The organism is Streptomyces sp. NPDC058375 (assembly GCF_042723425.1).
GTDB classification, from domain to species: domain Bacteria; phylum Actinomycetota; class Actinomycetes; order Streptomycetales; family Streptomycetaceae; genus Streptomyces; species Streptomyces durocortorensis.
Window position 1 is genome coordinate 1 of sequence record NZ_JBHXJG010000015.1, and the last position, 50,444, is coordinate 50,444.

Below are 50,444 nucleotides of genomic sequence, written 5' to 3' on the forward strand. Positions count from 1 at the left end.
GCCACGACTCGTGGCCGGCCGCGTCGCGGCTGTCGTGTGCTACGCCTGACCGTACGGTCGGCCGCAGTCCGCGTCGCACTGCGCGAGGTTGGTGCCGTCCATGGTCCACAGGTCGTCGAAGACCATGAACCCGGCCGCCTTCATGGCGTGCGCGGAGGCGGCGACCTTCTTCGGGTCACGGGCCCCGCCGCCCGGCGCCGGGTTGTGGTGCAGGAAGCGGCCCGCGTACCGCTCGCACAGGCCTGCGTACTCCTTCGTGTGAAGGATGAGCGCGTGCAGCCCGAGGTCCACGTCGTCCGAAGGGACCAAGGGAACGGTGGCGGTGGCAGCGGTGACCAAGAAGGCCACGGCCTGGTCCGCGATCCGCTGAGCCCGCTCCGGCGACTGCCCGTCGTGGATGACCACGAAGTGGGCGAGGCTTTCGAACAGCTCCTCACCAGCCACCGCGCGACCGGTCCTCTGATCGTTCGTCGTTGCCGTCATGCGACTACTCCTTTGTGTGGCGGTGTGCGGCACTTACTCCCGCATCGGGCGCTGAGCCGGCTCAAGGCGACCGGAAGGCGATGGCGCGCATCACAGCCCAGCCCGAGTGTTGGCGTTCCGGATGGCCAGACGTGCGCTGAGTTCCTCCCGCGCACTCGGCGTCACGACGTTGTCCGGCATGGCATCCCATTCCGTGCCGCCGCGGATCGGCCGTATCTGCACGCGACCGCCGACCTCGCCCATGACGACGCCGATACGTCCCCTGGTGGTGTCCTTCGCCAATGCACCGATGCCTGGTCCGGTCTGCTGGTTGCTCGCCATGCGGACGAGGATCCTGCCGCTCACCAGGACGTCGGAACCTCCACCAAACCCCACTTCGGGACGTCCCGCGTCGGATAGAACGTCCCTAGTGCCGTCCCCGAGTGTCAGGAGAGTTGGAGATGCCGAACGAGAGGTTACGTGCGGCCATGGCGTCCGGCGGCTGGACGTACACCGCCCTCGCGAACAAGGTCGAGGTCGATCCCAAGTCCGTAGAAAGATGGGTCAATTCGGGGCGCACGCCACGCCGGGCCACGGCCATGCTGGCAGCGGAAACACTGGGAGAAGACGTGCACGCTCTCTGGCCCGCGCTCCGGCAGGCACGCCCTGCCCGCACTGTCAGTCCGGAACTTGTGGCCCTCTACGACCAGCGGGCGGACATCCCAGTCTCCACCTTCGTGGACATGCTGATCCAAGCCCGCGAGCGCATCGACGTGTTGGTGTACGCGGCCGTCTTCCTGCACGAGGCGTACCCGCGGCTCAACGACTTGCTGCGAGAGCGAGCTGCCGCCGGGTGTGCTGTCCGTATCACGATCGGCGACCCTGACAGCGCGCATGTCCAACAGCGCGGCCAAGAGGAGAGGTTCGGCCACGGGATCGAGTCCCGCTGTCGACTCGCCCTCATGCACTATCGCCCCCTGGCAGGGGTATCCGGCATCGAGGTGCGAACCCATGCCACCACGCTCTACAACTCGATCTATCGGGCAGATGACCAGACGATGGTCAATGCCCATATCTGGGGCGTGAACGCCTACGGCGCTCCCGTATGGCATCTGCGGCGCAGCGAAGAGGGCGGCATGTTCGACACCTACGCCAGCAGCTTCGAAGCGGTCTGGGAGACCGCGACGCCGGTAAGCGAAGGGTGAGCATGGCACGAACCGAGTACTACGACGACCCGACAGCACCTGAACCGAACAGCTTGGTGGTCGCGGCATCCGCCGTGGTCACCGACGACGAAGGACGCGTGCTTCTCCAGCGCCGACGGGACAACGACCTTTGGGCGCTACCTGGCGGCGGCATGGAGATGACCGACTCACTCCCCGGCACGGCCGTCCGCGAAGTGAAGGAGGAAACAGGTCTGGACGTCGAGATCACCGGGCTCGTGGGCACGTACACCGACCCTCGCCACGTCATCGCCTACTCGGACGGCGAAGTGCGCAGACAGTTCAACGTCTGTTTCACCGCCCGTGTGGTCGGGGGACGGCTCGCCATCTCGGACGAGTCAACAGAACTGCGCTTCGTCCCGCCGCAGGACATCGAGCAACTACCTATGCACCACACACAGCGGCTCCGGATCCGCCACTTTCTGGAGCACCGTGAGCGCCCCTATCTCGGCTGACCTCTTTGGACTGCGGCGACGGCGATCCAGGAAGTGGCGGATCCGCCAGGTCACCGGATGGCCTCGCCCATGAGCACATAGAGCAGCCCGACGAGGGAGCCACTGCTGACGATCTCGCGGCGGTCGATCATGCCCCTCACCTCGGCCAGCGGGATCCACTCGATCCGGTCCGACTCGTTCTTCTCAGTCGGCGGTCCTTCGTACGTCGCCCCATCGGCCCGGAAGACGTGATGCTGGGAATCGGTGATGCCGTTTGCCGGCTCGGCGTAGATCAGCGGCTCGACGGGACCGGGCCGCCAGCCGGTCTCCTCCAGCACCTCTCGTGCTGCCGCTTCGGCCGGTGTCTCGCCCTCCTCGACCAAGCCCATGGGCAGCTCCCACGCCCACGCGTCCGTGATGAAGCGATGCCGCCACATCATCAGCACCTCGCGCCGCTCGTTGATCACGGCGGCCACCGCCAGATGCCGGAGCTTGACCACGTGGTGTTCCCAACGGTTCCGTCCGGCGTCTCGATGTCGGTGAGCCACAGGTTCACCCAACTGTTCTCGTAGATCGGACGTAACCCGTGGATCTTCCACTGCATCGCTGCGGCCCCTCTCGATCGGCCTCCGGCATCGCAGAGATGCGGGCGCAGCAACGGCGCATCAGGCAAGTTCGCGTCACATTGACACATACAAGATACGCGCGCAGCGTGGCACTTCAGGAGACATGCCACGGGTACGTGCAACGCTCACGCGCTCCGACGGACCAGCAGTGCATCATCTGGTGTTGGCAAAGGCGTACGCAGGATTGAACGAGGCGCGCGCCGGGCCTCGTTCCGAACCGCCGCCCCGCCCCGTGCCTCTCCGCACCCCGGTGCTGCGCCCTGCCGGTCCCTACGGCCATGGCCATGGTGGTGGTTACTGAGGTTGAAGGCGTGATGTCGGAGCCTGGTGCTCCCGCCATGAGGGAAAGTCGGTAGGTTGCCTGTCATGGCTGAGCTTGGACCTGTTATCTCGCCGCCCGCCCCGTTGCGAACCGAGCGGCTCGTGCTCCGCGAGCCCGAGGCTCGGAACCGTGCGGCGTTCGTTGACCTGTTCGCTTCGTCAGAGGTGCGGACGTACCTCGGTGACCCCCGACCACGTGCCCGAGCTTGAGAGTGCAGTGCCTGAAGTGCCCGGGCTGCGGCCGGGCGTATTCGTGGTCGATTACGACGGGGCGATGATCGGCATCGTCACGCTTGACCGGCGGGACGCGGAGCGTCCGGGGCACGTCCGTGCAGCCGGGTCGCCTCCCGCCGGGCCCCTTCCTCATCCACGCGCTGGCGTCGGTAGGCACCACCAGGGCGACCAGAGCACCCGCGCCGGCGACCACGCCGAAGGACAGCGTCACCAGGTCGAAGAGGGTCTTCGCGTCGATGCGGCGCTGAGGCTTGAGGCCTTGCACCGCGAGCAGCTCCCACCCGGTGTAGAAGACCCCCACCGCAACGAGAACCGCCAAGGTGAAGGTGAGGGCAAGGGCACGGCCGACGGGCCACAGCCGCAGGCCACGGTCTCCCCGACGGGACGACGAACGCGTCTTCATGACTACAAGGACACACCAGTTCGCTCGATCATTTCCCCGAACCTGACAAGTCGACAGGCCGTCGGCGCAGGGCGACCGTGCGCCGTGACTTCAGCGGGCCCGTGTGACGCTTAGCGTGCCGTGGCGGCCTGTCCCGGGCGACGGTCCCCACCAGGCACAACACGCGGAGCGGTACGAAGGGTCAAAACGCCCTTTCAGGCGAGCCGTAATGCCGACCGACAAGCACCCCGGCGCCAGGTCGGGTTGCTCCGTCAGCATGTCGCCGGTCGTCGCCTGGTGTGCTGTCGCGAGGGTGTCCACGTCATTCGTCACAAAACGATCTTGGACACCCTCGTTCTCGTCCCCGCAGGCGCCCCGTTGGCCCCATCACCCGGAGGAACCCGTGTCATACCCGCAACTCCTCACCCCCGAGGAAAAGCTCGCCGACGCGAAGAAGCTCTTGAGCCTCCCGCGTATCGTCGTGATCTGCGGCTCCACCCGCTTCATGACCGAGATGAACGAAGCCGACCTGCGGGAGACCAAAGCCGGAAAGATCGTCGTCAAGCCGTGCTGTGATATGAAGTCGCCCCACGAACTCTGGTCCGATCCTGTCGAGGCCGAGGCGCTGAAGGCTCGACTCGACGACCTGCACCGGGCGAAGATCCGGCTCGCTGATGAGGTGCTCGTAGTCGGCGACTACATCGGAGACAGCACCCGAGCCGAAATCTCCTACGCCCGGTCGCTGGGCAAGCCTGTGCGGTTCACGGACCCCGAAGTGGACCCTGACGCCTGACCGTCGATGGGGTGGTACTGCGGAAGCCGTTGCCGACCGATCCGGCCAGCGCCACGGATCAGAGGAACGTGGCCTTCCCCGGCCCCTCCTCCACGAAGCTGCGCATCCCCCGCTCCCGGTCCTCTGTGGCGAACAGGCCGGAGAACCAGTTCCGCTCGATGGTGAGCCCCGTGTCGATGTCCGTCTCCAGCCCCGCGTCGATCGACTCCTTGGCCGCGCGCAGCGCCAGCGCGGGCCCCTTGGCCAGCTGGGCGGCCCAGGTGTGCGCCTGGTCGTAGACCTCGGCGGCCGGGACGACCCGGTCGACCAGGCCCAGCGTCAGGGCCTCCTCCGCCTTTACCATGCGGCCGGTGAAGATGAGGTCCTTGGCGCGGGAGGGGCCGATCAGGCGGGCGAGGCGCTGGGTGCCGCCCGCGCCGGGGATCAGGCCGAGCAGGATCTCCGGCTGGCCGAGCTTCGCGTTGTCCGCGGCGATCCGGAAGTCGGCGCAGAGCGCCAGTTCGCAGCCGCCGCCGAGCGCGTAGCCGGTGACGGCGGCCACGACCGGCTTCGGGATGCGGGCGACGGCCGTGAAGGCGTCCTGGAGACCCTTGGAGCGGAGGACCATCGCCGTGTGGTCCATCGCCTGCATCTCCTTGATGTCCGCGCCCGCCGCGAACACCTTCTCGCCGCCGTAGAGGATCACGGCGCGCACGTCCTCGCGCCGGGTCGCCTCCTCGGCCAGCTCCCGCAGCCGGTCCTGGATCGCGACGTCCAGGGCGTTCATGGGCGGCCGGTCGAGCTGGATGGTGCCGACGCCGTCGCGTACTTCGAAGGTCACAGTCATGCCTAGAGGTTAGGGCGTGTCCGGCGGATCAGGACCGGATAGGCCGCGGCGTCTGGTGCGGTGCATCGCAAGGCGCTGGAACGCCCTCATCGCGGAGCGATTAGGGTGTTTCGGCAACGCCGCGAGGTGCCGTGCCAGGCGTCGTGGACCCGGTCATGATCCGCCGGACACGCCCTAACCACCGCTAACGACGGCGGGCCCGGTGCCGTTGGTCACAGCACCGGGCCCGCTCGGAGAGGGGAAGGGAGTTACTTCTTCCACTCCTCCCAGTCCATGTTCCAGCCGTTGAGGCCGTTGTCCGGAGCGATCTGCTTGTCCTTGGAGTTCTTCACGATGACCACGTCGCCGATCATCGACTTGTTGTAGAACCAGGCCGCCGGCGTCTGGCTGTCGTAGCCGCCGCGCACATCGCGCAGACCGACACAGCCGTGGCTGGTGTTGGTGGTGCCGAAGATCGAGGACGCGCCCCAGTAGTTGCCGTGCAGGAAGGTGCCCGAGGTGGACAGCCGCATGGCGTGCGGGACGTCCTTGATGTCGTACTCGCCGCCGAAGCCGACGGTGTCGCCGTTCATCCGGGTCACCTTGAGCTTCTCGCTGATGACCATCTGACCGTTGTACGTGGTCGTCGCCGGGGCGCCCGCGGAGATCGGGATGTCCTTGATCTGCTTGCCGTCGCGGACCACCTTCATCCGCTTCGCGCTCGCGTCGACGGTGGAGACCTGGCTGCGGCCGATGGTGAACGTCACCGTCTTGGCCTGCTTGCCGTAGACGCCCGGCCGGCCCTCGACGCCGTCGAGGTTGAGTTCGACGGTCACCTTGGTGCCCGGCTTCCAGTACGCCTCCGGGCGGAAGTCGAGGCGGTCGTTGCCGAACCAGTGGCCCTCGATCTCGACGGCCGGGTCGGCCGTCACCTTGATGCCCTTCTCCACCGCGTCCGGGTCGGTGATGCCCCGGGTGAAGTTGATGGAGACCGGCATGCCGACCCCGACGGTGGAGCCGTCCTCCGGCGTGTACTGGCCGATGAAGGTGTTCGCCGGGACGAGCGTGGTGAAGGTGGTGTCCTTCGCCGACTCACGGCCCTCGGCGTCCTTGGCGACCGCGTGCACCGTGTACTTGGTGGAGGCGGCGAGGTGCCGCTCGGGCGTCCAGCTCGCGCCGTCGGCCGAGATCTCGCCCTCGACCTCGTTGCCCTTGGGGTCGGCGACCTTCACCGTGGTCAGCTTGCCCTGCTCGGCGCCGATCTTCAGGGCGCCGCTGGTCGCCACGGCGTCCGCGCCGTCCTTGGGCGCGATGGTCACGACCGCCTGCGAAGCGGTCGTGTCCTCCTTCTTCACGCTGCCCGCCGAACCCTTCTCGTCCCCCGCGCCGGCACTGCCGCCGCCGCACGCCGTCACCAGCAACAGCAGTGCTCCCAGAACCAGGGCCAGAAGCCCCGGCCCGCCGCGCCGCTTCCCGCTCGCCCCGGCCGATGCCCCCGATATCGGCTGCCCGTTCACTGTGGTCGTCTCCCCTCGCACGGCCCGGCTCCCGCCATGACCCGCACCCCCGCGCGCTGCACATGCACGCCCGCCGCAAGATAATCACATCGCGGGCGCGGTGAACTCCCTCCGGAATGTCACCGTTCCGTCCCAACTGGTCCGGACAGCTGTGCAGGTGGCGCGGGGTGTCGGGCGGAGCACCCGGCCCGGGGTCTCAGCGCAGGGCGGAGCCCGCCTTCCACTTCTTCCAGCCCATGTTCCAGCCGCTGAGCCCGTTGTCCGGGGCGACCTTCTTGTCCTTGGAGTTGACCACCTCGACCACGTCGCCGATCAGGGTCCGGTCGAAGAACCAGCCGCCGGGGGTGGAGCTGCCACCGCCCTTGGCGTCGCGCAGCCCGATGCAGCCGTGGCTGACGTTCTCCTCGCCGAAGACGGACTCGTCCGCCCAGTAATTGCCGTGCAGGAAGGTGCCGGAGGTGGTGAGCCGGATCGCGTGCGGCACGTCCTTGATGTCGTACTCGCCCTTGCCCTTCTTGTCCGTGAAACCGACGGTCGCCCCGTTCATCCGGGTCACCTCGTGCATCTCGGTGACGACCATCCGCCCGTTGTACGTGGTCGTCTTCGGGGCCCCCGCGGTGATCGGGACGGTCTCCACGAGCTCTCCGTCCCGGCGCACCTCCATCGTCTTGGCCTCCGCGTCGACCCGGGAGATCTGGGAGCGGCCGACCGTGAAGACGACGGTCTTGTCCTGGCTGCCGTAGACCCCCGGGGCGCCCTCGACGTCCCGCAGCCCGATGTCGACGGTGACCTCGGTGCCGGGTTTCCAGTACGTCTTCGGGCGGAAGTCGAGCCGGTCCTTGCCGAACCAGTGGCCGGCGACCTCCACCACCGGATCGGACGTCACCCGGATGGCCTTCTCCACCGCGGCCCGGTCGGCGATCGGCCGGTTGAAGGAGAACGAGACGATCATGCCGGTGCCTACGGTGGACCGGTTCTCCGGTTTGAAGTAGCCGATGAAGCGGTGCTCGGGGACGAGCGTGGTGAACGTGGCGTGCCGGGCGGAGCGGCGGCCCTGTCCGTCCACGGCCACCGCGTCGATGCTGTACTTCGCGGCAAGGGCGAGCCGGGCCACCTTGGGCTCCGGGGCCCAGGAGCGCCCGTCCTCGGCGATGCGCCCCGCCACCGTCTGCTGCTGCGCGTCCTCGATCCGCATGACCTTCACGCTCTCCAGCCGCCCGTCGGGGACCTTCACCGCGATGCGGGTCTCCTCGTCGACGCCCTTGGCCCCGTCCTCGGGGAAGACGCTGATCACGTCGCCGGGGGATCGCGCTTTGCCGTTGGGCAGGGCCTCCCGGGTGTCGGTGCAGCCGGTCAGCAGGGCCAGCACGGTCAGCAGTCCTGCCCAGGTCAGCACGGCGGCCGAGCCGGCGCGTGCGCTCTTCGCTGTGTGGTTCACGCTCCCCCAACGACCAGGGCCGGTCGGGGGAAACGTGAGTGCGGGCCGCCCGGTGGGCAGAACAGAGGGGAGGACTACCCCGAAGGGCCGCGGCCGGGACGCCGCGCGCCACTCGTAGGTGCCCGTCCCACGAGCCGCGGGAGGCTACACGGTGTCGAGCGCAGCCGAGCAGGAGGCAGTACAGGATCCCGAGCGGGAGGCGGTGCAGGATCCGGGGACGGTGGCCGCCGTCCGGGCGGAGATCGTGGAGGTGCAGCGCACCGAGCACGCCGAAGCCGTACGGGCCGCGGCCCCGGCCCCCGCCGTGTGGCCCGGGGCCCCGATGCCGCTGGGGGCCCGCTTCCGGGTCGGCCCGGACGGGGTCGCGGGGACGAACTTCGCGCTGTGGGCGGGCGGGGCCGAGGCGGTCGAGGTGTGCCTGTTCGACGAGCGGGGCGTCGAGACCCGCTGCCCGCTGACCGAGCTGACCCACGAGATCTGGCACGGCTTCGTGCCCGGGGTGCGGCCCGGTCAGCGTTACGGCTACCGGGTGCACGGCCGCTGGGATCCATGGACGGGGGCCCGCTGGAACGCGGCGAAGCTGCTGCTCGACCCGTACGCCCGTGCGGTCGACGGGACCTTCACCCTGCCGCCCGAGGTGTACGGGCATGTCCGGGACTGGCCGGACCAGCATGTCGCCGACACCGTGCGCGACGACCGGGACTCGGCTCCGTACGTCCCCAAGGGCGTGGTCGTTCACGATGACGACGACTGGGTGGAGGACCGCCGGCCGAAGACCCCGTGGGCCGACTCGGTCATCTACGAGCTGCACGTGCGCGGCTTCACCAAGCTGCACCCGGAGATCCCGCCCGAGCTGCGCGGCACGTACGCGGGTCTCGCGCATCCGGCGGCGATCGAGCACCTCACCCGGCTCGGGGTCACGGCGGTGGAGCTGCTGCCGGTGCACCAGTTCGCCCACGAGGACCACCTCCTGCGGCGCGGGCTGCACAACCACTGGGGCTACAACTCCATCGGCTACTTCGCCCCGCACGCCGGCTACTCCGCCTCCGGCACGGCCGGCCAGCAGGTCGGCGAGTTCAAGCGGATGGTGCGCGCGCTGCACGACGCCGGGATCGAGGTGATCCTCGACGTCGTCTACAACCACACCGCGGAGGCGGGCGAGTTGGGCCCGATGCTGTCGCTGCGCGGCATCGACAACCGGGGCTACTACCGCCTGGAGGGCGACCCGCGCCGCTACGCCGACTACACCGGCTGCGGCAACACCCTGCACGTGGTGCAGCCCCAGGTGCTGCGGCTCATCACCGACTCGCTGCGCTACTGGGTCACCGAGATGGGCGTCGACGGCTTCCGCTTCGACCTGGCGGCGGCGCTGGCCCGCTCGATGCACGACGTCGACATGCTCTCCCCGTTCCTCGCGGTGATCGCCCAGGACCCGGTGCTGCGCCGGGTCAAGCTCATCGCCGAGCCGTGGGACGTCGGCAACGGCGGCTACCAGGTGGGAGCCTTCCCTCCCCTGTGGACCGAGTGGAACGACCGCTACCGCGACGCCGTACGGGACTTCTGGCGCGGCGCACTCCCCGACGTACGGGATCTCGGCTACCGGCTGACCGGCTCCAGCGACCTGTACGCCTGGGGCGGCCGCCGCCCGTACGCCTCGGTCAACTTCGTCACCGCGCACGACGGGTTCACCCTGCGCGACCTGGTCTCCTACGAGCAGAAGCACAACGAGGCGAACGGCGAGGGCAACCGGGACGGGACGAACGACAACCGGGCGTGGAACTGCGGGGTGGAGGGCGAGAGCGACGACCCGGAGATCAACGCGCTGCGCCGCCGCCAACTCCGTAACCTGCTGACCACGCTGCTGCTCTCCACCGGGGTGCCGATGCTGGTGGCGGGCGACGAGATGGGCCGGACGCAGGGCGGCAACAACAACGCCTACTGCCAGGACAACGAGACCGGCTGGGTCGACTGGTCACTGCTGGACCAGCCGGAGTGGCGGCAGCTGACCGAGCTGACGGCCCGGGTGCTGACACTGCGCCGGACCCATCCGGTGCTGCGGCGCCGCGCGTTCTTCTCCGGCCGGGCGCAGGCCCCGGACGGGCTGCGGGACCTGGCGTGGTTCGCCCGGGACGGGCGGGAGATGACGGAGGGCGACTGGTACGCGCCCGCCGCCACGCTCGGCCTCTACCTCTCCGGACGGGACATTCCGGGGCGGGACGCGCGGGGCGAGCCGGTGACCGACGACAGCTTCCTGGCCGTCCTGCACGCGGGCGCGGAGCCGACGTCCTTCGCCCTTCCCGGGGCGCCGTGGGGAGACGCGTACGAACTGGTCCTGGACACCTCGCGGGAGGAGCAGGCGGAGGCTCCCGGGACGGTTCTCGACGGCGGTACGGAGCTGACGGTGCCGGCCCGTTCGGTGCTGCTGCTGCGGGTGGCGGAGTAGCGGGCTGGAAGCGTCAGCCGAGGATGCCCCGGTCATAGCCCACGGCGACGGCCGCGGCCCGGTCCTTGGCGCCCAGCTTGGCGAAGACATGGGTGAGGTGCGTCTTCACGGTCGCCTCGCTGATGAAGAGTTCGGCGGCGATCTCCCGGTTGGTGGTGCCCCGCGCCACCAGGACCAGCACCTCCCGCTCGCGGGTCGAAAGGGTGGTCCCGGCCGGGTCGGCGGCGGGGGTGCGGACCCGGGTCATCAGCCGGGAGGCGACGGCGGGCGACAGGACGCCGCGCCCGTCGGCGGCGGCCCGGACGGCCGCGAACAGCTCCTCGCGCGGGGCGTCCTTGAGGAGGTAGCCGGTGGCGCCCGCCTCGATCGCGGGGAGCGTGTCGGAGTCGGTGTCGTACGTGGTCAGCACCAGGACCTTCGAGCGCGCGCCGCGCCGGGTCAGCTCCGCGATGGCCGCCACTCCCCCGCCGCCTGGCATCCGCAGGTCCATCAGGACGACGTCGGGGTCGAGGTGCTCGACGGCCGTGAGGGCGTCGACGCCGTTCGACGCCTCGCCGAGGACCTCGAAGCCGGGGGCGGCGGCGAACATGCCGCGCAGTCCGTCCCGGACGACCGGGTGGTCGTCGACGACGACGAGGCTGATGGTGCGGGCGGGGGTCTCGGTCATGATCGCACCGTACGGGGGGTCGTGGGCGTCTGGCCAGGTTCCGCCGCGGGGCCGTTCACGGGTGCCTGGCCGGGGCCCGGTGTCTGATCAAGGGCCCGCGCGGGGCCGTTCACGAGTGCCGGACCAGAACCAGGGGCCACCGCGCGGCGGTCACGGATGCCTGACCAGGGGGACTCTGGCCGATACCGCCGTGCCGCCGCCCGGTTCCGACTCCACCTCGACCGCGCCCGCTATGCGCTCCGCGCGGGCCCGCATCCCGCCGAGGCCGAAGCCTCCGGTGCGGCTCGCCGGGGCGGCGGCAGCGGGGTCGAAGCCGCGTCCGTCGTCCCGTACGTCCAGGGTCAGTTCGTCGTCCATGAAGGACAGCGTCACCCCGACCCGGGAGGCCCCGGCGTGCCGCCCCGCGTTGGCCAGCGCCTCGCCCGCGATGCGCAGGAGGGTGGCGGCGATCTCGTCGTGGACCGGTTCGGCGGTGCCGGTGACGGTGAAGTCGGCCCGGACGCGGTGCTGTTCGGCCCAGTCGGCGACGGTCTTCTCCAGCGCCCCGGCCAACTCGTCGTGTTCCAGGGCGGCGGGGGCCAGGTTGTGCACGGAGCGGCGAGCCTCGCCGAGGCTGTGGCGGGCGAGCGCGGCGGCGCGTTCCAGGTGGACGCGGGCGGTCGGCGGGTCGCGGTCGGTGAGGGAGGTGACGACCTGGAGCTGGGCGATGATCCCGGTCAGCCCCTGCGCGAGGGTGTCGTGGATCTCGGCGGCGAGCCGGCGCCGCTCATCGTCGACCCCGGCCTCCCGTGCCTGGACGAGGAGTTGGGCGTGCAGGGCCGCGTTCTCCGCCATGGCCCGCTCCAGCCGGAGGTTGGTGCGCTCCAGCTCGGCGATGGTCTCGACCTGGATGCGGGCCTTCTCCTCCTCGCGCATGCCGACGTGCCAGAAGAAGAGGGCGAGGGCGGAGTTGATGAGGTAGAGCGCGCCGAAGGCGACCCAGTTCATCAGGGAGGCGGGCGGCAGTCCCCCGCTCTGCGAACCGGCCAGCGTGACGGCGGTGGTGAGCAGCCCGATGCGGACGAAGCGCTTGGGCAGCAGGGGTTCGACGTCGAAGTAGCCGACGGCGGCGTAGATGGAGAAGAACGGGTTGAGCCAGGACAGGGCGAAGGCGAGGACGGTCCGTGCGGTGTAGTAGGCCATCCCGGCCGGGGCGCCCGGAGCGGTACGCGGGCGGGCCCGGCCCCACCAGATCTGGAGCCCGTACGCCACGGCGGTCAGGACCCCGGCCGCGTACATCTCGGTGCGGGTCATGATCAGGTCGGCGGCGACGGACCCGACGAGGACGGAGAGCGTGAGGACGGCGTAGGGCCCGTACCGGTAGAACTGCTCCCAGCGGTCCTCGACCGTGCGGGGGCCCGTCGCGCCGGACAGATGCGGGGAGCGGGGCGGCTGCGTCATGCGGGCAGTCTGCGTCACTGCCACCGGAAGAGTCGACCGGCCCCGATCCCCAGCAGGACGGTCCACAGCGCGACGACCCCGAGGTACGCCCAGCTCGGCCAGTCACCGGATGCGGCCTGGTCCAGAGCCTGGGCGGCGGCGCCGAACGGGGTGATCTCCACGATGCGGCGCAGGGTGTCGGGCATCGCCTGGACGGGCACCCAGACCCCGGCGGTGAACATCATCGCGAGGTAGGCGACCGAGCCGACCGCGGTGGCCGCCTTCGTCGTACGGGACAGGGCGCAGATCGTCGCCCCCAGGGCGAGGACGGCGGCGACCGCGAGCAGCAGCGACAGCGCGTAGCCGAGGAGTTGTCCGGGCAGCGCGACCCCGTAGCCGGTCCGGCCGACGGCGACGACCAGGAGCGCCGAGCCGAGGGCGGCGGCCCCGTGGAGGGTGATCTGGGCGGTGAGGAGGGCCGATGGCCGTACCGGGGTGGTGGACATGCGGCGCAGGATGCCTCGTTCGCGGTAGGCGGTGAGGATCGGCGGCATGGCCTGGAGTCCGGCCATGATCATGGCGAGCAGGACCGAGACGGGGACGTAGAGGTCGATGACCCGGCGGCCGTCGAGGTTGTCGTCGGCCTCCTTGAAGGCCGGGACGAAGCCGAGGATGACCAGGAGGACGGTCGGGAAAGCGAGGATCCAGAAGAGGCTGCCCGGTTCGCGGAGGAAGAGGCGGGTCTCGGTCCGCAGCACGGCGGCCATGGGGTTGCGGCGGCGGGCGGGCGCGGCCGTCTCCGGCGTACGGGGCGGGATCGAGGCAGAGGTCGAGGGCGAGGCCGGGGTCGAGGGCGAGGCCGGGGTCGGTACGGGGTTCATGTCAGGCGTCCTGTCGGATGGGGTCGTGGCCGGTGAGGTCGTTTCCGGTCAGGTCGAGGAAGGCTTCGTCGAGGCTGGTCTCGGTGATCCGCAGCCGCTGGGCGGTGACGCCGAGTTCGGCGAGCAGAGAGATCAGCGGGGTGACGGTGTCGTCGGTGGCGTGGAGGACGACGACGCCGGCGGCGTCGGGCGGGGTCACCGACGCGACGCCCGGCAGCGCGCCGAGCCGGTCCAGTTCGGGTCCGGTCGGGGGGCGGGAGGGCACGAAGGAGAGCACGGTGGAGCCGGTGGCCTGACGGATCAGCCCGGACGGGGTGTCCAGGGCGACGACCCTGCCCCGGTCGATGACGGCGATCCGGTCGCAGAGGCGCTGCGCCTCCTCCATGAAGTGGGTGACCAGCAGGACGGTGACCCCGCCGTCGCGGACCTCCTCGATGAGCTTCCAGGTGTCGCGGCGGGCGCGCGGGTCCAGACCGGTGGTCAGCTCGTCGAGGACGACGACCTTGGGGTTGCCGATCAGGGCGAGCGCGATGAACAGGCGCTGTTTCTGGCCACCGGAGAGCTGGGCGAAGCGGGTGGTCAGCCGGTCCGCCAGGCCGAGCCGGTCCGCGAGCGGCCGCCAGTCGGCGGGGGCCGGGTAGAAGGCGGCGTAGAGTTCCAGCGCCTCCCGTACGGTCAGTTTGGCCTGGAGCTCGCTCTCCTGGAGCTGGGCGCCGAGCAGGTGCGTCACCCGGTCGTGGTCGGCGACGGGGTCGAGCCCGGCGACCTTGACCGTGCCGGCGTCGGGGATGCGCAGGCCCTCCACGCATTCGACGGTGGTGGTCTTGCCCGCTCCGTTGGGGCCGAGGATGCCGAAGATCTCCCCCTCGTCGACGGAGAAGGAGACGCCGTCGACCACGTGCCGGCCCGCGTAGGTCTTGCGTACTCCGTTGACTTCGATGATTGCCATGCCCTCAGGGTTCCGGCGGGCGGGCCGGGCCGGTATCCGTCGTCACGCTCGACGTCGTATCAGCCGATCGGTTGACGGTGCGGTACGACCGGGTGCGACGGGAACCGTGCGGGCGGGGGCGGCCGCGCGGGCGGGCGGCCGGAAATGGGGAGGCCCGATGTCAGTGGTGAAACGTAGGGTCGGCCCTGATGCCCGAAAAGCCTGCAGAGCGCACGGACCGGTCCGCCGTGCGCTCCCTCCTGCGCCTGTGGCCCTATGTCCGACCCGTGCGGGTACGCCTGTTCACCGCCGCCTTCGTGGCGATCCTGGCGTCCTGTCTGGGGCTGGTGATCCCGCTGGTCCTGAAGTGGATGGTCGACGGCCCGGTCGCCGACCGCGATCCGGGCGGGGTGTGGCTGGGCGCGCTGTATCTGCTGCTGCTCGGCATCGCGGAGGCGCTGCTGTTCGGGTTCCGGCGATGGCTGGTGGCGCGGCCGCTGGCCGGGGTCGAGGCGTCGATGCGGGCGGATCTCTTCCGCCATCTGCAACGGCTGCCGGTCGCCTTCCACGACCGCTGGGCCTCGGGTCAGCTGCTGTCGCGCGGGACGACGGACCTGATGCTGCTGCGGATGTTCCTGGCGTTCCCGCTGACCTTCCTGGTCGTCAACACCGCGACGATCCTTGTCGGGTTCGTCCTTCTGTTCGCCCAGGACTGGACGCTCGGTCTGGTACTGCTGGCGCCGGCGGTGCCGCTGATGATCCTGTGCTCGCTGTTCGAGACGAAGTATTCGGTGGTCGCGCGGCGGGCCCAGGACCAGGTCGGCGACCTCACCACGGTCGTCGAGGAGAGCGTGCTGGGCATCCGTATCGTCAAGGGCTTCGGCCAGCACCGCAGCCAGGTGCAGGCGTTCCGGGCGCTGTCGCACCGGCTGCGCACCACGGAGCTGGGCAAGGCCCGGCTGCTCGCCGGGATCTGGGCGCTGATCACCGCCATCCCGGAGCTGGCGATCGGCGCTGCGCTGGTGCTGGGCACGGTCCAGGTGGCGGACGGGTCGCTGTCGGCGGGCACGCTGGTGGCGTTCCTGTCCACGGCGCTCGCGCTGCGCTGGCCGGTGGAGTCGATCGGTTTCCTGCTGGCGATGAGCCAGGAGTCGGCGACCGCCACCGACCGGTATTTCGAGGTGATGGACGTGGCGGAGGAGCCGGGTGCCGTCGCCGTACGGGAGGGTGCGCCGGCGACCGCCTCCGGGATGGTGTTCGAGGGCGTCGAGTTCCGCTACCCGGACGCGGATCCGGACTCGCCGCCGGTCCTCGCCGGGGTCGATCTGCACGTCCGGCCCGGCGAGACGCTGGCCCTCGTCGGCGGTACGGGGTCGGGCAAGACGACGCTGACCGCGCTGGTGCCCCGGCTGCACGAGGTGACCGGCGGGCGGATCACGCTGGACGGCGAGGACATCGCCACGATGGAGCGCTCACGGCTGCGGAAGCTGGTGTCGGTGGCGTTCGAGGAGCCGACGCTGTTCTCCGCGACGGTCGGCGAGAACGTGACGATGGGCGCGGCGGACGCGGACGAGCAGCAGGTGCGCCGGGCGCTGTCGGTGGCTCAGGCGGACTTCGTGCACGGGCTGCCGCGGGGGCTGGACACCGAGGTCGGCGAGCAGGGCCTGAGCCTGTCCGGCGGCCAGCGCCAGCGCCTGGCGCTGGCCCGCGCGGTGGTCGGCGAGCCGCGCTTCCTGGTGCTGGACGACCCGCTCTCCGCGCTGGACGTGCACACGGAGACGCTGGTGGAGGCCGCGCTGCGGCAGGTCCTGGAGCGGACGACGGCGGTGGTCGTGGCGCACCGCCCCTCGACCGTGATGCTGGCGGACCGGGTGGCGCTGCTGTCCGGAGGCCGGATCGCCGCGGTCGGCACGCATCAGGAGCTGCTGCGGGACAACGCGGAGTACGCCTGGCTGATGTCGGGCGCGGAGCCCGGTCCCGTAATCGATCGGGGTGCCGGGCCCGTGACCGACCGGCGGGCGCCCGTTGGGCCGGGGCGCGCCCCCGCCCAGCAGATCCCCGCCGAGGAGGGCAGTGCCCGATGACCACGACCACCGACGACGCCTCACTTCCGGCAGCCGAGGACGACGGCCTGCGGAAGAAGCGCCCGGCCGCCCCCGAACCACCGCTCCCCGACGACCCGTTCGACCAGGACGACCTGCCCGCGCCGCCCCGGGCCACGCTGACGCTGCTGTTCTCGCTGCTGGCCCCGATGCGCGGCCGGGTCGCGGTGGCGGCGCTGCTGCTGGTGGTGCAGCAGGTCGCGATGCAGGCGGGCCCGCTGCTCGTGGCGTACGCGATCGACAGCGGGGTTCCGGCGTTCCGGGACCACGACTACGGGCCGCTGGTGGCGGTCGCGATCGGCTACGCGGTGTGCTCGGTCGGCGCGGGCGTCCTCCAGTACGGCTTCATCCGGGCGGCCGCGCGGATCAACCAGGACGTGCTGCTGGAGCTGCGCGGCCGGATCTTCCGCCACGCGCAGGCGCTCAGCGTCGACTTCCACGAGCGCTACACGTCGGGCCGGCTGATCTCGCGTTCCACGACGGACGTGGAGTCGCTGCGGGAGCTGCTGAGCGAGGGGCTCCAGGAACTGATCGGCGTGGTCCTCTCGTTCGTGTCGATCGCCGTGGTGCTGCTCTGGCTGGACCTGGGGATCGGCGCGATCGCCACGATCTCCTTCGTACCGTTGTATCTGATGGTCCGGATGTACCGGCGGCGGGCGTCCGTGGCGTTCACGGCCCGGTCCACGGCGATCGCGGCGGTGATCGTGAAGTTCGCGGAGACGATGAACGGCATCCGCCCGGTCCAGGCGTTCCGCCGGGAGCGGAGCAACGACGCCGCCTTCACGGAGCTGAACACCCGCCACGAGCGGTCGAACGGCGACGCGATCCTGGAGATGGCCCGCTATGTCATCGGCTCCCGGCTGATCGCGAACACGGCGGTGGCCGGCATGGTGCTGTGGGGCGCCTACCGGGTGGCGGACGGCACGCTGGCGCTCGGGGTGCTGGCGGCGGCGGTGCTGTACATCCGGCGGCTGTACGACCCGATCGACCGGCTGGGGATGTTCCTCAACTCCTACGAGTCGGCGGCGGCCTCCCTGACGAAGATCGCCGGCCTCCTGGCCCAGACGCCGAACGTCCCCGAGACCGACCACCCCACCGAACTGCCGCCGCGCTCGGGCGACCTCCCGGGCCGGGAGGTCGTCTTCGACGGGGTGCGGTTCGCCTACCGCACGGGCGGCGAGGTGCTGCCCGCCTTCGACCTGCGGATCCCGGCGGGCCGGACGGTGGCGGTCGTCGGCTCGACGGGCGCGGGCAAGTCTACGCTGGCCAAGCTGCTGGCCCGCTTCTACGACCCGACCGAGGGCCGGGTCCTGCTGGACGGCACGGACCTGCGCGACCTGTCCACGGCCGAGCTGCGCCGGGGCGTGGTGATGGTGACGCAGGAGGCGTTCCTGTTCTCCGGGACGGTCGCGGAGAACATCGCGATCGGCCGCCCGGACGCCACCCGCGAGGAGATCGAGCACGCCGCGAAGGCGATCGGCGCGCACGACTTCATCGCGGCCCTGCCGGACGGCTACGACACCGACGTACGCAAGCGGGGCGGCCGGATCTCGGCGGGCCAGCGCCAGTTGGTGGCCTTCGCCCGCGCCCTGCTGGCGAACCCGTCGGTGCTGATCCTGGACGAGGCGACCAGCTCCCTGGACATCCCGGGCGAGCGGGCGGTGCAGCGGGCGATGGACACGGTGCTGCACGGCCGCACGGCGGTGGTGATCGCCCACCGGCTCTCGACGGTGGAGATCGCGGACCGGGTGCTGGTGATGGAGCACGGCCGGATCGTGGAGGACGGGGCGCCCGCCGAACTGATCGGCGGGACGGGGCGGTTCGCGGGGCTGCACCGGACGTGGAAGGAGAGTCTGGCCTGAGGGGGCGGGACGGTGCCGACGGCGGCGTCGGCACCGTTCCGTTCGGCCGATGGCTCGCTGCGCGGGCGGCCACCCCTCGGCGACGGTGGGTGCCGGGGCGTCAGAGCGTGCAGCGGGCGTCGTCGGTGACGCGTAGATCGACCAGGTAGTCGGCGACGGCCTTGTTCACGCAGGCGCTGGTACCGGCGGAGGCGATGGTGTGCTGCTCTCCCCGGACGGTGAGCAGGCTGCCGCCGAGGGTCTCCGCCAGGTTGATGCCGGCCTGGTGCGGGGTGCTCGGGTCGCCGGTGATGGAGATGGTCAGTGTGGTGGGGAGTCCTTCGACCCGGTCGGGGAAGGGGTAGGTGGTCTTCGGCTCGACCGGCCAGAATTCGCAGGCGTCCCGTGCCCCCGCAGCACCCGTGCCGGGGTCGACGAAGGGCGCTGAGCGGTAGGTCTGCTCGCGCATCTCCACCGCCTGCCCGGGCGTCATCCGCACCTCGTCCATGCAGGTGATGGCGTAGTTCGCCTCGCTGAAGTTACCTCCGCCGCCTTCGGTTCCCTCTCCGCTGAACGCCTGGGAGATCGCCAGGAGCTGCTGAGGGTCGCCCTTCTTGACGTCGGCGATACCTTGGATGATCTTCGGCCAGACGGCCTTGTAGTACAGGCCCGCGATCACGGAGTCGACGAGATTGTTGTAGGTGAACTTCATCCCTTGGCCGTAGGCCAGCGGCTCGTCGAGCAGCGGGCGGGCGATCCTGTTGAACGTCTCCGTGGCCCGCTCGGGGTCAGTACCCAAAGGGCACTTCGCGTCGTCTGAGCACGCGGCGGCCATCTCGTCGAAGGAGCGCTGGAAGCCGGCGTACTGCGACAGTCGCCGCTCGCCGCCCAGGTGCGGGTCCACCGCACCGTCCAGGACCATGGCGCGTACGTGCTGCGGGTACTTCTCGGCGTACAGCGCTCCGATGCGGGTGCCGTAGCTCTGGCCGAGGAAGTTGAGCTTCCCGCCGCCGAGGGCGGAGCGCAGGACGTCCATGTCGCGGACCGTGTCACGGGTACTCACGGTGCCCAGCGTCTTCTCGCCGCCGGAGCCCTGAGCACACCGGTCGACCAGCTGCCCGGTGTCCTTCTCCGAGAACGTCCCGGCGGTGAGCACGAACTCGGTTCGCACGTCGCCGGCGAGGCGGTCCTTGTCGTCGAAGCAGTGGATGGACGGCTCAGTGGCTCCTACGCCCCGCGGGTCGAACCCGATGAGATCGAAGTTCTCGGTCACCGGGCTCTTGGCCAGCGCAACGCCGGTCTGCGCGGCGAAGTTCTGCCCCGTCCCCCCGGGGCCGCCCGAGTTGAGCACCAGCGGACCCTTGGACGTGCCCCGGGCGGGAACGCGCAGCACCGCGAGTCGCGCCGTCTCTCCCTGGGGAGCGTTGTAGTCCAACGGCACCTTCAGGCGCGCGCATTGGAGACCGGGTGCGGCGAAGAGCTTTTCGTCGGCCGTGGTGGTGGCGTATCCGTCGCACGATCCGAAGGCGAGGTCCTGCTGGTAGAAGCGGTCGAGGTCGGTCGGGGGCGCAGACGAACGCTTCTGTCCCGATGCCTCGGGGTCGGTCGGCCCGCACGCTCCGATCAGCAGCATGACGGGTAGGGCCACGGCCGCCACGAGCGGGCGGCGGGGGAAACGGGAGGAGGACAACGGTTCTCCAGGTGGTCGAGGGGTGACGGCGAGCGGGAAAGCGACCTCCGGCTACGCCGCCGACGGGTCAGGAGGAGGGGCCGACGGTGGCGCACTGCTGGGCGAGCACCGAAGCCATGGCAGGCAGCAGAACGGCTACGGGGTCGTGAGTCAGCTCCGTCATACGCAGGAGTCCGCCGACGGTGACGACCCCGAGTACGTGCTCTCCGCGCAACTGGGTGGTCTGGGCCGGTCCCCACACGGCCACCGGGCCGGAGCCGCCGTTCCCCGAAACCTCCACCGGCCCGAGGTTGGTGATCTGGATGTCTGCCGCCGTGACCGCGGTCATCATCGCCTCGGCCTCTTCGGGGGTGGTCGGCGGTTGCTGGACCAGCGCCTGCGCCCCTGCCTTCAGCAAGGACGGCGTTCGCTGCTGCTCCAGGGCCCGATGGTGTAGCCGGGCGAGCTCCCAGAAGTCTCCCGCTTCCGACTCCTCACTCACGGTGCGGGCTCCCGCGAATCGGTTGGCCACGCCGTCGGGCAGGCCCGCGGCGCGTCGTAGGTCGACCGGACTCAGCACCGTGACCCGGTTGCGGCCTTCACGGTGGAAGACCGTGCAGGCGGCGGCGCACAACGCGGCGTGCACCGACACGTTCTCGTTGCGGCACCGGTTCACGAGGCGGGCGGTCAGTCCGTCCGGCAAGGCCAAGGCCGACACATGCGGTGTCCGGGCCGAAAAGGGCGTCAGCTCGCCAGGCGCGTCCGCGGAACTCTCCCGGGACGTGTCGGTCTCGGGCTCGGTGGTGTCGAGCACACTCAGGAGATCCTCCTGACAGGGTGGTACGCCGTGCCGGAAGGTCTCCTCGTCGCTGCCGTCGCCACCGTCGAGAGCGGTGACCAGATCCGTCAGCACCCTCACGGCCCCGGTGCCGTCGGTGATCTGGTGGGCGAAGGTCAGGACGATGACCCCGCCGGTCTCCCCAGGAACGAGTACGGCCCTCGCCAACGGGCCCGGCTCCGGTGGGATGGGCCGGGTCTGCTCATCGGCGACGACGGCCTGCCAGGGCGTCCCCGCCGCGGCCGCCTCGACGGAGATCCGCTCCGCGGTCCAGCGGTAGCGGGCCGTGGGAGCTCGGCGATCGACCGAGACGCGAAGCAGCGGATGCCGCTCCTGCACGCGCTCCAGCGCTCGCGCCAAGGCCGGTTCGGAGACCTCCCGGTCGAACTCCGCGACCAAAGAGAACTGAACAGGGTTGCGATGCATGTAGAGGTCGATGGTCCGTTCGAAAGCCCCGAGCTCTCGCACGACGTCCTCGGCATGGAAGGTCGGCATCCCGCGCTCCTTCATCCGTTGGTGTGCCGGTGCGACGACGGCTGGGGCTCGGCGTCGTGCCGGGGGAACAACCCGGCTCCCTCCCGCACGACGGGCCCGGTCGCCTGCTTCTGCGTCACCAGACACCTGGACGTGCGACGGAAGGCCCAAGCGATGACCAGAGCCGCCGCCACGGTCAGAGGGGTACCCATGGCGATCTTGGCGAAGGCCAGCCAGCCGGTGGAGTCGTGGATGTAAAGCCACTGCTTGACCACGAAGCGGGCACCGAGGACGAGCGCCGCGGCGAGGGTGGCCATGTCGTGCGCGCGCAGCACCTTCCGGTCCTCACGCCAGGCGTACGTGCCGCCGTGCAGGAGGTTCCACGCCACACCGCTCAGGGGACGACGCATCAGGACGGACCCGAACGTGACGACGAAACCGGCGAAGGCCACCCAGATGCCCAGCAGGAAGAAGTCCTTGGCGGAGCCGGTCAGCGCGACGATGCCCGCCGCCACCAGCACGCCGGCCAGGCTGCCGGAGGCCGCGAGGAAGGGCTCACCGCGCACCATCCGGACGATGGCGAACAGTACGCCGGTGACGATGGCCGCGATCACCGCAACCTTGGTGGGCTGCAGTGCCAGCGCGATCACGAACACCACGACCGGGACCGTCGAGTAGACGAACCCCGCCGTGCCGCCCATGGACTCCATCATGGTCGGTCGCGGGCCGGAAGGCGGTGAAGCTCCCGGGTCCTGAATGCCGGTGGGAGCCGGAGTGCGCTTCCCGTGATGGTTCATCAACTACTCCTTGTCAGGTGCCGGCGAGGTGAACGCCGGGGCAGGCTGTCATGGGCGGATGACAGGCTCAGGCACTCCAACCGCCTCCGACCGCCCGGCTGGAGAGGTAGGAGTCGCGCAGTGCCTTCCGCAAGCCGGGAACGAAGTCGTCGTACCGCCCCGCGTGGGCCTTCAGATCTCCCTTGTGGTCCCGGCGCTCCTGGCGGCTCCAGACCGGCGACAACTCCAGCTCCACCGCGAAGACCGCCATCGCCAGCTCGTCCGTGAGGGTGCCGGCCGGGCCCGCGCCGTCGAACACGCTGGCCCGAACCTGCTCCTGCAGGTCCCGCACCGCATCCGGGCGGGCGACGGCGACCCGGTTCACGGGGATGACCCCGAGCTTCTTCGTCCGACTCAGGGAGATGTCGCCGGAGTTGACAAGCTGGTCGCGGACCGGAGTCTCGGCTTTGTGCGCCTTGTCGTGCACGAACGTGAGCCAACCTCGCGGCTTGTCGGCGGGCAGGTCGTGCCAGACCGCGCCGGTGAACGGATCTTCCGGCGGAGTACCGGGCAGCCGCCGGACCTTCCCGCCGGAGGCGTCGAGCAGCCCGTCGCGGGCCAGCGCCGTCAGCGCCCCGGCGCGCAGCAACTGGCCCCGCCCCTGAATTTCGTCCAGCGGGAACTTCCTTTTGGGTACGGAATAACAAAGAAGGTACAACTTCTGGGCAAGCGTCACGGGCACAGGACCTCCCTGAAATGTGCGGCAATGGCGACAACCGGAATGGAGTCATATCCGGGTGGCAGCGACGCGTAGCAAAGAGGAGCCCGTCACCGCCTCGTTCATCAGTGGAACGAATTTCCCCGATCCGTTTGGGCCGCCATCAGTGATGGCACTTGTACCTCCTGCTCGCGCAGTGAAACTGGTGACGTTACGGCACAGTTGCAGGCACGGGAAAAATGGGGTCGAGCCCTACTCGGGCAGGCCCCGATCAGCCAGGAGCCTGCCCACACGACGCATCACGTCGACCTGGGCGGGGTTGTAGAGATCTCCGATGGCGTTTCCCATGGCGCGGGCGGCGACGTGCCGCCCATGCGGTGCGTCCGAGGTGAGGTCGCGGAGGCCGGCATGGTGAATGCGCAATGCGCGGACGTACGGCACGAGGCGCTCGGCAAGACTCCGGCGAGTCGGCTCGTCCGCATCGGCCGGCAGGTTGTCCAGCTCGGTCGCCACCGGGTCCGGCTCCTGCTGGAGCAAGTCCGCGTAGCCGTCCAGCGCTTCTGCGCCCAGGACCGTATCGATGACGCTGACGAAGGAGCGATCCGGCTCAGGCAGGTCGACGACGTCATCGACCGGAGCGAAGCGGAGAGGGAGATCGCTCTGCGCCGTTCGGCGCAGCAGGGCGCCGACTTCCAGGCGAGCCTGTTGTAGGCGCTCGATCGTGGCGGCCAGCTCGTCGTCCAGAGCCCGCAGCTCGGCCAGGTCGGCGCGGGGGTTCGCGTCGGAGCGCATGTCGCTGATCCGAGCGAGCGAGAAGCCCAGAGCGGAGAGCCGTTTGATCCGTAGCAGTTGGACGAGGTGGCTGACGCCGTACTGCTTGTAGCCATTGGAGTGGCGATCCGGCTCGTCGAGCAGCCCGATGCCGTGGTAATGGCGCACGGCCCGGACGCTGGTGCCGGCCAGCTCCGCGATTTCTCGGGTGCTCCATGCCATGTCGCTACTCTCTTCGGTTTGTTCTCTCTTCGGGAGGGTCGCCATCGGCGCCGCGGGGCCATTGAAGACCATGACGTAACGGCACGGTCCTGCCGGGGAGCCCCCGGGCCACCGGATGCGCCCCCCTCACCCCGGCAGCAGCCGTACCGCCGCGTTACGCAGCCGGGTGCGCTCGGTGCTCATGAAGCGGTGCAGGGTGCGGGAGGCGAAGGCGGTCCGCTGGGCGCTGCGGCGGCGTTCGCGGTCGTAGGCGCGCAGGGCACCCGCGACGCCCTCCCGGCCCGGGGGTGCGGCGGCGAGTGCGCGGGTCAGGGCGTCAGCGTCCAGGATCGCGGTGCAGGCGCCCTGGCCCAGGTTGGGCGTCATGGCGTGGGCCGCGTCGCCCACCAGGGCCACGGGGGCGGGCCGGGCCTCAGGGGCGACGAACGAGGGCAGCGCCGGGTGCAGGTGGCGCATCTCGTAGCGGATCCAGGTGGCCGGGTCGGTGGCGTCCAGGATGCGCGGGATCGGGTCGTGCCAGCCGGCGAAGAAGCCGCGCAGCTCGGCGGCGGTGGTGGCCCCGGGCACGGTGGCGTACCAGTTGGTGCGGCCCGGCTCGACCGGAGTCAGGCCGAAGAAGCGGCCGCTCCCCCAGGTCTCGCCGTGCACCGGGCTCTCGAAGTCGGCGATGCCGATCCAGGCGACGGTGCCGACCTCGCGCGGGCCGCTGCGGTCGCCGAGGCGGGCGGTGCGGACGGCGCTGCGGATGCCGTCGGCGCCGATCACCAGGTCCTGCCCGGCGGCGACGGCGTCCAGGTCGGTGACCCGCTCGCCGAGCTTGAGCGGTACGTCCCCGAAGGTATCCAGGCCCGCGAGCAGGGCGTCGAGCAAGTACGGGCGGGAGATGAGGAGTTCGGGGCGGCCCGCCTTGCGTTCGATGCGCTCCAGCGGGAGCCGGGCGATCGGCGTCCCGTCCGGGGTGCGGATGTGCGCGTCGCGGTAGGGGACGGCGTGCTCGCGCAGCGCGTCGCCGACGCCGAGGCGGTCGAGCGCGGACTGTGCGGTGGGGTGGACGCCGAAGGCCGCGCCGTACCGCTCCAGTTCGGTGCGCCGCTCCAGCACGGTCACGTTCCAGCCCGCGCGGCGGAGGCCGATCGCGGTCGCCAGACCGCCGATGCCCGCGCCGACCACGGTCGCCGTTCCTGTCATGTCGCGCTCCCGAAGCTCGTACGGCCCACACAGAAGAACCACCACATCTGTGGTACCACGGCTGGGGTAGCATCGGCAAGGAAAGCGGGGGCGTGGGTACGGGAGTGAGGGAGCGGGCGTGAATCCGGACCGGCGGGACCGGCTGCGGGACGCGGCGATCGAGGTGTTGGCCCGGGACGGCGGGCGCGGACTGACGCACCGGGCCGTGGACCAGGCCGCCGAGGTACCGTCCGGCACCACCAAGAACTACTTCCCGACCCGGGACGCCGTCCTCCGCGCGGTGGCGGAGCGCTGCCTTGAGCAGTACCTCGCGCTCACCGAACAGCTGGCCGCCGGTCCGGGGCCCGCGGACCGCGAGGGCCTGGTGGCGCTCTTCCGCTCACTCCTGGAGAACGTCACGGGGCCGGGCCGCGCCCGACTGCTCGCAGTGCTGGAGCTTCAGGCCGAGGCGACCCGGCGGCCCTGGCTCTCCGGCATCCTCGACCCGATGGCGAGCGGCGATTTCGCGGGGTTCGAGCTGGCCCAGCGCGCCGCCGGACTGCCCGTCACCCCACAGCGTGCGGCTGTCGTCACCCTCGCCCTGCACGCGGCGATCCCGCATCTGCTGACGAACGGGCCCGGCACGCTCGCGGCGGCGGGGCTGGAGGACCCGGACCGCTTCGTGCGCGACCTCCTGGACGCGGTGTACCCGCCGGACGCGACCGCCTGAGCGCACGACCACAAGGAGCCGGGGTCACGCCCGCCCCGGCGGTGAGCGCCTGAGGCACCCGACCCGCCCGGCAGCAGCCGCCTGAAGCCCGCACCCCGATCCCGAAGGGATCCCCGCACCCTGACGGACCGGCACATTCCGCCGCCCGGATCTGGCCAGAACCCGACGCCGTCTCATCTGACGGTCATCACACGCTTTCCCGCCCGCGACCGCACGGTGACCTTCGCGCACGAAACCTGTGACCACCCTGTGAATACCGGGCTCCCCAACTCCCGGTAACACTGCGGCAATGATCGCAGAAACGTCCGCTTAACGAACATGACCTTTCCGACAACGAACGAAAACCGGCCAAGTTGTTGACGCGCTCCTGACAGACACGGCCGTCGGCTGACACTCTTCACCCCGTTCTGCGCACCGCCTGCACCGTCCGGACAGCCCGTCCAGGCCGCCCGGTACCCCCCTCGCAGAAGGAGTCCGCGTGAGATCCACGCCCAGCCGTCGTGCCACCGCGACCGGCGCTCTGATAGCCGCAGCAGCCCTCATCGCCGTCGCCGTTCCGTCCGGCGCCGCGACCGCCACCTCCGCCCCCGCCTCGGCCCCGCTCGGCGGCATCACCGCCGGCACGAAGGCCGACCCGGGCGCCCTGCCCGCCAAGCTCTCCCCCGCCCAGCGCGCGGAGCTGCTCAGCGAGGCGAACGCCACCAAGGCCGCCACCGCCAAGGAGCTCGGCCTCGGGTCCACCGAGAAGCTCGTGGTCCGTGACGTGGTCCAGGACCGCGACGGCACCACGCACACCCGCTACGAGCGCACCCTCGACGGGCTCCCCGTCCTCGGCGGCGACCTCGTGGTCAAGGAGTCCGCGGCCGGCAGGACCGAGGGCGTCAGCAAGGCGTCGAAGGCGACCAGCGCGCAGCTGAAGGCCGTCGGCCTGACCGCCGACGTGGCCCCGGCCGCCGCCGAGAAGCAGGCGCTCGGCGCGGCCAAGGCCGAGGGTTCGAAGGCCAAGAAGGCGGAGAACGCCCCGCGCAAGGTGGTCTGGCTGGGCAGCGGCTCCCCGCAGCTCGCGTACGAGACCGTGGTCGGCGGACTCCAGCACGACGGCACCCCGAACGAGCTGCACGTGCTCACCGACGCCACCTCGGGCGAGAAGCTCTACGAGTGGCAGGCCGTCCACAACGGCACGGGCAACACGCAGTACAACGGCCAGGTCACCCTGGGCACCGCGCCCTCGTACACGCTGACCGACACCACGCGCGGCAACCACAAGACGTACAACCTGAACCGGGGCAGCTCCGGCACCGGCACGCTGTTCTCCGGCCCGGACGACATCTGGGGCGACGGCACTCCGCAGAACGCCGAGACGGCCGGCGCGGACGCCCACTACGGCGCGGCCGAGACGTGGGACTACTACAAGAACGTGCACGGCCGCTCCGGCATCCGCGGTGACGGCGTCGGCGCGTACTCCCGCGTCCACTACGGCAACAACTACGTCAACGCGTTCTGGCAGGACAGCTGCTTCTGCATGACGTACGGCGACGGCAGCGGCAACGTCAAGCCGCTGACCTCCCTGGACGTGGCCGCCCACGAGATGACGCACGGCCTGACCTCGGTCACCGCCAAGCTCGTCTACAGCGGCGAGTCCGGCGGTCTCAACGAGGCCACCTCCGACATCTTCGCCGCAGGTGTGGAGTTCTACTCCGACACCGCCCAGGACCCGGGCGACTACATGGTCGGCGAGAAGATCGACATCAACGGCGACGGCACGCCGCTGCGCTACATGGACAAGCCCTCCAAGGACGGCGCGTCCAAGGACTACTGGTACTCCGGCATCGGCAACGTCGACGTCCACTACTCCTCGGGCCCGGCGAACCACTGGTTCTACCTGCTCTCCGAGGGCAGCGGCGCCAAGACCGTCAACGGCGTCGACTACGACTCGCCGACCTCCGACGGGCTCCCGGTGACCGGCATCGGCCGGGACAAGGCGCTGCAGATCTGGTTCAAGGCGCTCACCACGAAGTTCACCTCGACGACCAACTACGCCGCCGCCCGCACCGGCACGCTCGCGGTCGCCAGTGAGCTGTACGGGGCCACCAGCCCCGAGTACGCGGCCGTGGCGCACGCCTGGGCCGGCATCAACGTCGGCGCCCGCCCCGGCGGCGGCGACCCCGACCCGGGCGGCAAGGTGTTCGAGAACACCACCGCGGTGAACATCCCGGACGCCGGTGCGGCCGTCACCAGCTCAGTCACCGTCTCCGGTGTCACCGGCAACGCGCCGAGCGCCCTCAAGGTGGACGTGAACATCTCGCACACCTGGCGCGGTGACCTGGTCGTCGACCTGGTGGCCCCGGACGGCTCCGCCTACCGGCTGAAGAACTCCTCCTCCGGCGACTCCGCGGACAACGTGGTGGCCACCTACACGGTCAACGCCTCGTCCGAGGTGGCCAACGGGGTCTGGAAGCTGAAGGTCCAGGACGTGGCGCGTCAGGACACCGGAAAGATCAACAGCTTCAAGCTCACCTTCTGATCCACCCGCCTGGTCCACCGCACCGACCGAACGGCCCGGAAGAGGGAGACCTCTTCCGGGCCGTTCGTCATGGCGCGTCCCGTGCGGTCAGGCCGGGTTGTTCGCGTGGGTCAGGGTCTCCCAGGCGACGAACAGGTTGTTCGACCCGGCGGGCCGCTGCCGCTCGGTCAGCGTCTGCGTGTTGGTCATGGCGTGACCGAGGCGGTTGGCGAGCGCGTTGAAGCCGACCTCGGTGACCGGCCCCAGATTGTCCTTGAGCGAGCCGCCGCAGAGCGAGGACGGCACGGGCGTCCCCAGCTGGTGCTTGGCGTGCAGCCCCATCGCGTGCCGCAGCCGGTCGGCGATCTCCGGATAGAGGTCCTGGCCCTGGATGCGGCTGGTCTCGGCGATGTGGGCGATGGCGGAGAGGCCGTAGCCGGTGTGGGTCAGATCCCGGCAGGTCTCCTGGGAGAGCCCGTCCATGAAGGTGGACTGCCCCTGCCAGTAGTTGATGACTTTCGCCCGGGTGTCGAGCCCGCTGCCCGGCGCGACCTTCGGCAGCGATCCGTCGGCGGTCACATAGATGTACGCGGGGACACGTCCGCGGAACTTTCCCACGGCCTTGTCGTAGGCGGCGCGGTCCTCCAGGAAGACCGCGATCCCGATCGCCGCCTCGGTCATGGACAGCTCCCAGTTGCCGTTGGAGTGGGAGCCGTTGGTGACCTCGGGCAGGTAGACGTTGCGCAGCATCGTGCCGAAGCGGCCGGAGTTCGGCCAGCTGCTGTAGGTGTACCTGATGATCTCGGCGGCGCGCGGCCAGGTCGAGCCGGCCCAGCCGGTCTGGAGCGGGGCGTTGCTGTTGGTGTGGTCCTTGATCACGGCCGACCAGGCGTCCATGATCTGGATCGCCTTCTGCGCGTACCGGCTGTCCTGGGTGATGTACCAGGCCAGCGAGAGCGTGTACGCGGCGATGGCGTCCTCGCGCTCGTCCGTGCAGCCATTGTTGGGGTTGGAGTACGAGCCGCACTCGACGACCGCGCGCGGCTTGGCGGTCCGGGTCAGGGAGGCGTACTTGCTGCCCATCATCTGGTCGTAGGCGCTCTTCCAGGGCTGGGCGCCCGCCTGCACCCGGCCCCGGACGAAGTCCAGCTGGGGGCGGCTGACGAGCACGCCGGGGTGGGTGAAGTTCGCCGGGGCGGCGGCCTCGGCGGGAGTCGTGGATCTCTCCGCCACGGCAGGCGCGGCGAGGGCCGTGGTGAGCAGCGCGGCCAGGGCGGCGGCGGTGCCGAGGACTCGGGGGATGGTGCCGGTACGCATGTGGGGTGCCTTCCGGTGGGGTGACGGTTCAACGGCCCGGACCGACAAGCGGGTTCATGCCTGTGAACGTTGGGCCGCATGATGAGCGGTGCGGTGAGTCAGGAACGTAAAGCCATTTCATGTGCACGTCAAGGTTCTGTGTTCACCCCACGAAGGAATCCACCGGCGCATGCGCAGGGGCCCGGCACCGCGTGGGTGCCGGGCCCCTCGGGTCCGTCATGACGCGCGCTCAGCGCATCAGCACGCCCGCGCCCTCCCCCGTCGCCCCGGTCGGCAGGGCGACCAGGCCCAGTTCGGCGCTGGTGGCCAGCAGCCGGTGGGCGGGCAGGACGCGCACGGTGTAGCCGTACGGTCCCGTCCGGTCCGGGGTGAGCGGGCCTTCGTACAGCCAGCGGTCCTCCAGGTCCTGACCGCCCGCCGGCTTCAGCGGGAAGGTCTGGGCGTCCGCGATGGCGTCGCCGGAGTCGACCCGGCCCGCGACCACCTGGACCTCGACGTCGTCCGGCTCCAGGCCGCCGAGCGCGATCCGCACCCGCAGCGCCAGGGTGGCCCCCAGCTCCGCCGAACCGCCCGCGGCGTCCCCGGTGACCGTCTCCACATGGTCGACGGAGACCCCGCGCCAGGCCGCCCGGACCTTGGCCTTCCACGCGGCGAGGTCCTGCGCCACCGCGGGCTCCAGGGCCCGGCGGGCCTGGGCGGCGGGGGCGTACAGGCGCTCCACGTACTCGCGCACCATCCGGCCCGCGAGCACCTTCGGCCCCAGGGAGACCAGGGTGGAGCGGACCATTTCGATCCAGCGGTCGGGCAGACCCCCGGCCCCCCGGTCGTAGAAGCGCGGGGCGACCCGGTCCTCGATCAGGGCGTAGAGGGCGTTCGACTCCAGCTCGTCGCGGCGGTCCTCGTCGATGGCCGAACCGTCGGCGGTGGGGATCTCCCAGCCGAAGTCCGGGTCGAACCACTCGTCCCACCAGCCGTCGCGCACCGACAGGTTGAGGCAGCCGTTCAGCGCCGCCTTCATCCCGCTCGTGCCGCAGGCCTCCAGCGGTCGCAGCGGGTTGTTGAGCCAGACGTCGCAGCCCGGGTAGAGCTTCTGCGCCATGCCCATGCCGTAGTCCGGGAGGAAGACGATGCGGTGGCGCACGCGCGGGTCGTCCGCGAACCGCACCAGCTCCTGGACCAGCCGCTTGCCGCCGTCGTCGGCCGGGTGGGCCTTGCCCGCGACGACGATCTGGATCGGGTGCGTCGGGTGCAGCAGCAGCTCCCGCAGCCGGTCGCGGTCGCGGAGCATCAGCGTCAGCCGCTTGTACGAGGGGACGCGGCGGGCGAAGCCGATGGTCAGGATGTCCGGGTCGAGGACGCCGTCGATCCAGCCCAGCTCGGCGGTGCCCGCGCCGCGCCTGCGCCAGGAGGCGTAGAGGCGGCGGCGGACCTCGGTGACGAGCTGTCCGCGCAGGTCCCGGCGCAGGTCCCAGATCTCCTGGTCGCCGATGCCGGTCACCGCGTCCCAGCGGCGGGGCGTGCCGGTCTGCGCGGAGGCCTCGTCGGCCACCGGGCCGCCGGCCAGCACCTGGTGGGCGCGGCCCTCGCCGACCTGGCCCGCGCCGAGCCGGAACACCTCGGGGGCGACCCAGGTCGGGGCGTGGACCCCGTTGGTGACGGAGGTGATGGGCACCTCGGCGGGGTCGAAGCCCGGCCAGAGCCCGGAGAACATCTCCCGGCTGACGGCCCCGTGCAGGGTGGAGACGCCGTTGGCGCGCTGGGCGAGCCTGAGGCCCATCACCGCCATGTTGAACAGCTCGGGCTCGCCGCCGGGGTAGGTCTCGGTGCCGAGGCGCAGGACCTTCTCGACGGGTACGCCGGACAGTTCACCGTCGTCGCCGAAGTGGCGGGCGACGAGTCCCCGGTCGAAACGGTCTATGCCGGCGGGCACCGGAGTGTGGGTGGTGAAGACGGTCCCGGCCCGGACCACTTCGAGCGCTGCGTCGAAGTCGAGTCCGGTGGGGATGAGTTCGCGGATGCGTTCCAGGCCGAGGAAGCCGGCGTGGCCCTCGTTGGTGTGGAAGACCTCCGGCTCCGGAGTGCCGGTGAGCCTGCACCAGGTGCGCACGGCGCGCACCCCGCCGATGCCGAGCAGCATCTCCTGGAGGAGGCGGTGGTCGCTGCCGCCGCCGTAGAGCCGGTCGGTGACGTCGCGTTCGCCGGGGGCGTTCTCCTCGACGTCGGAGTCGAGGAGGAGCAGCGGCACGCGGCCGACCCGGGCGAGCCAGATGCACGCGTGGAGCGAGCGTCCGCCGGGCAGCGCGAGGACGACCCGGGCGGGGGTGCCGTCGGCCTCGCGGACCAGGTCGAGCGGGAGTTCGTTGGGGTCGAGGACGGGATAGTGCTCCTGCTGCCAGCCCTCGCGCGAGAGGGTCTGGCGGAAGTAGCCGTGCCGGTAGAGCAGCCCGACGCCGATGAGCGGGACGCCGAGGTCGCTGGCGGCCTTGAGGTGGTCGCCGGCCAGGATGCCGAGACCGCCGCTGTACTGGGGCAGGGCGGCGGTGACACCGAATTCGGGTGAGAAGTAGGCGATGGCGGAGGGGAGTTCGGCTCCGGCGGCCCGCTGTTCCTGATACCAGCGCGGGCCGTCCAGATATTCCGCCAGGTCGGCGGAGGCCGCGGCGAGGCGGCCGAGGTACTCCGCGTCCCCGGCCAGTTCGGTCAGCCGCCCGGCGGACAGCGAGCCGAGCAGGCGTACGGGGTCGGCGTCCGCGGGCCGCCAGCCCTCGGGGTCGGCGGACCGGAAGAGCTCGCGGGTCTCGGTGTGCCACGACCAGCGCAGGTTGCGCGCGAGGTCGTGGAGGGGTCGGAGGGGTTCGGGGAGGACAGGACGCACGGTGAATCGACGAATGGCCTTCACGTACTCCACCTTTACAGGGGACTTGCGCATCCGAGCGGACGCACCACGGTGTGCGTCCCTTCCGTCACCCCTGACGGTAGCGGCCGTCCGTGGCGGGGTGCCACGGCGCGCGGAGGGCTCACCGGGCCCGGTTCCGGGCCGCCGCGCGCCTCCCTTCAGACGCCCCATGCACCCCACCCGTGATCCCCTGTCACTTCTTCCACCTGACGGTTTGGCCGGTTTCCCCCCGTACGCAGCCTTGTGGACCTCCCTGCCACAGGGAAGGCTGCCGTGTGGCGCCGCAGAACGGGTATCCGGAACCCGTGGGGGCGCTTCGGGTTCCCTGCGCCCCCCCGGGGCGTGCGCGCCGCGTGCGGCGGGGCCCGAGCGGCCCGTTACGACCGAGTAGTTAACACGGCGCCGGATTTCCCACCCTCCGACGCGGGGAAGGCTTCCCCGGTACACCGCACGACCCCGGCCCGCACTCGTTCTCCGCGCATCCCGAAACATGCGCGAAACCCCCGCGACCCACCCATTCGAGTGCCATTCGAGTGAACGCGGACAGGAGCGGCCATGCCCACAGCCCGTCAGCAGACTGCTGAGCAGCTACAAAGGACAGATCCCCGTCTTCGCGGCACACGCGGTCGGTCCTCCGCGTCCGTGCCGTCCCCCGTGCACGCCGAGCTCCTTCAGCCCTCAGGTGATTCCATGATCGGTCGTATTCCCGTCCTGGACGTCCGTCCTCTCGTCGACTGCGGCAGACGGGCGGCGAAGGCCGTCGTCGGTGAGACCTTCCAGGTCACCGCCACCGTCTTCCGCGAAGGCCATGACGCGGTGGCCGCCAATGTCGTGCTGCGCGATCCGCGCGGGCGGGTCGGCCCGTGGACCCCGATGCGCGAGCTGGCGCAGGGCACGGACCGTTGGGGGGCCGAGATCACGCCGGATTCCGAGGGCCGCTGGACGTACACGGTGGAGGCCTGGAGCGATCCGGTCAGCACCTGGCGGCACCACGCCGCGATCAAGATCCCGGCGGGCATCGACACGGACCTGGTGCTGGCCGAGGGCGCGGCGCTGCTGGAGCGGGCCGCCGCGGGCGTGCCGAAGAAGCACGGCCGCGAGGCGGTGCTCGCCGCGGTGGACGCGCTGCGCGACACCGCCCACCCGGCGGCCGCCCGGCTCGCCGCGGCGCTGACCCCGGCCGCCGACGCGGTGCTGGCCCGCTATCCGCTGCGCGAACTGGTCACCCGGTCCAAGCCGCTGGCGGTGCGGGTGGAGCGCGAGCGGGCGCTGTTCGGGTCGTGGTACGAGCTGTTCCCGCGCTCGGAGGGGGCGCGGGAGGTGCCGGTGGACCCGGCGGACACCTCGCCGGACGCGCCGACCCGGCTGGTCAGCGGCACCTTCCGGACGGCGGCCGAGCGGCTGCCCGCAGTCGCCGCGATGGGGTTCGACGTGGTGTACCTGCCGCCGATCCACCCGATCGGGACCACCCACCGCAAGGGCCCGAACAACACCCTGACACCCGGGGAGCACGACCCGGGCGTGCCGTGGGCGATCGGTTCGCCGGACGGCGGGCACGACGCGGTCCACCCGGAGCTGGGCACGCTGGAGGACTTCGACCACTTCGCGGAGGTGGCCCGCAACCTCCGGATGGAGATCGCGCTGGACTTCGCGCTCCAGTGCTCGCCGGACCACCCGTGGGTCAAGGAACACCCGGACTGGTTCCACCACCGCCAGGACGGTTCGATCGCGTACGCCGAGAACCCGCCGAAGAAGTACCAGGACATCTATCCGATCGCCTTCGACAAGGACATGCGCGGTCTGGTGGCGGAGACGTCACGCATCCTGCGCTTCTGGATGGACCACGGGGTGCGTATCTTCCGGGTCGACAACCCGCACACCAAGCCGGTGGTGTTCTGGGAGAAGGTCATCGCCGAGATCAACGGCACCGACCCCGACGTCGTCTTCCTGGCGGAGGCGTTCACCCGCCCGGCGATGATGCACACGCTAGGCGCGATCGGCTTCCAGCAGTCGTACACGTACTTCACCTGGCGCAACACCAAGCAGGAACTGACGGAGTACGTCACGGAGCTGGCCGGCGAGGCCGCCTCGTACATGCGGCCCAACTTCTTCGTGAACACCCCCGACATCCTCCCCGGCTACCTCCAGGAAGGCGGCCGTCCCGCCTTCGAGGCGCGGGCGGTGCTGGCCGCGACGCTGGCCCCCTCCTGGGGCGTGTACGCGGGATTCGAGCTGTGCGAGAACACCCCGGCGGGGCCGGGGAGTGAGGAGTACCTGCACTCGGAGAAGTACGAACTGCGGCCGAGAGACTGGGAGTCGGCGGAACGCGAGGGCCGCACGCTCACCCCCCTGATCACCTCGCTGAACCGCATCCGCCGGCGTAACCCCGCTCTGCGGCAGCTGCGCGACGTCCACTTCCACCACACCGACAACGAAGCGCTGATCGTCTACAGCAAGCGCTCCGGTACGAACACCGTTCTGGTGGTCGTGAACCTCGACCCGCACCACACCCAGGAGGCCACGGTCTCGTTGGACATGGAGCGGCTCGGCCTTTCCTGGCACGAGCGCGTACCGGTGCGCGACGAGCTCACCGGCGACACCTATCACTGGGGCAGGGCCTTCTATGTGCGCCTAGAGCCGGGCATCACGCCCGCGCACATCGCCGTCCTGCGACCGTCCCCGCCGACCGGAGGGTCACCCACACCATGATCGTCAATGAGCCTGTCCCCGACACGTTCGAGGACACCCCCGCCAAGGACCGCGATCCCGACTGGTTCAAGCGCGCCGTCTTCTACGAGGTGCTCGTCCGGTCCTTCCAGGACTCCAACGGCGACGGAATCGGCGACCTCAAGGGCATCACCGCCAAGCTGGACTATCTCCAGTGGCTCGGTGTCGACTGCCTCTGGCTGCCGCCATTCTTCAAGTCGCCGCTGCGCGACGGGGGCTACGACGTCTCCGACTACACCGCCGTGCTGCCGGAGTTCGGCGACCTCGCCGACTTCGTGGAGTTCGTGGACGCCTCGCACCAGCGTGGCATGCGCGTCATCATCGACTTCGTCATGAACCACACGAGCGACCAGCACGAGTGGTTCCAGCAGTCCCGCACCGACCCCGACGGGCCGTACGGCGACTACTACGTCTGGGCCGACGACGACAAGCAGTTCCAAGACGCCCGGATCATCTTCGTCGACACCGAGACGTCCAACTGGACCTTCGACCCGGTGCGCAAGCAGTACTACTGGCACCGCTTCTTCTCGCACCAGCCGGACCTCAACTACGAGAACCCGGCGGTCCAGGAGGAGATCCTGGCGGCCCTGCGCTTCTGGCTGGACCTGGGCATCGACGGCTTCCGGGTCGACGCGGTGCCCTACCTCTACCAGCGCGAGGGCACCAACTGCGAGAACCTCCCCGAGACCCACCACTTCCTGAAGCGGGTCCGCAAGGAGATCGACGCCAACTACCCGGACACCGTGCTCCTCGCCGAGGCCAACCAGTGGCCGGAGGACGTCGTCGACTACTTCGGCGACTACGAGCAGGGCGGCGACGAATGCCACATGGCGTTCCACTTCCCCGTCATGCCGCGCATCTTCATGGCGGTGCGCCGCGAGAGCCGCTACCCGGTCTCCGAGATTCTGGCCAAGACCCCGGCGATCCCGAAGAACTGCCAGTGGGGCATCTTCCTGCGCAACCACGACGAGCTGACGCTCGAAATGGTCACGGACGAAGAGCGCGACTACATGTACGCGGAGTACGCCAAGGACCCGCGGATGCGCGCCAACATCGGCATCCGCCGCCGCCTCGCCCCGCTGCTGGACAACGACCGCAACCAGATCGAGCTGTTCACCGCCCTGCTGCTGTCGCTGCCCGGCTCCCCGATCCTCTACTACGGGGACGAGATCGGGATGGGCGACAACATCTGGCTGGGTGACCGGGACGCGGTCCGCACCCCGATGCAGTGGACGCCCGACCGCAACGCCGGGTTCTCCTCCAGCGATCCGGGGCGGCTCTTCCTCCCCACGATCATGGACCCGGTCTACGGCTACCAGGTCACCAACGTCGAGGCGTCGATGGCCTCGCCGTCCTCGCTGCTGCACTGGACCCGCCGGATGATCGAGATCCGGAAGCAGAATCCGGCCTTCGGCCTCGGCGAGTACACCGAGCTCCCCTCCTCCAACCCGGCGGTGCTGGCGTTCACCCGCGAGTACGGCGACGACCTCGTCCTGTGCGTGCACAACTTCTCGCGGTTCGCGCAGCCGACGGAACTGGACCTCCGATCGTTCAACGGACGTCATCCGGTGGAATTGATCGGCGGGGTACGCTTCCCGGCCATCGGTCAGTGGCCCTACCTGCTGACCCTTGCGGGACACGGCTTCTACTGGTTCCGGCTGCGCAAGGACGCGCCGCCGGCCTGAGGCGCCATCGCCTCCGTGCGGGACGGTTTCCGCCGTCCCGCACGGGGCACTCTGGACGCAGGGGCCGGGCCTTCACGGTTCGGCCGTTCGAGTCCGTAAGCACCTTCCTCTCCCGACACGTCCCGCACAGCCGGACAGCCGTTGCCGCAATCCGGGACACTCTTCGCATCCTGTGTGCCCGGGGAAAGGACGCGATGCCATGTCGGAGGCTGCATCCACTCACGTCGCCCTGGCGAAGAGCACGAGGAACAGCGCAACGCACAGCAGCACCACGGACGGAACGCTGCTCCCGTCCCTCGCTCCACTGCTCCACGAATGGCTGCCCCGGCAGCGCTGGTTCGCCGGCAAGGGCCGGCCGGTCACCGGCTTCCGGCTGGTCTCGGCCACCGAGATGGTGCCGTTGGACGGCACGGCGGGCCCCGGCCTCCTGCACCTGCTGCTGCGGGTCGAACAGCCCACCCGGTCGCCCCGCCCGGGCGACGACTGCTACCAGCTCCTCCTGGGCGCAAGAACGTCACTGCCGCCGCTGCTCGCCGGAGCGTTGATCGGGCGGGTGGAGCGGGGGCCGCTCGCCGGACGGACCGTGTACGACGCGCTGCACGACCCCCGGCTGGCCGATGTGCTGCTGGAGCGGTTCCGCCGCCCCGGGAGCCTCGGCTCGCTGCGCTTCGAGCGGACCGCCGCCGTCCCGGCCGGTCTCGCGCCCCGGGTGCTCGACGCCGAACAGTCCAACTCCTCGCTCGTCTACGGGGACGCGTTCATCCTGAAGATCTTCCGGCGGGTCTTCCCGGGCACCAACCCGGACCTGGAGCTGCCGCTCGCCCTCGGCGGCGAGGGGTGCGAACGGGTGCCCGCTCCGGTGGCCTGGTTCGAGGCGCCCGGACCCGAACCGCTCACCCTCGGCGTGCTCCAGCCCTTCCTGCACGGAGCGCGCGACGGCTGGCAGCTCGCGCTGGCCGCGCTCGCCGCGGGCCGTGACTTCGTGCCGGAGGCGCGGGCGCTGGGCCGGGCCACCGCCGAGGTGCACACCGCGCTCGCCGCCGCACTGCCGACCCCGGCGCTGCGCGGCACCCAGACCCGCCAGCTCGTCGCCCAGATGACCCAGCGACTGGAGGCCGCCGCCCAGGCGGTCCCGGCGCTCGTGCCGTACGTCCCGGGGCTGCGCGCCGCGTTCGACGCGGTGACGGATCTCGGGGTCCGGGGTAGCGGCTGGGCCCAGCAGCGGGTGCACGGCGATCTCCATCTCGGGCAGACGCTGCGCTCCGCCGACGGCTTCTGGTCGCTGATCGACTTCGAGGGCGAACCGGCCCGCCCGCTGCCCGAGCGCCGGATGCCCGCACCCCCGGTGCGCGATGTCGCGGGGATGCTGCGGTCCTTCGACTACGCGGCCCGCTCGCACCGCCCGTGGAACCCGGAGTGGGCGGCCCGCTGCCGTGCCGCCTACTGCGAGGGCTACGCGCAGGCGTCGGGCAGCGATCCGCGCGGCGAACCGGAGCTGCTGCGCGCTCACGAGACGGACAAGGCCGTGTACGAGGTGGTGTACGAGGCCCGGCACCGGCCCGACTGGCTGCCGGTTCCGATGGCGGCCATCCAACGTCTCGCCCAGTCCGCGGCGGCCTGAGCCGGGCCGCGCACCCTCTCCCCGTCCCTGGCCGCCCCGCCCCTCCCGTCCCTGGCCGTCCCTCCCGTCCCTGGCCGCCCCTCCCGTTCCTGCCCGCCCCTCCCGTTCCTGCCCGCCGCCGCCCGTCCCGCCACGCGTCTCCCGTTCCTCTGTATGTCGCCCCTCCGCCCGCGCTTCCCTCTCCCTTCACTCTCCGAGGAGGCAGTCCCTGTGACCGCCCGCAAGCCGTCCCGCAAGGCATCCCGCAAGACCGTCGAGGTCCCGGTCGAGGTTCCGGCCGAAGCCCCCGTCGAAGCTCCCGCGCCGGCGCCCGCCGAGGCCGCCGCGCAGGAGCCCGGAGCCGCGTCCGCCACGACCACCACCAAGTCCGCGCCGGCCAAGCGCGTCCGGCCCAAGCGGGCGGACGCGGGCCCGCCGCGCCCCCGGCAGGCCGGCGACGATCAGGGCGCCCGCCCCGCACCGGCCCTGGACGGCGCGGACCGGGGCCGGCTGCTGGCCGGCGACCACCACGCGCCGCACGACGTGCTCGGCGCCCACCCGATCCCCGGCGGGGTGCTGGTGCGGGCGCTGCGGCCGTTCGCCCGGTCCGTCACCGTGCTGGCGACCGGCCTGCGGGCCGAGCTGCACGACGACGGCGACGGCTTCTTCTCCGGGGTGCTGCCGGTGCCGGAGGCGCCCGCGTACCGGTTCGAGGTGACGTACGACGACAACACCATCGAGGTGGAGGACCCGTACCGCTTCTGGCCCGCGATCGGCGAACTCGACCTGCATCTGATCGGCGAGGGCCGGCACGAGGAGCTGTGGCGGGCGCTCGGCGCGGAGCCGATGGAGCACCAGGGGGTGGCCGGGACGCGGTTCACCCTGTGGGCGCCGAACGCGCGCGGTGTGCGGATCACCGGAGACTTCAACTACTGGGACGGCACCGGCTTCCCGATGCGTTCGCTCGGCTCGACCGGGGTGTGGGAGCTGTTCCTGCCGGGGGTCGGCGAGGGCGCGCTGTACAAGTACGACATCTGCCGCCCGGACGGTTCGCACACCGTGCGGGCCGACCCGATGGCCCGGCGCACCGAGGTGCCGCCCGCGACCGCGTCGATCGTCACCGCCAAGCACCACGAGTGGCAGGACGCGGACTGGATGGCGCACCGGGGCGACCGGCCGGTCCACGAGGCCCCGTTCTCGGTGTACGAGGTGCATCTGGCTTCCTGGCGACCGGGTTTGACCTACCGTCAGTTGGCGGAGCAGCTCCCGGCGTACGTCAAGGATCTGGGCTTCACGCACGTCGAGCTGATGCCGGTCTCCGAGCATCCCTTCGGCGGCTCCTGGGGCTACCAGGTCACCGGGTTCTACGCGCCGACCTCGCGGCTGGGCACCCCGGACGACTTCCGCTTCCTGGTCGACGCCCTGCACCGGGCGGGCATCGGCGTCATCATGGACTGGGTTCCGGCCCATTTCCCGCGCGACGACTGGGCGTTGGCCGAGTTCGACGGACGCCCGCTGTACGAGCACGCCGACCCGCAGCGCGCGGCGCACCCGGACTGGGGGACGCTGGAGTTCGACTACGGCCGCACCGAGGTCCGTAACTTCCTCGTCGCCAACGCCACGTACTGGTGCGAGGAGTTCCACATCGACGGGCTGCGGGTCGACGCGGTCGCCTCGATGCTCTACCTCGACTACTCCCGCGAGGACGGCCAGTGGTCGCCCAACGACCAGGGTGGGCGGGAGAACTGGGACGCGGTCGCCTTCCTCCAGGAGATGAACGCGACCGTCTACCGGCGCAACCCCGGCGTCGTCACCATCGCCGAGGAGTCCACCGCCTGGGACGGCGTGACCCGCCCCACCGACAGCGGCGGCCTGGGCTTCGGGCTGAAGTGGAACATGGGCTGGATGCACGACTCGCTCCAGTACGTGGCGAAGGAGCCGATCCACCGCAAGTACCACCACAACGAGATGACGTTCTCGATGGTGTACGCGTACAGCGAGAACTACGTGCTGCCGATCTCGCACGACGAGGTGGTGCACGGCAAGCAGGCGCTGGTGGCGAAGATGCCCGGCGACTGGTGGCAGCAGCGCGCCAACCACCGCGCCTACCTGGGCTTCATGTGGGCCCACCCCGGCAAGCAACTCCTCTTCATGGGCCAGGAGTTCGCCCAGGGCGCGGAGTGGTCCGAGGGGCACGGCCCGGACTGGTGGCTGTTGGACCCGTCCTACGAGGCGTCCGGCGACCACCGCGGGGTGCGGGACCTGGTGGGCGATCTGAACGCGGTGTACGGGGCGGTGCCCGCCCTGTGGCAGCGGGACACCTCGCCGGAGGGGTTCAGCTGGGTGGACGGCGGGGCGGCCGAGGACAACGTGTTCGCGTTCCTGCGCTACGACGCGGACGGCTCGCCGCTGCTCGCGGTCTCGCACTTCTCCCCGGCGGTCCGGAGCGAGTACCGCCTCGGGGTGCCGGAGACCGGGACGGAGGGCTGGGTGGAGGTCCTGAACACCGACGCGGCCCGGTACGGCGGCAGCGACGTGCGCAACGAGGAGCCGCTGAAGGCGGAGGCGGTGCCCGCGCACGGGCGGCCCTCCAGCATCTCGCTGACGCTGCCGCCGCTGGCGACGGTGTGGTTCCGTCCGGCGTAGCCCGTACGTACGGAACCGTGAACGGCCGGGGCCGGTACCGCGTCTCTCCTGACGCGGTACCGGCCCCTCCCCCGTTGCAGGCCCGTCAGCTGTCGGCGGCGATCACCTCGATGATGCTCGACCAGGACGTGGAACCGTGGCCCTCGGCGATGGCCCGGTCGGTGACGGACTTCAGCCCCGCCAACTGGGAGACGTCCAGGCTGTGACCCTTCGCGGTGTGCAGGATGTGGTCGACGCTGGCCGCCATCATGGCGAGGTTGCCGCCCTCGCCCACGTAGGTACGGGTATCGATGTCGGTCGCCGTGTAGGCCGCGATCGGCGGCAGGATGGCCGCGATGGTGTTGAGGTACGGGGCGAGCGACGCGCCGTCGATGCCTTCGGCGCGGGCCAGCGCGAAGGCGTGGACGAGGCCGCCCATGGCTCCGTAGAAGAAGTCCAGCATCGCCATGTCGTAGGCGGCGGCGAGCCCGTGGTCCTCGCCGAGGAAGGTGGCGGGCTCGCCGAGCGCCTTGAGGGTGGCCTCGTGGGTCTCGAAGGCGGCGCGGTCGCCGGAGTGGAAGACCAGGGCGTCCGCCGAGCCGACCACGTCGACCGGAACCATGATCGCCCCGTCGAGGTAGGACAGCGAGTGCTTCTCGGCCCAGGCGGCGGCCTGCCGCGAACGGGCCGGGATGTCCGAGGTGAGGTTGACCAGGACCCGTCCCTCCAGGGCCCCGGTCAGCGGCTCCAGTACCGCGTCGGACGCGTCGTAGTCGACGAGACAGACCACGACGAGTCCGCTCGCCCGTACGGCCTCCTCGGCGGACGCGGCCCGCACCGCGCCCAGCGCGACGACGTCCTCGCCCTTCTCGGGCGAACGGTTCCAGACAGTGGTGGGGTGGCCTGCGGCCAGGAAGGCGCGGGCCAGGGAGCGGCCCATGTCACCGAGGCCGAGAACGGTGACGGGGGTGGGGGTGGGTTCGGTGGTCGTGTGCGCTTGCGTCATGGGGACCATGCTGGGCGGGCGAACAGGGGTTGACCAGAACCCACTTGACTGTCAGATACGCACTTCCGGGAAAGGGTGCAGGTCAGCGGTCGGCGGGGCGCCGGCCCACCGGGCAGGTCGGCCGACGCCTCCAGTTCGGCTCGGGCGAGCTGCGCGCCGACCTCGGCTCGCACCGACGCGAGCTGACCGATCAGCGCGTCCAGCTCGTCGAGTTTGCGCCGGTAGACGGCGAGCGAGGCGGGGCAGGAGTCCCCGGCCGGGTGGCCGGCGCGCAGGCAGTCGACGAAGGGCCTGGTCTCCTCCAGGTCGAACCCGAAGTCCTGCAGGGTCCGGATCTGCTGGAGGAGGCGCAGGTCGCCCTCGTCGTAGCTGCGGTAGCCGTTCTCCGCGCGCCGCGCGGGCAGCAGCCCGCGCGACTCGTAGTAGCGGAGGGTCCGCGTCGTCGTCCCGGCCCGTTCGGCCAGCTCCCCGATTCGCATGGGAGGAACGTATTCCTTGACGCCGACGTCAACGCAAGGCCGAAGGGCAAAGGAGAAGGCCAAAGCGTCGATGTCGGCGTCGGGGCCGTCTCGTCAGTTCGCGCGGGCGGCGGACCGTCGGCGCACGGCCCACAGGATGCCGCCGCCTGCCGCCACCGCCGCGGCGGCCATGCCGAGGAGTGGGGCGGTGGAGTCCGAGCCGGTCGCGGCGAGGTTGCCGCCGGTCTGCGGGGTGGTGCCGCCGGTCGTCGAGCCGCCCGTGTCGGCGGAGCCGCCGGAGGTGCCGGTCGTCCCGCCGGTGCTGCTCGTGGAGCCGGTGGAGCCCGAGCCTCCGGTGGACGAGGAGCCGCCCGTACCGCCGGTGGAGCCGGAGGAACCGGAGGAGCCCTCGGTGCCCGACTCCTCGCCGGTGTCGATCACGATCTGCGCGGTGTCGTTGGCCGCGTTCCGGTCGAAGGGGCGCTCCTGGCCGGTGAAGGAGACCTCGCCGGTGGTGCGGCCGACGGCCTTGTCGATGCGCAGGACGAAGGGGTAGCTCTCGCCGCCGTCCACGTCGACCCAGGACTGCGAGGTCCCGCAGCGGTAGTGGGTCTTGGTGACCGCGTCGCAGAAGCCGTGGGGCTTGACGACGGAGGTGCCCTCCGGGATGCGGATGTCGACGGTGGTGACGCTCTCGTCGCGGGCGCCCTGGACGCGGGCGGGGCCCTTGTTGGCGAACTTCACCGTCGCGGTGACCTTCTCGCCGACCTTCCCCTTGAGCTCGGCGCCGGTCAGGGTGAAGTCGGCGGTGTTGGCGGCGGTGACGTCGGCCTCGGCGACCGGCTCGGGGTGGTTCTTGCGGTCGGCGTCGGTGGCCGGGCCCTGCTCGACCAGGGTGAGCGGGTCGCCGGTGCCGGGCACCGGCTCGGTGGAGCCGCCGTCGCCCGGGTCGGGCTCGTCGACGCCGACTGTGACCCGCAGGTCGTCGCGGAACGCGGAGTCGAGCGCCTTGACGGAGACGGGCTTCGCCGTGCCGTAGACGACGCCCGGCTCCAGCGGCTGCTCGATCTTGCAGGAGGCGACGTTCGACTCGGGCATCTCGTCGTAGGACGGGGTGGTGTAGTACGTGCAGTTCTTGTGCGTCTCGTCCGCCTTCAGGCCCGGCGACACGGCATACGTCACCCAGACCGCGGGCACCTCCGCCGCCCCCTTGTTGAGGAAGGTGAGCGGGGTGGAGAACGAGCTTCCGGGTTGAACCCCCTCGACCGGTGCGATCGTTCCGACGCCGAGATCCGGCTCCGGGTCGGCGGCGAGCGCCGGCACGGCGCCGAGCGCCACCAGCGCTGCGGCGGCCACGGCGGCGGTCCCACCGCGCAGGGTACGGCTGCGGGAAGGGGGGATGCGCATGGAAGTCCTTCGGTCGTGGGGTGTGCGGGGCTCGTCGGGCTCGGTCGAACGGACTGCGGGTCGAACGGACTGCGGTGGAACGGACTGCGGTCCTTCACCTCTCAAGACCGGTGCCGGACAAGGAGGGTTGTGCCGGCCGGAGCAGTCGTGACAGAACACGGACACAAGGCGTCGGTTTCGGACACAGGTCCGGACACAAGGCATCGGTAACCGACACGGACGTGGACGCGAGTACGGGCCGGGCAGGGGCACGGGCCGGCCAGGGCCGCCGACGCAAGGACACCCGTACCGGGGGGTACGGGTGTCCTTGGGTGGGGGGCTCGGTGGCGCGGGTCAGACCTTGGCGGGCTGCTCGGCGGCCGCGTTGTCCCGCTGCTCGGGGACCTCGTCCGAGGGGGCCGGGCCGTGGCCGTCGTCCACCAGGGTCTTCTCGTCGAACGGGATCCGGCCGGCCAGCACCTCGCCCACCCGGTCCTTGTCGATCTCCTTGGTCCAGTGGCCGACCAGCACCGTGGCGACCGCGTTGCCCGCGAAGTTGGTCAGCGCGCGGGCCTCGCTCATGAAGCGGTCGATGCCGACGATCAGGCCGACGCCGTCGACCAGTTCGGGGCGGTGCGACTGGAGGCCGCCGGCCAGGGTCGCCAGGCCCGCGCCGGTCACACCGGCCGCGCCCTTCGAAGCGATGACCATGAAGACCAGCAGCGAGATCTGCTCACCGGCACTCAGCGGGTCGCCCATCGCGTTGGCGATGAACAGCGAGGACATCGTGAGGTAGATCGCGGTGCCGTCGAGGTTGAAGGAGTAGCCGGTCGGCACGGTGATGCCGACGACGGGCTTGCTGACGCCCATGTGCTCCATCTTCGCGATCAGCCGGGGCAGCGCCGACTCGGACGAGGAGGTGGAGAGGATCAGCAGGAACTCGCGGCCCAGGTACTTCAGCAGCGAGAACAGGTTCACCCCGGCGATCATGCGGAGCAGCGCGCCGAGCACGACGAACACGAACAGCGCACAGGTGACGTAGAAGCCGACCATGATGATCGCCAGGGACTTCAGGGCGTCCAGGCCGGTCTCGCCGACCACCGCGGCGATCGCGCCGAACGCGCCGACCGGGGCGGCCCACATGATCATGGCGAGGATGCGGAAGACGAGGCGCTGGATGTGGGTGATGCCGCGGATGATCGGCTCACCCGCCTTGCCCATCGCCTGGAGCGCGAAGCCCGCGAGGAGCGCGACGAGCAGGGTCTGGAGGACCTCGCCCTCGGTGAAGGCGGAGACGATCGTGGTCGGGATGATGCCGAGCAGGAAGTCCGCGGTGGACTCGCCCGCGCCCCCGGCCTGCTCCGCGCCCGCCTCGCGGGCGGCCTCGGTGATGTGGAGGGTGGAGCCGGGCTCCAGGAAGTTGCCGACGAGCAGGCCGATGGCGAGGGCCACGGTCGACATGACCAGGAAGTAGCCCAGCGCCAGACCGCCGACCGCGCCGACCTTGGCGGCCTTGCGGACCGAGCCGACGCCCAGCACGATCGTGCAGAAGATGATCGGCGAGATCATCATCTTGATCAGGTTCACGAATCCGGCGCCGATGGGCTTCAGCTCGACGGCCACCCCGGGGGCCACGAAGCCCACCAGGATGCCGAGCGCCACGGCGGCGATCACGGCGATGTACAGGTAGTGGGTGCGGTCCCGTTGTTTGGCTGCCACAGCCATGGTGGGGCTCCTCGGCTCGGTCAGAACGTGCGCCCCCGTCCCTGGGGGCTTCGGTGACTATCCACCGGCCTGTGACCCCGGTCACCCTTGCGTTCATATCGTTCACAGTCGCTTTCCGGCCACCCGGGAGACTTCTGGGAGCGTCCGGCCGGGCCAGGCAGACTGTGGGGTATGCACCTCCCCCGTACCCGCCCCCGCAGTCTGGCGGGCCAGCTCTTCGCCATGCAGGTCGTGCTCATCGCCGCCGTGGTGGCCGGGTGCGCCGTGTTCGCGTACGTCTCCGGCAGCGCGCAGGCCGAGGAGACGGCCGCCCGGCAGGTGCGGGTTGCGGCCCTCGCCGTGGCCGATTCCCCTTCCGTACGGGAGGCCATCCGTACCCCGGACCCGTCCGCCGTACTCCAGCCGTACGCGGAGCGGGTGCGCGAGGACACCGGGATCGCCTTCGTCACGATCATGGACACCGAGCGGGTGCGCTGGACGCACCCGGACACCAGCCAGATCGGGGACACCTTCCTCGGGAACACCGCGAAGGCCCTGCGCGGGCAGACCTTCACCGAGACCTACACCGGCACGCTGGGCCCCTCGATACGGGTGGTCACGCCGATCCGCGACGGAGGGGAGATCGTCGGCCTGGTCAGTGCTGGCATCACCGTGGACCGGGTCTCCTCGCAGGTACGGGAGCAGCTCGGCGCCCTCGCGCTGGCGGCGGGCGGGGCCCTGGCCATCGGCGGGATCGGCACGTACGTGATCAACGCCCGGCTGCGGCGGCACACGCACGGCATGAACGCGGCCGAGCTGAGCCGGCTGCACGACTACCACCAGGCCACCCTGCACGCGGTGCGCGAGGGGCTGCTGATGCTGGACGGGCGGCGGCGGATCGCGCTGATCAACGACGCCGGCCGGGAGCTGCTGGGCCTGGAGCCGGACGCGGAGACCGTCGGCCGCACGGTCGACGAGCTGGCCCTGCCCGCACCGCTGACCGGGGCGCTGCTGGCGTCGGAGGCGCGGGTGGACGAGCTGCACCTGACGGCGGACCGGGTGATCGTCGTCAACACCCGTCCGGTGGTGGGCGGTGAGCGGCGGGGCACGGTGGTGACCCTGCGGGACCACACCGAGCTCCAGGCGCTCTCCGGGGAGCTGGACTCCGAGCGCGGTTTCACGCAGGCGCTGCGCTCGCAGGCCCACGAGGCGGCGAACCGGCTGCACACCGTGGTGTCGCTGATCGAGCTGGGCCGGGTGGAGGAGGCGGTGGACTTCGCGACGGCGGAGCTGGAGCTGGCCCAGGTGCTGACCGACCGGGTGGTGGGGGCGGTGGAGGAACCGGTGCTGGCCGCGCTGCTGCTCGGCAAGGCGGCCCAGGCGAACGAGCGAGGTGTTGAGCTGGTGCTGGCGGAGGACAGCCTGATCGACGACGGGGCGCTGCCGGACTCGCTGGCGCAGCGGGATCTGGTGACGATCCTGGGCAATCTGATCGACAACGCGGTGGACGCGGCGTCGGAAGGCCCCGAGGACGCGGAGGAGTCCGGGGCCGCGGTGCCCGCACCCCGGGCCGCCGGCGATCCGGCGGGACGGGCGCGGGTCACGGTGACCGCGCTCGCGGACGAGCGGGAGCTGCTGCTGCGGGTCGCGGACACGGGGGCCGGCATCGGTCCGGAGGCCGCGGACGAGGTGTTCCGGCGGGGCTGGTCGACGCACGGGGCGGGGCGCGGGCTCGGCCTGGCGCTGGTGCGGCAGTCGGTGCACCGCAACGGGGGCACGGTGGAGCTGGACGCGGGTCCGGACGGCGGCGCGCGGTTCACCGTACGGCTGCCGCTCGGAGACCGTACGGCGGGGTCGGCGGCAAAGGCCCGTACGAAGGAGGTCACGGCGTGATCAGAGTGCTGGTGGTGGAGGACGATCCGGTGGCCGCCGACGCCCATCAGATGTACGTGGAGCGGGTCGAGGGCTTCACGGTGACGGCGGTGGCGCACACCCGGGCGGCGGCGGTGCGGGCGCTGGAGCGGACGCCGGTGGACCTGCTGCTGCTCGACCTCTATCTGCCCGACGGGCACGGGCTCGGGCTGCTGCGCTCGCTGCGGGCGTCCGGCCACGGGGCCGATGTGATCGCGGTGACCTCGGCGCGGGATCTGGCGGTGGTGCGGGAGGGGGTGTCGCTGGGCGTCGTGCAGTACGTGCTGAAGCCGTTCACGTACCCCACGCTGCGGGACCGGCTGGTGCGGTACGCGGAGTTCCGGGGCGTCGCCGGGGAGGCCAGCGGCCAGGAGGAGGTGGACCGGGCACTGGGCGCGCTGCGGGTCGCGCATCCGGCCACGCTGCCCAAGGGGCTCAGCGGTCCGACGCTGGAGGCGGTCACCCGGGTACTGAAGGAGGCGCCGGAAGGGGTGACGGCGGCCGCCGCCGGGGAGCGGCTCGGCATCTCCCGGATCACGGCCCGGCGGTATCTGGAGCATCTGGTGACCGTCGGCAGCGCCGCGAGGCGTCCGCATTATGGGCAGGTCGGCCGACCGGAGTTGCACTACAGCTGGCGGCCCGCAGGACGCTGACCGGGCTGCGCCCCACAGGCCGACAAGCGCTTGCCGGTCGGTTTTGCTGCACTGACGACAAGGGGCCTGGGCGGAAAAGAAAGCGCTGGTGGGACAGAGTTCGCGTACCGCCCGCCCGGTTCGCGGCTGGAGGTTCCTACGAAGCGTGTTCTGTGGGGAACGTACCGTAGCCAGGGCGGAAATGGACTTCTACGGTGGGCCCGTGCACCCCACCCCGCCGTTCAACGCCCCCGCCGCGCGCCGTCTCCGCGAGGCTCTGGGGATGGCTCCCGGCCATGTCGCCTACGGGCTCGCCGCCCAGTACGGACTCCGGATCAGCGCAGAGACCGTCATCGCCTGGGAGCGCGGCCTCGCAACGCCCGGGGAACGCGAGCTGACCGCCCTCGCCGGCGTCCTCTGGTGCGCCCCCGGCGAGCTGCTGGCCGCCGCCGCGACCCTGCGCGAGCACCGGATGACCCGGGATCTGACCGTGGACGACCTGGCCCGTCAGCTGGGGATGACGGGCGCCTCGTATCTGCGGATGGAGGAGTCGGGGCGCTGGCGGGGCAACGAGAGGCAGTCGGCGGCGCTCTGCCGGGCGCTGGGGCTGACGGCGGCGCAGTTCCTGACGGCGACGGGCCGCGACGAGGAGCTGGCGGAGCTGCTGAGCAGCGCGGTCACCACGCGCTGGCAGGCGTACGTCCGGCCGGTGGCCAAGGTCGTCCCGCTGGACCGGGCGCTGATCCAGGACGTGCTGGAACAGCTGCACGCCGACTACCAGGCGCTGATGGTCTCCACCCTGAGCTGGAGCAGCACCGGCCAGGAACGCTCCGGGTCGACGGGCGACGCGGGCCGGGCGTTCCTGGCCCGGGTGGTGGAGCAGTTCTGGCGGACCGCCGGGGTGTGACCCCTGCGGCGACGCCGGGGTGGCCGCGGGAAGGCGGACCCAGGGGTGTCCGGCGGACACTCCCTAGAAGACCGACTCGGCCTCGTACATCCGCTCGGTGGGCACCCGCTTCAGCTGGGTGACGGCGTCGGCGAGCGGGACCATCGCGATGTCGTTGCCGCGCAGGGCGGTCATCCGGCCGAAGTCGCCGCGGTGGACGGCCTCCACGGCGTTCCAGCCGAAGCGGGTGGCGAGCACCCGGTCGTACGCGGTGGGCGTGCCGCCGCGCTGGACATGGCCGAGAATGACCGGCCGGGCCTCCTTGCCGAGCCGGGTCTCCAGCTCGACGGCCAGGCGGTTGCCGATGCCCTGGAAGCGTTCGTGGCCGTACTGGTCGATCGCGCCCTTGGCGTACGGCATGGAGCCCTCGGCCGGGTGCGCGCCCTCGGCGACGCAGATGACGGCGAACTTCTTGCCGCGCGCGAACCGCTCCTCGACCATCTTGACCAGGTCGTCGACCTGGAAGGGCCGCTCGGGCAGGCAGATGCCGTGGGCGCCGCCGGCCATCCCGGACTCCAGGGCGATCCAGCCCGCGTGGCGGCCCATGACCTCGACGACCATCACGCGCTGGTGGGACTCGGCGGTGGTCTTCAGACGGTCTATGGCCTCGGTCGCGACGCCCACCGCCGTGTCGAACCCGAACGTGCGGTCGGTGGCGGAGATGTCGTTGTCGATGGTCTTCGGGACGCCGACGACCGGCATGCCGGCGTCGGAGAGCATGCGGGCCGCGGTGAGCGTGCCCTCGCCGCCGATCGGGATCAGCGCGTCGATGCCGTAACGGCGGGCCAGCTCCTCGCAGTTCTCTGCGGCCTCGCGGAGCCGGTCGCGCTCCAGGCGGGCCGAGCCGAGGATGGTGCCGCCGCGGGCCAGGATGCCGCTGACCGCGTTGAGGTCGAGGGGGCGGAAGTGGCCGTCGAGCAGCCCCTTGAAGCCGTCCTCGAAGCCGATGACCTCGTCGCCGTGGCCCACGACGGCCCGGTGGACGACCGACCGGATCACTGCGTTCAGGCCGGGGCAGTCGCCGCCCGCGGTGAGAATTCCGATGCGCATCGAGGTGTGTCTCCTGCTCCTAGTAACCGCGCTTTCCGGGGGCCGGCCGGGGGCCGGTCCCGTGCCCTGAACCACCACGATCCTCCCACGCCGCACACCGGCCCGGCGCTTTCGGCC

At 71.0% G+C, this 50,444-nt stretch carries 37 protein-coding genes and 3 pseudogenes; 16 read left to right on the forward strand and 24 right to left on the reverse strand.

Annotated features, from left to right (window positions below; genetic code table 11):
- Positions 1–39 precede the first annotated feature (39 nt).
- Positions 40–483, reverse strand: coding sequence for a glycine-rich domain-containing protein (locus tag ACFWM7_RS04565; RefSeq protein WP_383255026.1), 444 nt, complete (start codon positions 481–483; stop codon positions 40–42).
- Between the two features lie 90 nt (positions 484–573).
- Positions 574–804, reverse strand: a complete 231-nt coding sequence (locus ACFWM7_RS04570) for a hypothetical protein (protein WP_383255028.1) — start codon at positions 802–804, stop codon at positions 574–576.
- A gap of 119 nt (positions 805–923) precedes the next feature.
- Here ACFWM7_RS04570 and ACFWM7_RS04575 point away from each other — a divergent pair, with 119 nt between their 5' ends.
- Together ACFWM7_RS04575 and ACFWM7_RS04580 are read left to right on the forward strand one after the other, a co-directional pair.
- Complete coding sequence (locus ACFWM7_RS04575; protein ID WP_383255029.1) at positions 924–1,667, forward strand: XRE family transcriptional regulator; 744 nt, start codon at positions 924–926, stop codon at positions 1,665–1,667.
- A gap of 2 nt (positions 1,668–1,669) precedes the next feature.
- The gene (locus ACFWM7_RS04580; protein WP_383255031.1) at positions 1,670–2,140 is read left to right on the forward strand and encodes an NUDIX domain-containing protein; all 471 of its coding nucleotides are present in this window, start codon (positions 1,670–1,672) and stop codon (positions 2,138–2,140) included.
- 50 nt (positions 2,141–2,190) lie between these two features.
- Here ACFWM7_RS04580 and ACFWM7_RS04585 read toward each other — a convergent pair.
- A pseudogene (locus tag ACFWM7_RS04585) lies at positions 2,191–2,723 on the reverse strand (NUDIX hydrolase).
- Positions 2,724–3,111: 388 nt separating this feature from the next.
- Here ACFWM7_RS04585 and ACFWM7_RS04590 point away from each other — a divergent pair.
- Positions 3,112–3,407 (forward strand): annotated as a pseudogene (locus ACFWM7_RS04590) (GNAT family N-acetyltransferase); the annotation flags it as partial.
- Here the strand turns inward: ACFWM7_RS04590 and ACFWM7_RS04595 are convergent.
- Positions 3,396–3,703: pseudogene (locus ACFWM7_RS04595) on the reverse strand (pentapeptide repeat-containing protein); the annotation flags it as partial. The pseudogenes ACFWM7_RS04590 and ACFWM7_RS04595 overlap by 12 nt on opposite strands.
- Before the next feature lie 382 nt (positions 3,704–4,085).
- Between ACFWM7_RS04595 and ACFWM7_RS04600 the strand changes: the two are divergent.
- Positions 4,086–4,475, forward strand: a complete 390-nt coding sequence (locus tag ACFWM7_RS04600) for a hypothetical protein (protein ID WP_383255033.1) — start codon at positions 4,086–4,088, stop codon at positions 4,473–4,475.
- A gap of 58 nt (positions 4,476–4,533) precedes the next feature.
- Here the strand turns inward: ACFWM7_RS04600 and ACFWM7_RS04605 are convergent, their stop codons facing one another.
- The 3 genes from ACFWM7_RS04605 to ACFWM7_RS04615 all read right to left on the reverse strand — a co-directional run bounded on the left by ACFWM7_RS04605 (position 4,534) and on the right by ACFWM7_RS04615 (position 8,235).
- Complete coding sequence (locus tag ACFWM7_RS04605) at positions 4,534–5,301, reverse strand: enoyl-CoA hydratase-related protein (protein ID WP_355470801.1); 768 nt, start codon at positions 5,299–5,301, stop codon at positions 4,534–4,536.
- 248 nt (positions 5,302–5,549) lie between these two features.
- Positions 5,550–6,797 carry an Ig-like domain-containing protein gene (locus ACFWM7_RS04610; protein WP_383255100.1) on the reverse strand — a complete coding sequence of 416 codons (1,248 nt, stop codon included), beginning with the start codon at positions 6,795–6,797 and terminating at the stop codon, positions 5,550–5,552.
- A 196-nt stretch (positions 6,798–6,993) separates the two neighbouring features.
- Positions 6,994–8,235, reverse strand: coding sequence for an Ig-like domain-containing protein (locus ACFWM7_RS04615; protein ID WP_383255036.1), 1,242 nt, complete (start codon positions 8,233–8,235; stop codon positions 6,994–6,996).
- A 151-nt stretch (positions 8,236–8,386) separates the two neighbouring features.
- Here ACFWM7_RS04615 and glgX point away from each other — a divergent pair, with 151 nt between their 5' ends.
- On the forward strand, positions 8,387–10,678 hold the full coding sequence (glgX, locus tag ACFWM7_RS04620; protein ID WP_383255038.1) for a glycogen debranching protein GlgX: 2,292 nt from the start codon (positions 8,387–8,389) through the stop codon (positions 10,676–10,678).
- A gap of 13 nt (positions 10,679–10,691) precedes the next feature.
- Here the strand turns inward: glgX and ACFWM7_RS04625 are convergent, their stop codons facing one another.
- The 4 genes from ACFWM7_RS04625 to ACFWM7_RS04640 all read right to left on the reverse strand — a co-directional run bounded on the left by ACFWM7_RS04625 (position 10,692) and on the right by ACFWM7_RS04640 (position 14,594).
- Positions 10,692–11,345, reverse strand: a complete 654-nt coding sequence (locus tag ACFWM7_RS04625) for a response regulator (RefSeq protein ID WP_383255040.1) — start codon at positions 11,343–11,345, stop codon at positions 10,692–10,694.
- A gap of 150 nt (positions 11,346–11,495) precedes the next feature.
- Positions 11,496–12,785, reverse strand: a complete 1,290-nt coding sequence (locus ACFWM7_RS04630; protein ID WP_383255042.1) for a sensor histidine kinase — start codon at positions 12,783–12,785, stop codon at positions 11,496–11,498.
- 14 nt (positions 12,786–12,799) lie between these two features.
- Positions 12,800–13,531 (reverse strand): ABC transporter permease, encoded by a 732-nt coding sequence (locus ACFWM7_RS04635; RefSeq protein WP_383255102.1) that lies wholly within the window; start codon positions 13,529–13,531, stop codon positions 12,800–12,802.
- Positions 13,532–13,646: 115 nt separating this feature from the next.
- Positions 13,647–14,594 (reverse strand): ABC transporter ATP-binding protein, encoded by a 948-nt coding sequence (locus ACFWM7_RS04640; RefSeq protein ID WP_383255044.1) that lies wholly within the window; start codon positions 14,592–14,594, stop codon positions 13,647–13,649.
- A gap of 188 nt (positions 14,595–14,782) precedes the next feature.
- Here ACFWM7_RS04640 and ACFWM7_RS04645 point away from each other — a divergent pair, with 188 nt between their 5' ends.
- Both ACFWM7_RS04645 and ACFWM7_RS04650 read left to right on the forward strand, forming a co-directional pair.
- The gene (locus ACFWM7_RS04645; protein ID WP_383255047.1) at positions 14,783–16,657 is read left to right on the forward strand and encodes an ABC transporter ATP-binding protein; all 1,875 of its coding nucleotides are present in this window, start codon (positions 14,783–14,785) and stop codon (positions 16,655–16,657) included.
- The gene (locus ACFWM7_RS04650) at positions 16,654–18,537 is read left to right on the forward strand and encodes an ABC transporter ATP-binding protein (protein WP_383255051.1); all 1,884 of its coding nucleotides are present in this window, start codon (positions 16,654–16,656) and stop codon (positions 18,535–18,537) included. The genes ACFWM7_RS04645 and ACFWM7_RS04650 overlap by 4 nt, the downstream gene beginning before the upstream one ends.
- 100 nt (positions 18,538–18,637) lie before the next feature.
- Here the strand turns inward: ACFWM7_RS04650 and ACFWM7_RS04655 are convergent, their stop codons facing one another.
- From ACFWM7_RS04655 to ACFWM7_RS04680, 6 genes are all read right to left on the reverse strand, one after another.
- A complete protein-coding gene (locus ACFWM7_RS04655) occupies positions 18,638–20,206 on the reverse strand; it encodes an alpha/beta hydrolase (protein ID WP_383255053.1) in 1,569 nt (522 codons plus the stop codon).
- A 67-nt stretch (positions 20,207–20,273) separates the two neighbouring features.
- On the reverse strand, positions 20,274–21,518 hold the full coding sequence (locus tag ACFWM7_RS04660) for a peptide synthetase (protein ID WP_383255057.1): 1,245 nt from the start codon (positions 21,516–21,518) through the stop codon (positions 20,274–20,276).
- A gap of 11 nt (positions 21,519–21,529) precedes the next feature.
- The gene (locus tag ACFWM7_RS04665; RefSeq protein ID WP_383255059.1) at positions 21,530–22,198 is read right to left on the reverse strand and encodes a DUF3159 domain-containing protein; all 669 of its coding nucleotides are present in this window, start codon (positions 22,196–22,198) and stop codon (positions 21,530–21,532) included.
- A gap of 163 nt (positions 22,199–22,361) precedes the next feature.
- Positions 22,362–23,009: a GPP34 family phosphoprotein gene (locus ACFWM7_RS04670; RefSeq protein WP_383255061.1), complete on the reverse strand. Its 648-nt coding sequence runs from the start codon at positions 23,007–23,009 to the stop codon at positions 22,362–22,364.
- 234 nt (positions 23,010–23,243) lie between these two features.
- Positions 23,244–23,984, reverse strand: coding sequence for a MerR family transcriptional regulator (locus tag ACFWM7_RS04675; protein WP_383255063.1), 741 nt, complete (start codon positions 23,982–23,984; stop codon positions 23,244–23,246).
- A gap of 126 nt (positions 23,985–24,110) precedes the next feature.
- Positions 24,111–25,172, reverse strand: coding sequence for an FAD-dependent oxidoreductase (locus ACFWM7_RS04680; protein ID WP_383255065.1), 1,062 nt, complete (start codon positions 25,170–25,172; stop codon positions 24,111–24,113).
- A gap of 118 nt (positions 25,173–25,290) precedes the next feature.
- On the opposite strand from ACFWM7_RS04680, the gene ACFWM7_RS04685 reads away from it, so the two are divergent.
- A complete protein-coding gene (locus ACFWM7_RS04685; protein WP_383255067.1) occupies positions 25,291–25,881 on the forward strand; it encodes a TetR/AcrR family transcriptional regulator in 591 nt (196 codons plus the stop codon).
- A 478-nt stretch (positions 25,882–26,359) separates the two neighbouring features.
- Entirely contained in the window at positions 26,360–28,405 is a 2,046-nt protein-coding gene (locus ACFWM7_RS04690; protein ID WP_383255068.1) for a M4 family metallopeptidase, read from the forward strand.
- 87 nt (positions 28,406–28,492) lie between these two features.
- On the opposite strand, the gene ACFWM7_RS04695 is transcribed toward ACFWM7_RS04690, so the two are convergent.
- Positions 28,493–29,701: an alginate lyase family protein gene (locus ACFWM7_RS04695; protein WP_383255070.1), complete on the reverse strand. Its 1,209-nt coding sequence runs from the start codon at positions 29,699–29,701 to the stop codon at positions 28,493–28,495.
- Positions 29,702–29,930: 229 nt separating this feature from the next.
- Positions 29,931–32,600: an alpha-glucan family phosphorylase gene (gene glgP, locus ACFWM7_RS04700; protein ID WP_383255072.1), complete on the reverse strand. Its 2,670-nt coding sequence runs from the start codon at positions 32,598–32,600 to the stop codon at positions 29,931–29,933.
- Between the two features lie 687 nt (positions 32,601–33,287).
- On the opposite strand from glgP, the gene ACFWM7_RS04705 reads away from it, so the two are divergent.
- From ACFWM7_RS04705 to glgB, 4 genes are all read left to right on the forward strand, one after another.
- Positions 33,288–35,306, forward strand: a complete 2,019-nt coding sequence (locus tag ACFWM7_RS04705; RefSeq protein ID WP_383255074.1) for an alpha-1,4-glucan--maltose-1-phosphate maltosyltransferase — start codon at positions 33,288–33,290, stop codon at positions 35,304–35,306.
- Positions 35,303–37,009 carry a maltose alpha-D-glucosyltransferase gene (gene treS, locus ACFWM7_RS04710; RefSeq protein ID WP_383255076.1) on the forward strand — a complete coding sequence of 569 codons (1,707 nt, stop codon included), beginning with the start codon at positions 35,303–35,305 and terminating at the stop codon, positions 37,007–37,009. Before ACFWM7_RS04705 ends, treS begins: the two co-directional genes overlap by 4 nt.
- Before the next feature lie 199 nt (positions 37,010–37,208).
- Positions 37,209–38,630, forward strand: a complete 1,422-nt coding sequence (locus ACFWM7_RS04715; RefSeq protein ID WP_383255078.1) for a maltokinase — start codon at positions 37,209–37,211, stop codon at positions 38,628–38,630.
- Positions 38,631–38,840: 210 nt separating this feature from the next.
- Positions 38,841–41,255: a 1,4-alpha-glucan branching enzyme gene (gene glgB / locus ACFWM7_RS04720; protein WP_383255080.1), complete on the forward strand. Its 2,415-nt coding sequence runs from the start codon at positions 38,841–38,843 to the stop codon at positions 41,253–41,255.
- Positions 41,256–41,340: 85 nt separating this feature from the next.
- Here glgB and ACFWM7_RS04725 read toward each other — a convergent pair whose 3' ends face one another.
- The 4 genes from ACFWM7_RS04725 to ACFWM7_RS04740 all read right to left on the reverse strand — a co-directional run bounded on the left by ACFWM7_RS04725 (position 41,341) and on the right by ACFWM7_RS04740 (position 45,809).
- On the reverse strand, positions 41,341–42,240 hold the full coding sequence (locus ACFWM7_RS04725) for an NAD(P)-dependent oxidoreductase (protein ID WP_383255083.1): 900 nt from the start codon (positions 42,238–42,240) through the stop codon (positions 41,341–41,343).
- Positions 42,237–42,719, reverse strand: coding sequence for a MerR family transcriptional regulator (locus ACFWM7_RS04730; RefSeq protein WP_383255085.1), 483 nt, complete (start codon positions 42,717–42,719; stop codon positions 42,237–42,239). The genes ACFWM7_RS04725 and ACFWM7_RS04730 overlap by 4 nt, the downstream gene beginning before the upstream one ends.
- Before the next feature lie 93 nt (positions 42,720–42,812).
- Positions 42,813–44,105, reverse strand: a complete 1,293-nt coding sequence (locus ACFWM7_RS04735) for an LAETG motif-containing sortase-dependent surface protein (protein ID WP_383255087.1) — start codon at positions 44,103–44,105, stop codon at positions 42,813–42,815.
- A 333-nt stretch (positions 44,106–44,438) separates the two neighbouring features.
- Positions 44,439–45,809 (reverse strand): cation:dicarboxylate symporter family transporter, encoded by a 1,371-nt coding sequence (locus tag ACFWM7_RS04740; RefSeq protein WP_383255089.1) that lies wholly within the window; start codon positions 45,807–45,809, stop codon positions 44,439–44,441.
- Between the two features lie 171 nt (positions 45,810–45,980).
- Between ACFWM7_RS04740 and ACFWM7_RS04745 the strand changes: the two genes are divergently transcribed.
- The 3 genes from ACFWM7_RS04745 to ACFWM7_RS04755 all read left to right on the forward strand — a co-directional run bounded on the left by ACFWM7_RS04745 (position 45,981) and on the right by ACFWM7_RS04755 (position 49,238).
- The gene (locus ACFWM7_RS04745; RefSeq protein ID WP_383255091.1) at positions 45,981–47,681 is read left to right on the forward strand and encodes an ATP-binding protein; all 1,701 of its coding nucleotides are present in this window, start codon (positions 45,981–45,983) and stop codon (positions 47,679–47,681) included.
- Positions 47,678–48,352 carry a response regulator gene (locus ACFWM7_RS04750; protein WP_383255093.1) on the forward strand — a complete coding sequence of 225 codons (675 nt, stop codon included), beginning with the start codon at positions 47,678–47,680 and terminating at the stop codon, positions 48,350–48,352. The genes ACFWM7_RS04745 and ACFWM7_RS04750 overlap by 4 nt, the downstream gene beginning before the upstream one ends.
- A 181-nt stretch (positions 48,353–48,533) precedes the next feature.
- The gene (locus ACFWM7_RS04755; protein WP_383255095.1) at positions 48,534–49,238 is read left to right on the forward strand and encodes a helix-turn-helix domain-containing protein; all 705 of its coding nucleotides are present in this window, start codon (positions 48,534–48,536) and stop codon (positions 49,236–49,238) included.
- Between the two features lie 63 nt (positions 49,239–49,301).
- Here the strand turns inward: ACFWM7_RS04755 and ACFWM7_RS04760 are convergent, their stop codons facing one another.
- Complete coding sequence (locus tag ACFWM7_RS04760) at positions 49,302–50,327, reverse strand: ATP-dependent 6-phosphofructokinase (protein WP_383255098.1); 1,026 nt, start codon at positions 50,325–50,327, stop codon at positions 49,302–49,304.
- Between the last annotated feature and the right edge of the window lie 117 nt (positions 50,328–50,444).

What these genes read in the sequence shown, in the direction of transcription:
- ACFWM7_RS04565 (WP_383255026.1), bottom strand. Translation starts at nt 483, where the DNA reads ATGACGGCAACGACGAACGATCAGAGGACCGGTCGCGCGGTGGCTGGT.
- ACFWM7_RS04570 (WP_383255028.1), bottom strand. Translation starts at nt 804, where the DNA reads ATGGCGAGCAACCAGCAGACCGGACCAGGCATCGGTGCATTGGCGAAG.
- ACFWM7_RS04575 (WP_383255029.1), top strand. Translation starts at nt 924, where the DNA reads ATGCCGAACGAGAGGTTACGTGCGGCCATGGCGTCCGGCGGCTGGACG.
- ACFWM7_RS04580 (WP_383255031.1), top strand. Translation starts at nt 1,670, where the DNA reads ATGGCACGAACCGAGTACTACGACGACCCGACAGCACCTGAACCGAAC.
- ACFWM7_RS04605 (WP_355470801.1), bottom strand. Translation starts at nt 5,301, where the DNA reads ATGACTGTGACCTTCGAAGTACGCGACGGCGTCGGCACCATCCAGCTC.
- ACFWM7_RS04625 (WP_383255040.1), bottom strand. Translation starts at nt 11,345, where the DNA reads ATGACCGAGACCCCCGCCCGCACCATCAGCCTCGTCGTCGTCGACGAC.
- ACFWM7_RS04630 (WP_383255042.1), bottom strand. Translation starts at nt 12,785, where the DNA reads ATGACGCAGCCGCCCCGCTCCCCGCATCTGTCCGGCGCGACGGGCCCC.
- ACFWM7_RS04635 (WP_383255102.1), bottom strand. Translation starts at nt 13,531, where the DNA reads ATGGCCGCCGTGCTGCGGACCGAGACCCGCCTCTTCCTCCGCGAACCG.
- ACFWM7_RS04640 (WP_383255044.1), bottom strand. Translation starts at nt 14,594, where the DNA reads ATGGCAATCATCGAAGTCAACGGAGTACGCAAGACCTACGCGGGCCGG.
- ACFWM7_RS04645 (WP_383255047.1), top strand. Translation starts at nt 14,783, where the DNA reads ATGCCCGAAAAGCCTGCAGAGCGCACGGACCGGTCCGCCGTGCGCTCC.
- ACFWM7_RS04650 (WP_383255051.1), top strand. Translation starts at nt 16,654, where the DNA reads ATGACCACGACCACCGACGACGCCTCACTTCCGGCAGCCGAGGACGAC.
- ACFWM7_RS04660 (WP_383255057.1), bottom strand. Translation starts at nt 21,518, where the DNA reads ATGCCGACCTTCCATGCCGAGGACGTCGTGCGAGAGCTCGGGGCTTTC.
- ACFWM7_RS04665 (WP_383255059.1), bottom strand. Translation starts at nt 22,198, where the DNA reads ATGGGCGGCACGGCGGGGTTCGTCTACTCGACGGTCCCGGTCGTGGTG.
- ACFWM7_RS04675 (WP_383255063.1), bottom strand. Translation starts at nt 23,984, where the DNA reads ATGGCATGGAGCACCCGAGAAATCGCGGAGCTGGCCGGCACCAGCGTC.
- ACFWM7_RS04680 (WP_383255065.1), bottom strand. Translation starts at nt 25,172, where the DNA reads ATGACAGGAACGGCGACCGTGGTCGGCGCGGGCATCGGCGGTCTGGCG.
- ACFWM7_RS04695 (WP_383255070.1), bottom strand. Translation starts at nt 29,701, where the DNA reads ATGCGTACCGGCACCATCCCCCGAGTCCTCGGCACCGCCGCCGCCCTG.
- ACFWM7_RS04705 (WP_383255074.1), top strand. Translation starts at nt 33,288, where the DNA reads ATGATCGGTCGTATTCCCGTCCTGGACGTCCGTCCTCTCGTCGACTGC.
- treS (WP_383255076.1), top strand. Translation starts at nt 35,303, where the DNA reads ATGATCGTCAATGAGCCTGTCCCCGACACGTTCGAGGACACCCCCGCC.
- ACFWM7_RS04715 (WP_383255078.1), top strand. Translation starts at nt 37,209, where the DNA reads ATGTCGGAGGCTGCATCCACTCACGTCGCCCTGGCGAAGAGCACGAGG.
- ACFWM7_RS04725 (WP_383255083.1), bottom strand. Translation starts at nt 42,240, where the DNA reads ATGACGCAAGCGCACACGACCACCGAACCCACCCCCACCCCCGTCACC.
- ACFWM7_RS04730 (WP_383255085.1), bottom strand. Translation starts at nt 42,719, where the DNA reads ATGCGAATCGGGGAGCTGGCCGAACGGGCCGGGACGACGACGCGGACC.
- ACFWM7_RS04735 (WP_383255087.1), bottom strand. Translation starts at nt 44,105, where the DNA reads ATGCGCATCCCCCCTTCCCGCAGCCGTACCCTGCGCGGTGGGACCGCC.
- ACFWM7_RS04740 (WP_383255089.1), bottom strand. Translation starts at nt 45,809, where the DNA reads ATGGCTGTGGCAGCCAAACAACGGGACCGCACCCACTACCTGTACATC.
- ACFWM7_RS04745 (WP_383255091.1), top strand. Translation starts at nt 45,981, where the DNA reads ATGCACCTCCCCCGTACCCGCCCCCGCAGTCTGGCGGGCCAGCTCTTC.
- ACFWM7_RS04755 (WP_383255095.1), top strand. Translation starts at nt 48,534, where the DNA reads ATGGACTTCTACGGTGGGCCCGTGCACCCCACCCCGCCGTTCAACGCC.
- ACFWM7_RS04760 (WP_383255098.1), bottom strand. Translation starts at nt 50,327, where the DNA reads ATGCGCATCGGAATTCTCACCGCGGGCGGCGACTGCCCCGGCCTGAAC.